Annotated in this window: 56 protein-coding genes and 2 pseudogenes (1 of these 58 only partly in view); 22 read left to right on the forward strand and 36 right to left on the reverse strand. The window is 64.6% G+C overall.

What is annotated here, in order from left to right; translation table 11 throughout:
* The 16 genes and pseudogenes from VL15_RS42085 to VL15_RS42780 all read right to left on the reverse strand — a co-directional run.
* Positions 1 to 521 (reverse strand): annotated as a pseudogene (locus VL15_RS42085) (tail fiber protein); the annotation flags it as partial.
* Complete coding sequence (locus tag VL15_RS21740; protein ID WP_048248404.1) at positions 509 to 1,087, reverse strand: phage tail protein I; 579 nt, start codon at positions 1,085 to 1,087, stop codon at positions 509 to 511. The pseudogene VL15_RS42085 and the gene VL15_RS21740, both read right to left, overlap by 13 nt.
* On the reverse strand, positions 1,077 to 1,973 hold the full coding sequence (locus tag VL15_RS21745) for a baseplate assembly protein (RefSeq protein WP_048248406.1): 897 nt from the start codon (positions 1,971 to 1,973) through the stop codon (positions 1,077 to 1,079). Before VL15_RS21745 ends, VL15_RS21740 begins: the two co-directional genes overlap by 11 nt.
* A complete protein-coding gene (locus tag VL15_RS21750; protein ID WP_048248408.1) occupies positions 1,970 to 2,305 on the reverse strand; it encodes a GPW/gp25 family protein in 336 nt (111 codons plus the stop codon). Before VL15_RS21750 ends, VL15_RS21745 begins: the two co-directional genes overlap by 4 nt.
* Positions 2,305 to 2,466, reverse strand: coding sequence for a hypothetical protein (locus tag VL15_RS21755; RefSeq protein WP_230684501.1), 162 nt, complete (start codon positions 2,464 to 2,466; stop codon positions 2,305 to 2,307). Before VL15_RS21755 ends, VL15_RS21750 begins: the two co-directional genes overlap by 1 nt.
* A 99-nt stretch (positions 2,467 to 2,565) precedes the next feature.
* Positions 2,566 to 3,246 carry a phage baseplate assembly protein V gene (locus tag VL15_RS21760; protein ID WP_048248412.1) on the reverse strand — a complete coding sequence of 227 codons (681 nt, stop codon included), beginning with the start codon at positions 3,244 to 3,246 and terminating at the stop codon, positions 2,566 to 2,568.
* Positions 3,247 to 3,249: 3 nt separating this feature from the next.
* Entirely contained in the window at positions 3,250 to 3,774 is a 525-nt protein-coding gene (locus VL15_RS21765; RefSeq protein WP_048248414.1) for a hypothetical protein, read from the reverse strand.
* Positions 3,764 to 4,294, reverse strand: a complete 531-nt coding sequence (locus tag VL15_RS21770; RefSeq protein WP_048248416.1) for a phage tail protein — start codon at positions 4,292 to 4,294, stop codon at positions 3,764 to 3,766. Before VL15_RS21770 ends, VL15_RS21765 begins: the two co-directional genes overlap by 11 nt.
* 2 nt (positions 4,295 to 4,296) lie before the next feature.
* On the reverse strand, positions 4,297 to 4,587 hold the full coding sequence (locus tag VL15_RS21775) for a head-tail joining protein (RefSeq protein ID WP_048248417.1): 291 nt from the start codon (positions 4,585 to 4,587) through the stop codon (positions 4,297 to 4,299).
* Between the two features lies 1 nt (position 4,588).
* Positions 4,589 to 5,584 carry a major capsid protein gene (locus VL15_RS21780; protein ID WP_048248419.1) on the reverse strand — a complete coding sequence of 332 codons (996 nt, stop codon included), beginning with the start codon at positions 5,582 to 5,584 and terminating at the stop codon, positions 4,589 to 4,591.
* 73 nt (positions 5,585 to 5,657) lie between these two features.
* Positions 5,658 to 6,002 carry a head decoration protein gene (locus VL15_RS21785; protein WP_048248421.1) on the reverse strand — a complete coding sequence of 115 codons (345 nt, stop codon included), beginning with the start codon at positions 6,000 to 6,002 and terminating at the stop codon, positions 5,658 to 5,660.
* Between the two features lie 30 nt (positions 6,003 to 6,032).
* Positions 6,033 to 7,118: a head maturation protease, ClpP-related gene (locus VL15_RS21790; protein WP_048248423.1), complete on the reverse strand. Its 1,086-nt coding sequence runs from the start codon at positions 7,116 to 7,118 to the stop codon at positions 6,033 to 6,035.
* Complete coding sequence (locus VL15_RS21795) at positions 7,115 to 8,608, reverse strand: phage portal protein (protein WP_048248425.1); 1,494 nt, start codon at positions 8,606 to 8,608, stop codon at positions 7,115 to 7,117. The genes VL15_RS21790 and VL15_RS21795 overlap by 4 nt, the downstream gene beginning before the upstream one ends.
* The gene (locus tag VL15_RS21800; RefSeq protein WP_048248427.1) at positions 8,605 to 8,811 is read right to left on the reverse strand and encodes a phage head-tail joining protein; all 207 of its coding nucleotides are present in this window, start codon (positions 8,809 to 8,811) and stop codon (positions 8,605 to 8,607) included. Before VL15_RS21800 ends, VL15_RS21795 begins: the two co-directional genes overlap by 4 nt.
* A gap of 13 nt (positions 8,812 to 8,824) precedes the next feature.
* Positions 8,825 to 10,867, reverse strand: coding sequence for a phage terminase large subunit family protein (locus VL15_RS21805; protein WP_329955963.1), 2,043 nt, complete (start codon positions 10,865 to 10,867; stop codon positions 8,825 to 8,827).
* Positions 10,812 to 11,342, reverse strand: a complete 531-nt coding sequence (locus VL15_RS42780; protein ID WP_196319611.1) for a MarR family transcriptional regulator — start codon at positions 11,340 to 11,342, stop codon at positions 10,812 to 10,814. The genes VL15_RS21805 and VL15_RS42780 overlap by 56 nt, the downstream gene beginning before the upstream one ends.
* 216 nt (positions 11,343 to 11,558) lie before the next feature.
* On the opposite strand from VL15_RS42780, the gene VL15_RS21810 reads away from it, so the two are divergent.
* Entirely contained in the window at positions 11,559 to 11,828 is a 270-nt protein-coding gene (locus tag VL15_RS21810) for a hypothetical protein (protein ID WP_048248431.1), read from the forward strand.
* Between the two features lie 469 nt (positions 11,829 to 12,297).
* Here the strand turns inward: VL15_RS21810 and VL15_RS21815 are convergent, their stop codons facing one another.
* From VL15_RS21815 to VL15_RS21835, 5 genes are all read right to left on the reverse strand, one after another.
* Positions 12,298 to 13,071 (reverse strand): zinc finger-like domain-containing protein, encoded by a 774-nt coding sequence (locus tag VL15_RS21815; protein ID WP_048248433.1) that lies wholly within the window; start codon positions 13,069 to 13,071, stop codon positions 12,298 to 12,300.
* A gap of 214 nt (positions 13,072 to 13,285) precedes the next feature.
* Complete coding sequence (locus tag VL15_RS21820; protein ID WP_048248435.1) at positions 13,286 to 15,793, reverse strand: VapE domain-containing protein; 2,508 nt, start codon at positions 15,791 to 15,793, stop codon at positions 13,286 to 13,288.
* 260 nt (positions 15,794 to 16,053) lie between these two features.
* Positions 16,054 to 16,437 carry a hypothetical protein gene (locus VL15_RS21825; RefSeq protein ID WP_048248437.1) on the reverse strand — a complete coding sequence of 128 codons (384 nt, stop codon included), beginning with the start codon at positions 16,435 to 16,437 and terminating at the stop codon, positions 16,054 to 16,056.
* Positions 16,424 to 16,966 carry a hypothetical protein gene (locus VL15_RS21830; RefSeq protein ID WP_196319616.1) on the reverse strand — a complete coding sequence of 181 codons (543 nt, stop codon included), beginning with the start codon at positions 16,964 to 16,966 and terminating at the stop codon, positions 16,424 to 16,426. Before VL15_RS21830 ends, VL15_RS21825 begins: the two co-directional genes overlap by 14 nt.
* Before the next feature lie 64 nt (positions 16,967 to 17,030).
* Positions 17,031 to 17,279, reverse strand: coding sequence for a hypothetical protein (locus tag VL15_RS21835; RefSeq protein WP_048248439.1), 249 nt, complete (start codon positions 17,277 to 17,279; stop codon positions 17,031 to 17,033).
* 84 nt (positions 17,280 to 17,363) lie between these two features.
* On the opposite strand from VL15_RS21835, the gene VL15_RS21840 reads away from it, so the two are divergent.
* From VL15_RS21840 to VL15_RS21870, 7 genes are all read left to right on the forward strand, one after another.
* Positions 17,364 to 17,897 carry a helix-turn-helix domain-containing protein gene (locus tag VL15_RS21840; RefSeq protein ID WP_230684502.1) on the forward strand — a complete coding sequence of 178 codons (534 nt, stop codon included), beginning with the start codon at positions 17,364 to 17,366 and terminating at the stop codon, positions 17,895 to 17,897.
* The gene (locus VL15_RS21845; RefSeq protein ID WP_048248443.1) at positions 17,851 to 18,348 is read left to right on the forward strand and encodes a hypothetical protein; all 498 of its coding nucleotides are present in this window, start codon (positions 17,851 to 17,853) and stop codon (positions 18,346 to 18,348) included. Before VL15_RS21840 ends, VL15_RS21845 begins: the two co-directional genes overlap by 47 nt.
* 124 nt (positions 18,349 to 18,472) lie before the next feature.
* Positions 18,473 to 18,691 (forward strand): hypothetical protein, encoded by a 219-nt coding sequence (locus VL15_RS21850; protein WP_048248445.1) that lies wholly within the window; start codon positions 18,473 to 18,475, stop codon positions 18,689 to 18,691.
* 50 nt (positions 18,692 to 18,741) lie between these two features.
* Positions 18,742 to 19,104, forward strand: coding sequence for a hypothetical protein (locus VL15_RS21855; RefSeq protein ID WP_048248447.1), 363 nt, complete (start codon positions 18,742 to 18,744; stop codon positions 19,102 to 19,104).
* On the forward strand, positions 19,104 to 20,552 hold the full coding sequence (locus VL15_RS21860; RefSeq protein ID WP_048248449.1) for a ParB/RepB/Spo0J family partition protein: 1,449 nt from the start codon (positions 19,104 to 19,106) through the stop codon (positions 20,550 to 20,552). Before VL15_RS21855 ends, VL15_RS21860 begins: the two co-directional genes overlap by 1 nt.
* Positions 20,549 to 20,974: a hypothetical protein gene (locus tag VL15_RS21865; RefSeq protein ID WP_230684503.1), complete on the forward strand. Its 426-nt coding sequence runs from the start codon at positions 20,549 to 20,551 to the stop codon at positions 20,972 to 20,974. Before VL15_RS21860 ends, VL15_RS21865 begins: the two co-directional genes overlap by 4 nt.
* Positions 20,971 to 21,174 carry a helix-turn-helix transcriptional regulator gene (locus VL15_RS21870; RefSeq protein ID WP_048248451.1) on the forward strand — a complete coding sequence of 68 codons (204 nt, stop codon included), beginning with the start codon at positions 20,971 to 20,973 and terminating at the stop codon, positions 21,172 to 21,174. The genes VL15_RS21865 and VL15_RS21870 overlap by 4 nt, the downstream gene beginning before the upstream one ends.
* Before the next feature lie 529 nt (positions 21,175 to 21,703).
* On the opposite strand, the gene VL15_RS21875 is transcribed toward VL15_RS21870, so the two are convergent.
* From VL15_RS21875 to VL15_RS21890, 4 genes are all read right to left on the reverse strand, one after another.
* On the reverse strand, positions 21,704 to 22,345 hold the full coding sequence (locus tag VL15_RS21875; RefSeq protein ID WP_155420272.1) for a hypothetical protein: 642 nt from the start codon (positions 22,343 to 22,345) through the stop codon (positions 21,704 to 21,706).
* A 13-nt stretch (positions 22,346 to 22,358) separates the two neighbouring features.
* Complete coding sequence (locus tag VL15_RS21880) at positions 22,359 to 23,582, reverse strand: DUF262 domain-containing protein (RefSeq protein ID WP_053077691.1); 1,224 nt, start codon at positions 23,580 to 23,582, stop codon at positions 22,359 to 22,361.
* 446 nt (positions 23,583 to 24,028) lie between these two features.
* Positions 24,029 to 24,292 (reverse strand): hypothetical protein, encoded by a 264-nt coding sequence (locus VL15_RS42090; protein WP_155420273.1) that lies wholly within the window; start codon positions 24,290 to 24,292, stop codon positions 24,029 to 24,031.
* Positions 24,293 to 24,660: 368 nt separating this feature from the next.
* Positions 24,661 to 25,110, reverse strand: a complete 450-nt coding sequence (locus tag VL15_RS21890) for a hypothetical protein (protein WP_048248456.1) — start codon at positions 25,108 to 25,110, stop codon at positions 24,661 to 24,663.
* Positions 25,111 to 25,822: 712 nt separating this feature from the next.
* Between VL15_RS21890 and VL15_RS21895 the strand changes: the two are divergent.
* The 3 genes and pseudogenes from VL15_RS21895 to VL15_RS21900 all read left to right on the forward strand — a co-directional run.
* Positions 25,823 to 26,104, forward strand: a pseudogene (locus VL15_RS21895) (Arm DNA-binding domain-containing protein); the annotation flags it as partial.
* 449 nt (positions 26,105 to 26,553) lie between these two features.
* On the forward strand, positions 26,554 to 27,009 hold the full coding sequence (locus VL15_RS40405; RefSeq protein WP_080970909.1) for an avidin/streptavidin family protein: 456 nt from the start codon (positions 26,554 to 26,556) through the stop codon (positions 27,007 to 27,009).
* A gap of 789 nt (positions 27,010 to 27,798) precedes the next feature.
* The gene (locus VL15_RS21900; protein WP_048248460.1) at positions 27,799 to 28,092 is read left to right on the forward strand and encodes a hypothetical protein; all 294 of its coding nucleotides are present in this window, start codon (positions 27,799 to 27,801) and stop codon (positions 28,090 to 28,092) included.
* Positions 28,093 to 28,290: 198 nt separating this feature from the next.
* On the opposite strand, the gene VL15_RS21905 is transcribed toward VL15_RS21900, so the two are convergent.
* Complete coding sequence (locus tag VL15_RS21905; RefSeq protein WP_048248462.1) at positions 28,291 to 28,506, reverse strand: hypothetical protein; 216 nt, start codon at positions 28,504 to 28,506, stop codon at positions 28,291 to 28,293.
* A gap of 645 nt (positions 28,507 to 29,151) precedes the next feature.
* Between VL15_RS21905 and VL15_RS21910 the strand changes: the two genes are divergently transcribed.
* Complete coding sequence (locus VL15_RS21910) at positions 29,152 to 31,296, forward strand: hypothetical protein (RefSeq protein WP_048248464.1); 2,145 nt, start codon at positions 29,152 to 29,154, stop codon at positions 31,294 to 31,296.
* Positions 31,297 to 31,366: 70 nt separating this feature from the next.
* Here the strand turns inward: VL15_RS21910 and VL15_RS21915 are convergent, their stop codons facing one another.
* The gene (locus VL15_RS21915) at positions 31,367 to 32,380 is read right to left on the reverse strand and encodes a zinc-dependent alcohol dehydrogenase family protein (RefSeq protein WP_196319612.1); all 1,014 of its coding nucleotides are present in this window, start codon (positions 32,378 to 32,380) and stop codon (positions 31,367 to 31,369) included.
* A 92-nt stretch (positions 32,381 to 32,472) separates the two neighbouring features.
* Here VL15_RS21915 and VL15_RS21920 point away from each other — a divergent pair, with 92 nt between their 5' ends.
* Positions 32,473 to 33,390 carry a LysR family transcriptional regulator gene (locus tag VL15_RS21920; protein WP_048248466.1) on the forward strand — a complete coding sequence of 306 codons (918 nt, stop codon included), beginning with the start codon at positions 32,473 to 32,475 and terminating at the stop codon, positions 33,388 to 33,390.
* A gap of 57 nt (positions 33,391 to 33,447) precedes the next feature.
* Here the strand turns inward: VL15_RS21920 and VL15_RS21925 are convergent, their stop codons facing one another.
* From VL15_RS21925 to VL15_RS21945, 5 genes are all read right to left on the reverse strand, one after another.
* Positions 33,448 to 34,848 (reverse strand): GGDEF domain-containing protein, encoded by a 1,401-nt coding sequence (locus VL15_RS21925; protein ID WP_048248467.1) that lies wholly within the window; start codon positions 34,846 to 34,848, stop codon positions 33,448 to 33,450.
* Positions 34,849 to 35,109: 261 nt separating this feature from the next.
* The gene (locus VL15_RS21930; RefSeq protein WP_048248469.1) at positions 35,110 to 36,288 is read right to left on the reverse strand and encodes an acetyl-CoA C-acyltransferase; all 1,179 of its coding nucleotides are present in this window, start codon (positions 36,286 to 36,288) and stop codon (positions 35,110 to 35,112) included.
* Positions 36,289 to 36,338: 50 nt separating this feature from the next.
* The gene (gene pncA / locus VL15_RS21935; protein WP_048248471.1) at positions 36,339 to 36,971 is read right to left on the reverse strand and encodes a bifunctional nicotinamidase/pyrazinamidase; all 633 of its coding nucleotides are present in this window, start codon (positions 36,969 to 36,971) and stop codon (positions 36,339 to 36,341) included.
* 35 nt (positions 36,972 to 37,006) lie between these two features.
* A complete protein-coding gene (locus VL15_RS21940) occupies positions 37,007 to 39,091 on the reverse strand; it encodes a 3-hydroxyacyl-CoA dehydrogenase NAD-binding domain-containing protein (RefSeq protein WP_048248472.1) in 2,085 nt (694 codons plus the stop codon).
* Between the two features lie 168 nt (positions 39,092 to 39,259).
* Positions 39,260 to 40,903, reverse strand: coding sequence for a 3-(methylthio)propionyl-CoA ligase (locus tag VL15_RS21945; RefSeq protein ID WP_048248474.1), 1,644 nt, complete (start codon positions 40,901 to 40,903; stop codon positions 39,260 to 39,262).
* Positions 40,904 to 41,058: 155 nt separating this feature from the next.
* On the opposite strand from VL15_RS21945, the gene VL15_RS21950 reads away from it, so the two are divergent.
* The 5 genes from VL15_RS21950 (at position 41,059) to VL15_RS21970 (ending at position 44,877) form a co-directional block, all read left to right on the forward strand.
* Positions 41,059 to 42,627, forward strand: coding sequence for a protein adenylyltransferase SelO (locus VL15_RS21950; protein ID WP_048248475.1), 1,569 nt, complete (start codon positions 41,059 to 41,061; stop codon positions 42,625 to 42,627).
* Positions 42,628 to 42,671: 44 nt separating this feature from the next.
* A complete protein-coding gene (msrB, locus tag VL15_RS21955) occupies positions 42,672 to 43,103 on the forward strand; it encodes a peptide-methionine (R)-S-oxide reductase MsrB (protein WP_048248477.1) in 432 nt (143 codons plus the stop codon).
* Between the two features lie 132 nt (positions 43,104 to 43,235).
* Positions 43,236 to 43,766 carry a septation protein A gene (locus VL15_RS21960; protein ID WP_011352350.1) on the forward strand — a complete coding sequence of 177 codons (531 nt, stop codon included), beginning with the start codon at positions 43,236 to 43,238 and terminating at the stop codon, positions 43,764 to 43,766.
* A gap of 1 nt (position 43,767) precedes the next feature.
* A complete protein-coding gene (locus tag VL15_RS21965; protein ID WP_048248478.1) occupies positions 43,768 to 44,076 on the forward strand; it encodes a BolA family protein in 309 nt (102 codons plus the stop codon).
* An 18-nt stretch (positions 44,077 to 44,094) separates the two neighbouring features.
* Entirely contained in the window at positions 44,095 to 44,877 is a 783-nt protein-coding gene (locus tag VL15_RS21970; protein WP_048248479.1) for a peptidylprolyl isomerase, read from the forward strand.
* A 148-nt stretch (positions 44,878 to 45,025) separates the two neighbouring features.
* Here VL15_RS21970 and VL15_RS21975 read toward each other — a convergent pair whose 3' ends face one another.
* Both VL15_RS21975 and purL read right to left on the reverse strand, forming a co-directional pair.
* A complete protein-coding gene (locus VL15_RS21975) occupies positions 45,026 to 45,571 on the reverse strand; it encodes a GNAT family N-acetyltransferase (protein WP_048248481.1) in 546 nt (181 codons plus the stop codon).
* Positions 45,572 to 45,576: 5 nt separating this feature from the next.
* A complete protein-coding gene (gene purL, locus VL15_RS21980; protein ID WP_048248482.1) occupies positions 45,577 to 49,641 on the reverse strand; it encodes a phosphoribosylformylglycinamidine synthase in 4,065 nt (1,354 codons plus the stop codon).
* A 328-nt stretch (positions 49,642 to 49,969) separates the two neighbouring features.
* Between purL and VL15_RS21985 the strand changes: the two genes are divergently transcribed.
* The 3 genes from VL15_RS21985 (at position 49,970) to pgi (ending at position 54,602) form a co-directional block, all read left to right on the forward strand.
* Positions 49,970 to 51,271 (forward strand): FAD-dependent oxidoreductase, encoded by a 1,302-nt coding sequence (locus VL15_RS21985; protein WP_048248483.1) that lies wholly within the window; start codon positions 49,970 to 49,972, stop codon positions 51,269 to 51,271.
* A gap of 52 nt (positions 51,272 to 51,323) precedes the next feature.
* On the forward strand, positions 51,324 to 52,868 hold the full coding sequence (locus tag VL15_RS21990) for an NAD(P)H-hydrate dehydratase (RefSeq protein ID WP_048248484.1): 1,545 nt from the start codon (positions 51,324 to 51,326) through the stop codon (positions 52,866 to 52,868).
* 111 nt (positions 52,869 to 52,979) lie between these two features.
* Complete coding sequence (gene pgi / locus VL15_RS21995) at positions 52,980 to 54,602, forward strand: glucose-6-phosphate isomerase (RefSeq protein ID WP_048248486.1); 1,623 nt, start codon at positions 52,980 to 52,982, stop codon at positions 54,600 to 54,602.
* A gap of 60 nt (positions 54,603 to 54,662) precedes the next feature.
* On the opposite strand, the gene VL15_RS22000 is transcribed toward pgi, so the two are convergent.
* Positions 54,663 to 55,376 carry an ABC transporter ATP-binding protein gene (locus VL15_RS22000; RefSeq protein WP_048248487.1) on the reverse strand — a complete coding sequence of 238 codons (714 nt, stop codon included), beginning with the start codon at positions 55,374 to 55,376 and terminating at the stop codon, positions 54,663 to 54,665.
* Here VL15_RS22000 and VL15_RS22005 point away from each other — a divergent pair.
* On the forward strand, positions 55,375 to 56,049 hold the full coding sequence (locus VL15_RS22005; RefSeq protein WP_048248489.1) for an arylesterase: 675 nt from the start codon (positions 55,375 to 55,377) through the stop codon (positions 56,047 to 56,049). The two genes, VL15_RS22000 and VL15_RS22005, sit on opposite strands and share 2 nt — an antisense overlap.
* Positions 56,050 to 56,122: 73 nt before the next feature.
* Here the strand turns inward: VL15_RS22005 and VL15_RS22010 are convergent, their stop codons facing one another.
* Positions 56,123 to 56,514, reverse strand: the 3' end of a protein-coding gene (locus VL15_RS22010) for a SurA N-terminal domain-containing protein (protein WP_048248490.1). It continues 1,543 nt past the right edge of the window; the window shows 392 of its 1,935 coding nt (coding positions 1,544–1,935); the start codon falls outside the window, past its right edge; its stop codon occupies positions 56,123 to 56,125.

Below are 56,514 nucleotides of genomic sequence, written 5' to 3' on the forward strand. Positions count from 1 at the left end.
CCCGAGTCGGGCGAATAGAAGCCCCACGCCTTTGCATTCGCGTAGAAGTATCCGTTGTTTCTCCCGAGACCCACCCGCCCCTCATCGCCACCGCGATTAACCAATACCATACCGGTCACATCAAGATCGCCAGCGATGGTCGTCGACCGTTTGACGGCAACCGCGCTGCCGGCTTTAACCTCGATCGCCGTAACACCGTTCGCACCGATCTGAACGATGCCGTCAGCCGGCGAGAATATGCCAGTGTCCGGATCGCCATCAAACGCGAAACCCGCATTGTTCGCATTATTCGGCGTGATTTCGCCCTGCTTGCCGAGCAGCTTGCCCTTCATCGCATCGCCGGTCTTCGCCACCTTATCGTTCCCGAGGCCGTCGACGCGCTCCTTCAGATAGCGGGTGCGATTGGCAAGTTGCTTTGCCGGCAAGTTGTCGACACCATCAGGACCGCCCTGAACTGGGTCCGACTCCTCAAACTGATAGACCCCGTCTTCCCACTTACTTTCTTCTTTCAGATTGGCCATGTACCGATCACCCCTCGCGTAAATTGACCATTGCGCGTCGCGACACCGTTGTGTCGGATCGCAACCTCAGAAAAGTCGAGCCATGCGAGCCGGCTGCGAGCCGGCGCGTAACGCTCGATTGCCCGCTTCAGGCTCTCGCCCTGATCCCGCGTCACCGGTCGCCGCAGCTTCACGATGTACTCGGCCCATGCCGTCGTACCACCGTGCAGATATCGACCGTCGCGCTTCGCCGAGCCGTCGCGCCGCTTGATCTGCCGCCCCTCCTGAATATCGACCTCGCCAAACCCGAGACGGCGAACGATCTCGCGGATCGCCCACGGCGTTCCCTTCTTTTGGTAGATCGCCAGAGACGACTTGATCAGCTCGCGTCGCGCCTCTTCAGACTCCGCAAGCTCCCATCCGTCAACCGCAAGCGACCAAGCGAGCCACGGCAGGAAAGCGGCCGGACAGCGATCCGCATCCCACAGCGTGCGAATCACATCCGGGTCAACGGTCGGCCGCATCACCTGCGCGAGCGCCGCCTCTAGACTGGTCTGGTTCGTCGGCAGTAATGCTTCAGTCGTCATCGTTCACCTTCGGATTGAGCACTATCGACGTACACCGGGCGAACTGGTCGATCGCACACACGACATCAACCGCCGGGATCTTCAGATCGACCCGCACGACACCCGACGCTTTGGGATGCAGCGCCCCGGTTACGGCCGAGCGAGGCATACCAACCCGCAGCGCCTCCCCTGCCGCGACCGCGATATCGAGATCCTTCCGTCGCGCAGCAAGCACGACGCCCGGATCTGGCCCGCGCCCGATATACACGTCAGCGACGATCGCGTATTCGACCGGCCGGGCCGGTACAACGAGCAGAATGTCGTTGAGCGGTCGACGATCTTCCGGGGAAAGCGCTCGGCGGACCGTGGCGAGCAACGCAGGACTTGCAACGCCGCCATTCGAGTACGACTTAACCACGACGCGCACGACACCGCCCTCCGGCCGGTCGATACGCACGTCCGCGACATCCGCCGACGCATCCATTGCGAGTGACCGATACGCACCGAACGGACCCGCCGTCGATGCGCGCTCGATGCCCATCTGTGTACGCAATCTCAAGCGGTCGTCGCGCTCGACCGTCGCAGGCACCGGCGGATGCGCCTCTGGATCACCCGGATCGACTGTCTCTCGCCGCAAATTCCAGAGCACCGCGAGATGCTCAAGATCCGCACCCGTCGAGTACGCAAGCAACACGGCACGAGCCGCATCATTGACACGCGCCCGATAGCGGACTTCGTCATATGCCGCCAGTTCCAGCACCTTGACGACCGGATCGGATTCGAGCGCAGCCGTCCAATCCGGATAGATGCTCTTGAAGTGCTCCCGCTTGCGTTGGTACAGCTCCTCGAAGTCGAGCGTTTCGACGAGATCAGGCGGATCAAGCGCCGACAGATCGATCACTGTCATATCGTCACCTCGAACACAACATCGTCGCCGTTGTAATGGCCGGCGATCCGAAAAGTTACTTTGCCGTCCACGACAGACAGCGCGTTCACGCGCTCAAGCGCGATGCGCGGCTCCCACCGTCCGATTGCGCGTGCGGCTTCCGCCTGCGCGGCCGATATCCACCCGCGCGTGACGGGCAGGTCAACCATCGCAGGCAGATCCGAGCCGTAATCGGGGCGTTCGCGGCGGGTTCCCTTGCGCGTGCTCAGAATGTCCCCGATGCTCTGCACGAGATGATCGAGCCCGCCAATCAGTCGGCCCGTACGGCGACACATACCGACCAGCACGACCATCACTGCGCCTTCGTCGGAATACGCTTGAAGCACACGCACGATTCGAGATACGCGATGTGCGCAGGCTCGGTCACCTCCGTTTTGCCGGCCAGCACGGCAACGTGCGAGCCGTCCGGGAACACGATCACGCGACTCCGGAACTCGGTGTCGATGAATGTCACGGGTGCCGCCGCCCCGCCTTGCTGCGTGTCTTTCGCCATAACCACCCCCACAAACGAAAAACCCCGCACGGGGCGGGGTCCAAAGTCACTTTGATCTGTTCAGACTGGCGGGCTGACCAGCTCGCCGTCCCCTTGCTCACGGTGTCGGTGCTTGGTGAGCGACTTGCCGCCTGCAACGACGTCCTCGGTGTATTCCGCACCGCCCGCGATCTTCATCGCGACACCGCCACCCTCGCCCGGCTTACCCTGCATACCACCGTTGAACGTGAGCAGTTGTTCGGTCGTCGTGTTGCCCGTGAACGTCGAGTCGGGCACATCCGCGAGCAGCTTCTCGCTGCGCAGCATCGCGCCGTCCGCCTTCAGCTCGAACTCCGTCCCGCCGATGCGAAACACGATCCGACCGCCCGCCGGCACTGACAGCACGTATTCATGGCTCGCATGGTTGTACTGCTCGAACGCACCGTCCGGGTAATCGGTCGCCGTCTCGTCGGGACTCGACCGGCCGGACCCGCCGTGCTGCTCTGTGTAGTAGCCGGGCGCGACGAACGCGCCCGCAAGATCACCGGACGGTGCCCACAGCGCGACCTCTTCGTCGACGGACGGCGGACGCCACTGCCGCACCTTGCCGGCCGCACCAGCCTGCCATTTGAGCCAGTCGCTCACCCAATCGCCCACCCGCACCTTCACGCGCGGCGGGTCGTACGTGATCGCCTCGACGACTGCCGACTGCGTCAGGCACGCCATGCGGCGATCCATCTCGCCAAGCTCGAAGTCGCTCACACGTCACCCCGCTCCCTGAACCGCCGGATTCCAGTAATGGCTTTCATGGTCCGGCCCGGTCTCCGGATCGACGCCCCACAGCACCGCACGGCCCTTCGTCGGCGGTTCATACGCGTCGCCCAGGTCGAATTCGTGCACCCATTCGATCAGCCAGACGAGATACGTATCCAGCTCCGGGCGAAACGGATCTTCACCAGCCGACCCGACCTGTTTGCCCGGCGTCACGGGCAGCCCCCATGTCGTCCCGTGCACCGTTTGCAGCACGCGAGCGGACAGCTCGCGCACCTGCAGCTCGGCATCGGGTACCAGCGGGTCCACGATCACGCGGGCCTGCATACGCGCGACCAGTGGCACGCGGCCCGTGCCGTCATCGTGTCCCGGCTCCAGCTCCGCCAGCTCGATCGCGACGAACGGCGTTTCGATCGACTTGCCGATCTTCGGATACGCATGGATACGTTCGAGGTCCGGCAGACGCGCGCGCAGGCCGGCCTCGATGCCGTCATGTAGTTGCTTCAGGTTATCGAGCACGACTCGCCGCCTTCTGGATTTCGTAGTTGACCTCTTGCCGCAGCACCGTCATCAGCCGCGCCTCGCACGCACGTGCGGCCCGTCGAAATGCCGGATCGCCGGTCTGCGACCATTCGACCGTCACGACCTCGAACGGCGTGCGTTCCTTGCCCGTGCGCCGGTAGATCGGCCCATCCGGCTGCGCCTTGGTCTTGCGCCACGCCCCCTCGAACAACGATTTGCCGGCCCGCATGCCCTTCTTCGTGCGACGTGCTGCGCCGAGACGATGCGCCTCGATCGGGTTCAGCCCGAGCCATACCTTGCCGGTATCGAGCGACCGCATGAAGAAGTACATCCGCTGCCGCAGCAGCTTCTGCTGGATGCCCGTCGCACCGCTGACCTCCTTCGCTGTCTGGCTCCTGATCCATGCGCCCGTCTTGCGCAACGTCCGACGCCATGCCGCCTGCATTGCTGCAGGCGGCAAGCCCGCGAGCGCTTCGAGCGCCCCCCTTACGTCGATCTCGACCTTCAGCAGATCCATCGTCACCTCAGAATCAAGATCGTCCAGCCCGTGCCATCGGGATGCAGTTCGACCACGCGGTAACGCTCGCCCGCCGCGACGACGATGCTGCCCTCCCGGACGCTCGCAGCATCGTTGTCGGTAATGTGCAGAACGGGCGCAACGAGGTTCGTGCGCTGCGTTCCGAGATCCGGACCGAGCCACGGTGCAGCGAACATGCCCAGCACGGGCCTGCCGTCGATCGAGACGTCGTCGTCGGCGAGATCGCGCTTCACGGCCGTGTCGACGTCGGTCATCAGATCCCGGAACGCCATGTCACGCCTTCAGCTTGATCAGCGCCTTCGGGCGCGTGCACATGTGGACCGGGTTCGACTGCGCCTCGATCTCGATACCCTTGCCGAACTGCATCAGCTCCTGCTTCGCGTAGTACGGAATGCCCGTCGTGTTGACCGACTCGACGTAGTCGGCCGGCGCGAAGCGCGAAATGAAGAGATCCGGAACACCTTCCGGAATCGCGTGCGCCTCGTCGTCAGCCACATAACCGATGTCACCGACGCGGCCGCGATAGCGCTCGAACGTGATCCCGCCGAAGTCGAACGCGTCGCGCGCGTCGCCCCGCAGTTGCGCCGCCATCACGGACGCCAGGTACGTCTCCTTGACCGACTTCGCACTGATCAGCTTGTTCCAGAACGCGCGACCACAGAGCGCGCGCACGCCCGTGTACGTCGTTGCGCCGAGCGCATCTTCGATCGCATCCTGCACGTCGATACACTTCGTGCGCAGTTCCGTATCTGCCTTGCCCAGCTCGAACGAAACAACCGTCTGGTCGATGTCGAAGTACTTCCACAGGTCGATCAGCACGCGCTTGCCGTCCGCGTCCAGCACCATGCCCTTGATCGCGCCGATGCGATGGAACTCGTGCGTCGCGTCGAGCTGGCGGCGCATCTTCGCGAGCCGGCGATTCACGACGGTTTGCAGCGCTTCCAACTCGGTCTCGGAACCGAACGCGCGCAGATTCTGGATCTCGTCCGCCTTGATCACCGCACGCTGCGGCAAGTGCACGGCGTTGATCGGAATCATGCCGCGATTGCTGCCGACCACAACTGCAGCCGGCGAACCGCGCTCGCCGGCCGCAACGAGCGCGAGCGTGTCGCCGTCGCGCTCGATCTGGATCGTCGTCGTCGTGATGCCGTCCTCTTCGAACAGCCCGAGCGTGCCGATACGGCCGGGAACATACGGCTGCTCGTTGATCGCAGCACTCAGGGACGACAGCGAGAACGCATCGTCTTGAAACAGGGCGATATCCGCCATACAACCTCCGACATGAAAATGGATACAAAAAAGGCCACGCGGTCGGCGTAGCCTTGAATGGGGTGAGTTGTGATCAGCGGACGATCACGTGTCGCTCGGCGAGATCGCCACGACCGGCCGCATCGAGGCCCGTCAGAAGCCTGCCAACGACTTCGGCAAGCCGGACGACTCCCGTCGCCGGTCGCGGCGCTTCGGACGCCGCCAGCGGCGCGTAGAGGATCGCAGCAGCGACTTCCGAACCGTCGTTTGCTGCGTTGTCGTACGGCGCGTATTCGCCGGTACTCGTCACACCGAGCAGTTGCCCAGCCGGCAGCGCCGGGCCGGCCTTGACGATGATGGGCTCGCGCGAGATCTGCCCGTTGCCCTCCGACACGAGAAATTCGGCCGTCAGAATGGCCTGTACCTTCCAGTTCGACATGAGTTTTCCCCTCCTCGGGTTACGTCAAAGTTACTTGCTGCTCTTGCGAGCCGCGTAGATGGACGCCGCACGCGGCGCTTTCGCGACCACGGGCGCGTCTTGCGACGCAACCGGAGCAGCACGATGATTGATCGGCTTCTGCGAGGCCGTCACACGCTCGAACAACCGCGCGCGCACCTGATCCGCCGTCAGCCCGTCTGCAACGAAGCCGGCCGTCAGCTCGGTCAGGCTCGCGGCCAGACAGATACCGGCAATGTCCTGTGCGCTGCGGATCGCAGCGTCGACGGTCGAGCGATCGCGCAGACCGGTCGCCAGCACGATGCCTTCGGCGCAGTGCTCGATCCGCGCGTCACGACATGCCGCGTACACATGCGACGCCAGCGCCGTGACGTCCGGCGTTGCCGGCGGCTGCGGCTGCGGCTGCGGCTGCGGCTGCGGGGCAGGGTCGGCCGGTGGATTGACGGGCGGCACCTCGTCGTCCTCCAGCAGCGCCCGGATCTGTTCCGGCACTGCGGAATAGCGTGCGACGAGGCGCGCGGCTCCGGCGTGCGCAGAAATTCGGATGGACTCCTCGATCGTGTCGCAGAATCCCTTTTCCTTCGCCTGCGACGCCGTCAGCCACGTTTCGGCAGCCATCATCGCGCGCACCTCGTCTTCCGGCAGGCCGCTACGCTCGACATAGGCCGCGACGATGTTCGTGCCCGTGCTGCCGAGCAGGTCGGCGATCCGGCGGAAGTCGTCCTCCTCGCCCTCCAACAGCGTATGCGGCTTGTGAATCATCAGCATTGCATTCGACGGCATCACAATCGTGTCGCAAGCCATCAGGATCAGCGACGCGGCCGACGCGGCAACACCATCGACACGCCCCGTCACCTTGCCTGCGTGCCGGCGCAGCATGTTGTAGATCGCGACCGCATCGAACACGTCCCCGCCCATCGAGTTAATCGCGACAACGATCGATGTTGCTGTCGACGCCACCTCGTTGAGTTTCGCGGCGAACACATCCGCATCGGTGCCCCAGAATCCGATGTCGCCATAGATTTGGATCTCGACCTCGCTCCCGCCCGCTGTATTCGCTTGCGCGCGGATGTCCCACCACCGCCTCTTCCCTTTCATTCGCCATCCCCATTAGAAAGATCGCCCGCCCCGTCGACCGGGTCGAGCGTGTCATATCGAATCCCGAGCCGCCGCTCACGCGCGAGATCGTCCGCGTTCTCCGTGTCGACCTGCTCAGGATCATCGCCACGCGACAACACCGCACCCGTCCGACTCGCCAGCCCGGAGCGGATCTCCATCCGCTTCGCCGTGACGTCCTGCACCGGGTGGATATACGGCCAGCCCTGAGGCACCCACCGCACCCGTAGATAGTCGCGACGGCGTCGGTAGTAGTCCGGCATTGGTATCGCGCCCGACAGCGCACAAGCGTCGACCCACCAGCGCCAGACCTTCCGGCAAAACTGGTGAATGAACACGTTCCACTGGATCTGCTCGATCGAACGGCGGAACTCGTTCAAGATCACCCGCAGCACACGATCGCTCACGTCGCGCAGATCGCCCGTCATGACTTCGTACGGCATGCCAACCGATGCCGCAGCCGCCATCAACTGCTGACGCATGAATGGGCCATAGTCGGCCCCCGCACCCGGCGGCTCCGCAAACGTGACGCTTTCACCCGGAGCCAGCTCCTGCATGCTCCCCGGTTCGAGCGACACGACCGGCGAGAAGCCGTCGACGTCGTATTGCATTTCGCCACCCGTCACCGGATCTCCCGGAAAACCCGGCTCGGCCGGCGGCTTCGTGATGAACCCGGCGAAGAGGTTGCTGACCTCCTGCCGGAACAGCACCGCATCGTCGAAGTTGTCCAGCGACTTGAGCCGCAGCAGCACCGTCGACAGTTCCGGGACACCGCGCACCTGGCCGGGCCGCAACGCGAGGAAAACGTGCGCGATCTCGTCGGCCGGCACGCGTACGGTCTGCATGTTGGTCGTCGACGCACGCCCGTACTCGCCGGGATGACGCTTTAACAGGTGATATGCAACACGTCGACCATCCGCATCGAACTCAACGCCGTTGACGATCTCGCCCCCGCCCGGCGCGATCTCGTTCTTCTCCATCGGCAGCAGATCGCCTTCGAGAAGCTGAATCTGCATCGGGACCGCCAAGCCGTCGCTCGGACTGCGCAGTCGGCGACGCACCAGCACCTCGCCGTCACTGAAGAACGCACGTGCGGCGAGTGTCTGCACGCCCGCCAAATCAAACAGGTCGTCCGCGTCGATCTCCTCGCAGCTATCCTCCCAAAGTTGCTTTTGCATCTTGCGCACCGCATCGTTTGGATGCTTCGGGTGCGCTTGGATACCGTTCCCGATCGTGTTCGATACGAGTCGTGCGATCGCCGTTTTCGCCCACGGATCGTTGCGAATCGCGTCGCGAGCACGCGACCGCAACAGCGGCAGGTTTTGCGCCGCCGCCGCATTCGGTCCCGCGCCCGACGCCCGCCACGACTTCGCCCGCGCGCCCGTCGTGCTCGCCGACTCGTAGGCCGCCGCCTTCAGCCGCGTCGGCACCACGAATCCGCGCCGCGCGAGTGACGGATAAGCCGGCTTCATCGCACCCCCTTGCCGGCGTGACGAATCCGGACGATCGACGAGCGTCCGGCCGCGCCGTTCAGAGCGCGAATGATCTCGGTCCGTGCTTCGCGCAGCTCGCCAATCGAGCGATATTTAACTCGCCGGTCGGCATACTGGACTTCCAGCTCACCCTTCGCGATTGCCGACTGGATGCGCTCCAGATCCTGCTTTGTGTATGCCATGCGATTCCCTCGTTTAGCGGCGCTTCAGGTACGTCGACCGACCAACACGACGGCCCTGAATGCGCGAAACCCCGCTCGGGGGCGGGGTTTCGGCGGGTTTTACTACAGGCGGCGACGGCCGCGGCGTCTCGATAATCTCGGGCACGGCTGGCGGATCGGGCGGCACCTCGGCAGGCAGCGCCGAAGGCAACACCTCCAGCACCGGAACCGCATCGAACAGCGAGACCTGCGACGCGCGATGCTGCTCGACCTGCCAGTGCGCCTCGGTCATCAGGTGCACCTTCATGCTGCGGGCCGCGTGCAAGGCGTACCCTTCGCAGTCCAGCGCCTCGTTCCTCTGGCTGATCTTCTTCCACACGCGCTTACCGCCACGTGGCCCCGGCACCTTTACCTCGGCCGTGAGCTGCGACAGGTAATCACTGCGCACACCGCTGTACCAGTGCATGCGGCCCGGCCCGTTGCCTTCGAGCTTGAGCCGGTTTTCGAGGATCAGATCCTTCGCTCGGCTCACGCCGACCATATACGGCCGCAGCCCGTACTTCGCTGCCTTGCTGTTGTTGCGCGTCGAATCGATCGACGCCTTCGGGACGCTGAAAATCTCGGCATCGGCTTCGCTGCTGCCCTTGGCGGCCATGACGTTATGACCGGCCTTCTGCGCAGCACGTACATACTTGTATACCGCGTCCGACGTAGCGCCGTCCGAAGAATCGATCGACGTTGCGCGTACGCGGAGCTGCCACCCATTTTCGTGCCGGTACGAGTGCGTAAGCATCGTCGTCAACGCGCCCCATACCCCGCCCGTCATCGGATCTTGCTGCTGGTCCGTCACATTGCCGTAAATCTCGCCCCATACGACGAGCCAGCTTTCCTCGCCGCGCCCCCATGCGCGCACGATGACCGCAAGGCGGTCGTGCTGCACGTCGACGCCCAGCGTCAACAGCAGCCCGCCGGCCGGCACAGTCAGCTCCGTGTACGGCAGCGCTCGTTCCGCGAGAACGTCCAGCTCGGGCAGGTCGGTCTTGTATTTGTACGGCCGCCCCTGCGAGTTGTTCACAAATGAACGCATCTTCGTATCGTCGCCCTCGCGCAGCGCCTTGTCGGCCGTCAGCCATTTCTTCACCAGCTCCGCCATGTTCGAGCCGGGGAACGGCGATACCAGCTCGTTGATGCGGAAGCCGGCAACGCCGTGAAACGGTGCCGTCGCAACCCATCGCCCACGACGGACAGCGCGGATGCGCGTCGCATCGTCCCACAGCGAGCCGCAATGCGGACAGGTGTAACGGGCCGTCTCCGGTTGTGCGCGGCCGTAGACCTCATGCTCGACTTCAGCGCCTTCGCTCCAGGTGACGTTTTCCCACGCCAGCTCATGCTCTTCATCGCAATCGGGGCACGGCACCAGATACACGCGCTGATCCGATGCCGCATAGCCCTGCTGGATGCGCGACAAGCCGTCGACGGTCGGCGTGCCGCCCAAGATCATCTTGCGTCGCCGGTCCGAATAGCTCTTGTTGCGCTCCTCCAGCAGCGTGATCGAGTCGCCCTGCTCGCGCACGTTCGTGTTCGCGTCGTCCGGCTCCTCGACCGCGACGACCGGGGCCGGCGTCGACTTCACGTCGTCCGGTGCGTTCGAGGTGATGAACTTCAGAAACCCGCGCGCGAACGTCTTGTGATCCCACAAGTTGTTTTTGTCGCGGGCCGCGTGCACCGGTAGCTTTGCCGACAGGCGAGGCGTCACCTCGACCATCGGCTCGAACTTCTCCAGGTTGAACTTCTTCGCCGTCTTCTCTTTTGGGAACATGACGATCATCGGGCACGGGTCAACGTCGATCCGCTTGCCGATGTAGTTCAGCAGCACGCCATCCGTCCACGCGACCTGCGCCGATTTCATGCACACGACCTTCTGCACGGTCGGATCGTCCAGCGCTTCGTGCATGCCGAACACCCACGGCGTGATGTTCGGGTTGTACCGGCCGGGGCTGGCCGATCCCTTCGCGCTCAACCTACGATGTTTGCGCGCCCATTCCGTCGTCCCAATCCGCTCCGGCGGACGCAGCATCTTCGCGATCCGGCGAATCACTGCGTTGACCGTCTGGGTCGTATTCAGAAAGCTGCTCAAGGCATCCATATATGTGCTCATTCAACCATTCGACGTCTACCCCGACGCCGTATAGCGTGTGCAGTTCCTGCACCAGCTTGTCGGACAGCGACAGCAGCTCCGTTTGAAATGCGCCGACCATCAGGCCATACGCCTGTTCGAGCTGCGCCGCGTTGACGAGCTGCCCCTTCTTCTCGGCCAGCGTCAGCAGCTTGATCTCGCGATCGACGATCTCGGTCTTCGCACGCTCGGCAACAAGATCGATGCCGGTTCCGCTCGCGCGGCCCGCAGCGATCTCGCGCAGGTGCCTGATATATGCGACACGGATCTCATCGATCGACGTCTCGCGGTAATCGAGCCGAACCTTGTCGACGAACCGCGAAACGGCCGACTGGTCTAGGTCGAGATGGTCGGCGATCTGCTGCTGAGTCGGCATGAATATGACCCCCTATGGAAACTCGCCAGTAGAGAAAAAACGCGGGTGCGAGCCCCCGCGGGTGCGCGCCCCCAGAGGGTCCCCGCCACGGTCAACGTCTAGACGGAACCACGGCACGTGCCGGATAGGTTTCATCGACACACGGTCGGTGCGTGAGTCAGCTCGATCCGATGGCACTGTAGAATCGCGCGTCCAAAACCACCACCGGAGATCCACATGAGCGACTCGCTCAAAAAAATCGCAGAAGCAATGGACGCTGAGGCTCAGATCAAGCAACAACTTGTCGCTGACAACATGGCGCTTTACACCGTTGTGCGCGCACTCGCCGAAGCCAACGCAAACAATCCGGCATTTGTCGCCTCTGTCGATACGCTGACAGAGCTGCGCGTATCGAAGCTCATCGCGTCGCATGCGTCCGATGAGATCATCGAGACGTTCAAGCAGTCGGTACGCGACCTGCTGCCGGAAGCACTGCGGAAGATCTAAGCGTTTCACGGACGCTGCGTTCGGCACGCATCAAGACGGCGATCTCATTACCAGAATCGTCAACCGTGCTCAGGGCTGTCGACAAAGCCCTGAGCGCTTCCACTCCTTCCTCATCCGCAAACCCATACGACTTCGGATCGTTCTGCGCGGCCTCTTCGACGGCAGCAGCCACCCGCTCGCCAAGAATCAGGTCCGCCGGGGCAGTTACAGAGTTTGTACGCATCACGCGCTCCAATGCAAAAAGCCCTGAGAGCTTTCGCACTCAGGGCTTCGATATTCATTTCGTAAGGGCGAACGCCCTCCCAACAGATCCCGACAGACAATTATCGTTGTTGGTCGCGGCGCTCCCGCGATTCAGGACGCCTGTCGGGCGATTGTTGCGACACGAGTGTGCGGTCGCTCACGTATCCAGTGACGCGGTAAAGGATGTGCAGAGTGTAAGCGATCCGCTCTTGAAATGGAATACGTTTCATCCTCGCAATTGCCGACGCAATGTGTCGTACACCGATCCATCTACTGTATCCAACAGCGCGAGCATATCGTGAAAGCGCCACGACCAGTTTCGCCGATACTCATCGAGCGATACGCCAAGCGCGTGCGCCCGGCCCGCGTCGTCGACCTGCCGCTTGCCGGAACCGGAACAGTCGGGGCAAATGTGCCGCCCCTTCGCATCCGAAACCGGCGACGCGGCGATCCGCCCCATCCCGCCGCAGTCGTCGCATGGTTCGTATTCCCGAAAGACAAGCGGCCCGTTACGCCCTTCGAAGAACGGGATACGCTCCTCCGATACACACACCTTGCCGCTGCCTCCACATACATCACACGCGTGCGTTGACGTCGTGACGGGACGTGCTCGACGCACGACACCGCGCCCCTCGCACTCGACGCACTGATCGTTCACCCACTCGTCGAGCAACCGCAGCGCGAACCTCTCGACTATGTCGACCTTCGATCGCTCGACCGCATGCCCCGCACGTTGATCGCGACGCTCGTCGCGCGAAAGGCCCGTGAATCGCGCACGTTTAAATCGGCCCGACGTCCGGATCATCTGCGCCAATAGCAACGTTGCACGTCGAACCATCGCAGGCGTCGGCAGCGGCCCAGCCTTGATGCGGGCCAGCGAGCTACCGAGATCGTTCGCAAAGGCGAGCGCGCCCAAAGTAACTTTAGGATCGGCAATCGGGTCGGTGAACTGACCACGAACGCTCACAGCAACGCCCACCCGCTCCTTCAAATCAATCACGACTCTCTCCTATTCGTCCTAATGTCCCAAGGGATAAAGCTTGCAGGGGTGCGCGCCTGCGACATGCGCAACATGCGCCGCTCACGTCGCGCATGTCACGCCCCTGCACCCGCGCCCGAGACCACGCCTTGGGACATTGGGACATGGGACGTCCGCAGCGCGCCAAGACGGGGCAAGTGGCGCGCTTACCGTGCAGGCACAGCGCGCCACGCGATCACAGCGGACTGTCGTCATCACCCGCTGCGACCAACTCACGTTCGACTTGCGGCTCTTGCTCTTCGCACACGTAGTACCAACCGCGCGACCCGGTCGACTCGCGCTTGCGCACCCACCCGAGCGACTTCAGCGCCTTGCCGATGCGGCGCTGCTCCGCGAGCGTCCACTTCGACGTGTCGAGCTTCAGAATGTCCGCGAGGATTTCCTCCATCGTCGTGCGCGACACGAATTCCAGGGCCTTGGCGATCTTGTCCTCGTACACGTCACCTTCGTAGCGCTCCGCCTGCTCGATCTCAAACAGCGGGCGCTCATGCTCTTCTACGTGCCACACGACGCCCGAGCGATACAGGTGCACGGCTTCCGCCCAGAGCTGATCGCGAACGGCCACAATGCCGTCGATGTCGACCAGCCCGCCCACACGCAGCGGCCAGTAACGCCGGTTGCCCGACTCGTCTTTCAGGTACGTGTCGAAGTTGACCGAGCCAGCGAACACGCACTGACGCGGGACGTCGGTCGCACGCTTGCCGTAGAAGTTGCGGAACCGGTCGACGGCCGTCGCGAAGAAGCTCTTCACCGCCGAAGAGTCGGCCTTGTTCAACGAGTCCAGTTCAGCCAGCTCGATCACCCATTTGCCGGCAAGCACCGCGTACGTGTCTTTGTTGCCGATTTGGATCGGCGTATCGGTGAACCACGGAGCGCCAGCCAGTACCTTCAGCGCCGTCGACTTTCGATGCCCCTGCTTGCCTTCGAGGATCAGGACGTTGTCGACCTTGCAGCCCGGCTCCATCACGCGCGCAACGGCCGCGATCATCCACTTCATGAACGCGAGCCGCACATACTCGCTGTCGGCCACACGCAGGTACGTCGACGGCATGGATCGCACGCGCGACACGCCGTCCCATTTCAGCCCTTCAAGGTATTCGCGCACGTCATGGAAGTGGGTCGCATCCGCCACCAACAGGACCGCGTTCATCACGACATCAGTGCGTGTATCAAGGCCATACCGTTGGGACAACCAGAGAACGGTCCGCTGGTCGTCCATGTCGGTCCATTCGCCCGTCACACCCTGCGGGAACGGCGGCGCTTTGCGCTTCATCACGCGACCACCGAAGTCATCCTGTTCGATCACGCCCTGCCACGCCTTGTGGTTCGACAGGATCAGGTGCACGTTCCCCAGTGTCGGCAGCAGCCGGCCCTTGTCCGACCGCGCGAGATCCTGCTCCCACGTGTGCGCACCGTTCTCTGCCTCGTAGCCGTCCCATTCCGGCTGTTTCGCGGCAGCGGCCGTCGCGGTAGGTTTCGTCGGCGTGACGTCCGCGGTCGACACGTTGACCGTCGCAGGCCGAATCTCTTCGTTGGCTGGCGCGATGACGCGCAAGATTGCGGCTTGCACCTGCGCCTCGACAGCCTCGAAGCCCTCTTCGACGTGCAGGTCATTGAAATCGGTCAGCTTGCGTTCGCCACGATTGGCGAAGATCGGAAAGACGACGCTGACGTCGTCGACCGTCGCTGCCGCCTCGTACGCACGCTTCAGGCCCGTGTTCTCGAAGCGCTTGCGGCGCTGCGGCATCACATCGTTACCGTAGCTCACCTCCACGTACGGCACGCCGTTGTCGTCACGTCGACGTGACACCGCGACCATGTACCACGTATTCTTCGCCTCGATCCGCACCGGGTCTGCACCAAACACCAGCTCACCACAGAAAGCGAACTCGTCGGCGAGCCAGTCGCGCACGCGCTGCTCGATCTTCCAGTCGTCGTCGGCGCAGATCAGCACGTGCGCATCCGGATACGTCGCACGCAGGTAGCGCACGGCCGGGAGGATGCCGCCCGCGTCAAAGCAGATATCGACAGCGAACGCGTCATCGATCGCCATACGGATCGCCCGCGCGGTTGCATAGCCTTCGGCCACCAGCACGATCTGGTCGTCTGCACCAACCTCGCCAAGCAGATACGACGCGCCCTTCTTTTCCATGCCCTTGTTGAAGCGCTTCGCGCCGTCCGGCGTGATCTTCTGCAGGCCGACGAGACGAGCGTCGTCGCCGTACTGATACATCGGCACGAAGATCGTGCCGTCCACGTCGAAACGCACGCCTTCGGCCGTGATGTGTTTGCGGTCCAGGTACGCGGACTCGCCATGCTCTGCCGCACGACCCCACTGGTCGCGTGCACGGTTCGCGGCGAGCTTCGCCTGCCGCGCGTCACGCTCTGCCTGTTCACGTTCGGCCGCTTCCTGTCGGCGACGCGTCTCGGCGAGCACCTCCTCGCTCAACGGTGCGCCGCTCCACTCAAATCGCTCCGTGCCCGGATCGTCCCCGGAGAAATGGCCAAACGTACCGCCATAGCCGATTGTCGCGCCCTTGCTGACGACCTCGCGTAGCTGATACCAATACTTCTTGCGCGGCCCGTACCGATGATGTTTGCCGTCCGCGACGGGATGGCCGGCGGGCAGGTCGGGATGACCCGCCGCACGCAATTGTTGAACGATCTGGTCCAGTGTCGCCATACGATAATTCCCTCTATCAAAGTCACTTTGGCCGCATGTCGCGGCCAGATCACAATTCGTTGAACAGTGCCCTGTTAGCTCGCACGCCGAGCTGCATCCAGCTCGGCAAGACGGCGGTCGCGTGCGACCTTGTGAGAGAAGCTGCGCCACGCTCCACGCCCAGCCGCATAGGACTGCCTCCCACTTGGCGAGCGGCTGTACTGCGATGTTCCGCGTCGCAACGCGCTGCTGATTCCGTTCACGTTCACAGGGGTCTCCGGTTATTTGCCGCGCAGTCGACGCCATTCCGCCGACATGGAATCGTCGAACGCGGCAAGGTCCAGCACGCAGAGACGATCGGTAAGCTGGTCGCGGAACGCGTGACGTTCCGCCTTGGTTGCGAGCGCGGCGCATGCGCGCGCAGCACGCTCGACAAACAAACGCATGCGCCCCGCTGCGCTCGCTTCCGCAAGAATCGGAGCGAGGTGATCGGGGAACGTGGCGATCAGTTCGGACAGCAAGCGCCCCGCTTCGGCGTGGGCACACTCGAATCGGGATGCAAGTGTCGTTACAGCGCACGCCAATTGCTGCTCAGGCGAGCAACAGAGGCCGATCTGTTCACGCTCGGGCCGGCAGCAGCCCATGCCGGGCTTAAACCGTTCCATGACGACGACGGCGACGTGCGGCGAGGTTGCGGGCGACATTCATCAAGCGCTGGAACAGGCGCTGGCCCTTGCGGCCGGTCGCGATGATCTTCTCGGCGTCTTGATCGTCGATGCGCTGATCCGCCAGCGCGCGTGTCACGTCGTCAGCAACGAGACCCACATGCGCCTGCAGGTGCAGCGCCGTCGAAACGAGACGCAGCGTGCCGGGTTCGCCGACATCGTCAGCGGCGTGGTCGTCGACGTGTTCGGCCACCAGACCGAATCGCGAGTTCAGTGCGTGCAGCGCGTCGAGTGCATACACCTCGCCCTCTGCCTTTTCCTGCATCCACTCGATCAGCAGCTCGAACATCTCCATCGACAAGCGACTGTCGCCGACACCACGCAGGCGCAGACGAAGCGATTCCGGCGTGATGTTCTTCCCACGCCGGATCGTGAGGTGATTCGCCGCATCGGCGACACCGCCGGGCGTGTTGCGAACGGACGTATAGAGCACGTCCAGCCATTCGGTACTGTCGTATCGGCAGGTCATATCGGAGCTTTGGGAATGTGCCGCTTTCATGCTGTCGCGGCGGAGGCGCATTGACTAAGATTCATCAAGCGGCTGTTGTGACGGAGATCGGCTCCTCGCGCGGGACGCTCTGGAGAGATGCTTCGGCCCTGACGAAGTAGTCGTGAAGTGCCTGCACGTTCGATACGCGCGGGTCGGTAACCCTGGAAAGAGCGATCTTGGTCAGCGTGTCGTACGGCACACCCGCGTCATGCGCGATGCGCCGCCATTTGCCCTTGTTCTTATGCAGTTGCTCGATGACGAACTCCAACCAAGAACTAACACGCTGACTCATATCATTCCCCAAATAGGTGCGGGATCGATTCTAAGTCTTATTTGGCTATTTTTCAATCCGCCAACAGCCGGCCGAAAGTAACGAATGTCTAGCCATATTTGGCAACATCAGGGGATGAACAAGACACCCGCCCGCGAAATCCTCGCGCTCAAGCTGAAGCAACTGATGGACGCTCACCCAACGCTCAACACGCAGGGGAGACTCGCTGCGCGCGCAGGACTGGCGCAGCGAACAGTCGGTCGCATGCGGAACAATGAAGCCGATCCGCAGCTCGGCCACGTAGAGGCCGTCGCTGACGCACTCGGCGTGTCTCTCGTCAGCTTGATTTCCGATGAACCAGCAAGTGGGAATGGACTTCAGTACGACACGACAGCCGTCGCGCAACTGTCCGGCGAGGACCGGAAAAAGATCGAGTCGTACATTGAATTCGTCTTGAGCGCGAGCGGCGCGGCCCGCACGGCGGGCCAGGAGACGGTGAATATTTCTGAAACAATGCCGGCGTCGAAGGCACAATCCGTATCGGTTCGACGGGCAGCTCAACGACCATTATCAGACAAAACGTTGAGCATCAATGAAGACCAAAGTCACGCCACCGAGGGAAAGCGCGGGCATCGCTAACCTGTCCGCCTTTCGTGCACGCAAGTTCCAGTCGACATCCAGCACGCCTCCAGAACCCCGCCGTGATCGGGAGGCCGTCACGCGCAACGCCCTACTGGGCGAACTCAATTCGCGCAACTCCCCCGTCATCGCATACGCCGCCGTGCTCATGTTGGAGAACGGCGACATCACCTTGTCAGCCGCAGGCATTGAACCGGAGTTCGCCCCGGCGATCCAGTCCGGCCTGACTCGAATCCATGACCGAATCGACGAGCACACCAGCCGTCGTCGCCGACGCAATCAGGCCGGGTTCGTACAAATTATCCCGCTCGTCTCGGCCGCGATTCTTGCGGCAACGTATATCAACGTCGTGCCGTGGATGGACGTTGCGCTTTCCGTTGCCGGCCAACTGTTGGCCGGCGTCGCCGTCATGCGACGCGATCGGACGCACGCACCGACCCGAGACAAATAAGACGAACGAGAGGCATCACCCGGGCGAACAATTCACCATGACAAGTCATATTAGGCTTGACCATATAAGCCATTAAAGACTAATCTCCGGGTTGCGCAATGTCGCGCAGACCCGGAGATCCACCATGCAAACAACCGATCAGCATGCGGAAGCCCGCCACGACTGGCTCCGCGACGAACAAACGCCCCGCATCACGCCGTCCGAACCTGCCCGCCAAAGCAACTTTGAAAAGTCGCCGATCTTCCGCTGGACAGTCGTCGCCGCCCTCCTGTTCGTCGCCGTGAACGTGTTCCAAGACGATCCGGTCGTCGTGCCTCCGACCGCGTACCACGTCACCGTCTAATCCGCCCCGACCTTGCCGGGGCGAGCGGCCCCGGCGTCATGGAGACCACCATGTCGCGAACCAAAGCCCGCACACTTCCCGTCGTCGACATCGAGCGTCGCGACACCCTGTCACTGCGCACCATCACGCGATACGACCGGAACGCGCGCCGTCCGTCGACCCCGATTCTGATCGGCAAATACGTTGTCGGTCGTCGCCCCTTGGCTGATTGCGTCCATACGCTGTATCTGATCCTCGACGGCGCAGAGATCGCCGGCACCCAGATCTCGATCCCGAGCGAAAGCGACTGCGTCAGCGCGGTCAAGCGCCTGCGAGAAGCAAGGCGCGCGGCGGGCATGGCAGCAACGAACGCGATCAACAAAGCGAAGAAGCCGGGCAAGACGCGCACGGCAGCACTGCAGGAGGCCGCGTAATGGACGACCGCACGCAACAGCTCGACCTGACCGCGCCGATCCCGACCGGGAACACGAAGGCTGCTGCTGCCGCTGCGGGCGCAACGTCGGCGGACCTGTGGATGGTCCCCTATGGTCAACTTCACTACGACCCGTCCGACAACATCCGACCAGTTGATCCCGAATGGGTGACGCACCTCACTGCCCTCATCATCGAAAACGGGTATGACAAGGGGTCGCCACTCCATTGCTACGCGCGCAAGGTCGATGGAAAAGATCTGCTTTACGTGTACAAGGGGCAACACCGCTACCTCGCGGCCGGCAACGCAATCGAAGCTGGTAAGGATATTGGCAAGATCCCCGTCGTCGTCCGCGATGCCAAGATGGTCAACCGCGCCGAAATGGTGATCGACGGCTATCTCAGCAACGATAGCAAGCGGTCGTCACCTCTTGATCTTGCGGCGGCCGTAGCAGAGCTACGCGACATCCACGGCATGACCCTCGCAGCCATCTGCAAGCGCTTGCATGTCACTGATCAAACCGTGCGTGACGTCGGCCTGCTTGAGCGCGCCCCGGTTGAACTGCACCAGCTCGTACGCGCAGGCCAATGCACCGGCACGCTTGCGATCGAACAGATCCGGCTCCACGGCGACAACAAGGCACTCGAACGCATCGTCGTCGGGATATCCAAAGCAGCGGAAGCCGGCAAATCGAAGGTGACGAAGAAGTATCTCGAAGCAGCGCCCCTGCTCAATGCGCTCCCGGACCAAGCATCTTCGGTCGAGCAGAAAACATCTGCAGCCGCCCCCACCGACGCCGAACCTCTCGCCACGTCGACGGCCGCGGAAGTCACGGTCGAGACGCAGACGCCGGCACAGCCAGCCACGCGCCAAAGCGCCCCCGCCAAGATCAACGACGCGCGCGCAAAGCAACTTTTTCAGGCACTGCAATCGGTCCTGCATGACCCCGCCTTCGACCAACTCTCGCCGGGCACGATCCATGCCGTACACGCGGGTTTGAACGGCATAGCCCACCTGTTCCTCGGCGGGGTTGGGCCGACACCGACTGATCATCCGATCCACACACCGAACAAGCACGGCGTTTTCGACGCCTGCGAGACGATCAAGTCCCCTGCCAGCAAGCGCACCCGCAAAAGCCCTGCTGCGATCCACCTCGCTCACGTTGAACATGGGGTGTGGATTCATTCGTTCACGCTGGCGGTCGGTTCCAGCGGTATGACCGGCCTGCCGTCACTGCTCAGCTTCACGGAGACGTACCCGACACGCGGGCAAGCAATCCGGGGCGCGGTGTCAGACATGACACGCGTCATGCAGTCGCCAAGCTACGCGAAAGCAAAGGAAGCACCGATCGTCAATGCGTGGCTCGACAAGTTGTATGCGATGCCTGATCCCGAATGGACGCCGGAGCTGGCAGCCAAGCTTGCGGCCGCGCAGGAGGCAGCCAAATGACCCCGCGCCCGGCCCTTTCTACCCCACGTCCGCTGCCGCGAAAGCGGGAAAGCGCGAAGAGCTGCACGGCTATCAAACTGGCGAGCGTCAACGGCACTTCGATGCAGTCGGACTGCGACGGGCTGACGCCCGCAAAAGCGTTCCAGAAGAACGAAGCCTTGGCGGATGCCCGCCAAGGCAGGCTCGCGCGACTCGACGTCCTTCGCGTTCAGATCCACGCGCTGATAGCCGAGATCTCGCACGCGGCCGACGTCGCGCTGCTGGACCTGATGGCCGATGAGATTGGTTCATTCTCTCGCCACAAGGCCGCGCAGGAAGTCCGCACCTGGGCCGCAACAGCCACGATCACATTGGAGACAGGTTTCATGCAGCTCGCCCGTGCAGCGCAACCTGTCGTCGAAGAACAAGGAGGTTTGAATTGAGCACTACGACTGAACGCCTGCTGCGGCTGCCGACCGTCCTCGGCATGGTCGGCCTCGGCAAGACCACGATTTACGACATGATGAAAGAAGGTAGCTTCCCGAAACCGCGACGCGTACGAAACCTGTCGCTCTGGGCTGAGACGGAAGTACAAGCATGGATTCGTTCCATCACATTGCGCGAAACGTCCACCGCCCAATAACATGTCTAAGTCTAGACCTGATCCCTCAGTCAGCATCTGATCAGGTCTGAAATGACTTGGATGTGACCTCATCAACGGCCGTGATCGACCCACAAGGGACGGTCTCTCTTCTACGAAGCAGACGTTCAAAAACCGAACATGGACCGCATCATCCGCACAATTGATGCGCGAGAAGGGGTTACTTCAATCCTCATGCGACGTAGGACGAATTTCTCCGAAATCGTATCGATGAACCTGTCCGAATAGCTCGACTTCGTTGCCGTCGATGACAATCCCTGCACCGTCGGGACATGCATAGAGGTCCGGAATTATAGAAGACAATCTCAACTGATCTCGGGTAACACTGTCAGAATTGAAGTGCGGCCAAAAGTGGAAATCGACAAGGCCAAGTCCTGCATTGTCGATTACCGAAAGACCTTCTAGACTCGTTGTTCCTTGCGGTGCATTGCCATGACCGACTCGCCCGTCCGCAGACTGAATCCATCCTTCCCAACGGGGGTGGGGCGTCCATCCCGTTGCTTACCCCTCTTCACACAGGCGCCGCTCCAGCGATAAGGTCATCCAGCAGACTGTCTATTGCCTCAATCCCAGGCATTAAGCCCTCAACCCGCCGATACTCTTCGGCAGGATTTATAGCCTGCCTCACCGCCCTTCTACTGGACGTGTGCGCCGCCTGTCCGCGCAATGACCCGAACGAATCAATCGCCGCGAGAAACGTCGGGTCCAACTGCGCTGGCCCAATTCCGAGTGGAAGCAACAGGGATAAGAGGTTCTTCTCCCGTACGCCATGGTTCTCAGTCCGGACGTAGTGGTGGAAGGAGGTGACCACCGGCGCAAAACGCTCGGAAACATCTATCAACATGGGCCATGCCTTTCTCTTGTTCTCCGAAGGAGCTTCCAGTGTGTCCGGCGGCGACGGCATTTCCTTTCCCGAGAACGCAAGGAGACAAAGCGCGATGCGAGATACGTGCGACCTTTCGTCCCAGGCTGCTCGAGCGCTGTTGGCTGCCTCCAGTGCACGATCCTCAAAGTAGGCCTCAATTTCAGCATGCGCTAGCACACGGTACGCGAGCGCGGTCATCGCGACCTTGTCTTCGTCCTCATAAACGCCAGTCTCGTCAAAAGGGTCCGGAAGGAGATGCCTCCGTAGCTCCGCGAGCTGCGCAACCAAGTGAGTCAGTCGCTCAGACGCCATCTCTGCCCCAAAGACCGTTAAACGTGATCCTTGGGCCACCGTGTGGCGCATCCGCATTAGCTTCTTGAGGAGCTTCGGGAAGCATGAATTCAAGCTCCAACAAGCGGCGCAGACTTTCTCCCCAAATACGCAGACGCGCTAAGGTATTTGGAACACCAGCGGTGTCACTTTCTGCTGCCTCCAAGAAATCAGGCCGCTCAATTACTTGGTTATAAGCAGCTATCACCTCGGCTGGGCTTTGCAGCATCGCATTGCGAATCCGTTCGTCCGCAGCATAAAAAACGAGGGCGTCAAATACAGCCCGGTTAAACGACTTGGAGCCCGTCTTACGAGCAACGTTTTCGGGCCCGAATAATCTCATCAGTGAGCGTGTTGCAGCTTCAAACTGATTGACAGCCTGCTGGATTAGCGGTTGCTCGGCCTCCCATCGATCATTCAGTTTTGCACAAGTTTGATCGAGAAAATCCTTCATACGTCCTCCGTAGGCGGGGAGGTAATAGTGGAAGGCCAAGAATCGAACCAAGAGCTCTACGTCCCGCATACGAGGATCGGGCGCCTCTTTGCCGAGGAGTTCCCGGAGAGCCTCGGAGTCGCCCGCGGCATCGTCCACGTAATCCGAAAACTCACCTGGGAACATCGCTTGACGCAACTCTTGCGGGGACAGCTTCACGCTACCCGTATTCAACCGCAAGAACACGAGGTGCAAAAAATCGTAGCTCGGCCAGTTCCTGATTACAACAGTGCGAATGGTGTAGTTAAGCAAGGCGTTCAAATCATCTTCGAACGCAGGGTCCGTGCTTAAAGTCTGATACGACTTGCGAGCCAAATCCCCCCTCGCCTCCAGACCCGACAAGCGAAACGCATTGTTCTGCCCATTCGCATTCCCAGTAAACTGCAGTAGCGTCAGGAGTCGCTGCTTACCATCTAGAACAATGTAGCGACCGCGCTGTCCCCGCTTCTCAGCCAGAACAATTTGTGGGACAGGCAGGCCGAGAATAAGGGACTCGACGAACAGACTCTTTCGCCGCGTCGTCCATGCATCCCGACGCTGGAAGCGGGGATTCATCTCAATGTTGCCTCGCGTGAGTTGCGAAACAATGGTCTCTACTGTCCAGTCCGCCGAATGCAGAACGGCCTGGGAGAACTCACTCGCCTGCTCGGCGTCAAGTTCCGTATCCGGTTCATCAATAAATTCGAGTCCGTTCTCTGCCATGATAGGGTCCAGTAATAGCCACAACAGTCAGGACCCCAATACTGCCAGATTCGAGCGACTTCTTGCATGGGCATCATGCGGTATCAAAGTTCCAAGCGGTCGATCTTCATGATGGCAATCGCCAATGCATACGGAGGCAGGTTCCCGCAGCACCAGTCCCGTGCTCCGCGTGGCCAAGGATGGAATGCCGCGCCGCGTCAGCTACGCCAGAAGCGCGTAGCATGTCGGCCATACGGTGCCACAACGAGGGAAAGGTCAGCCGTGAGTCCGATTTGTGCAGGCGCCTATTTTGCATTCGAAGCCCAGCGCACAACGCAAGGCCGGGGCTCGTCGATTGTTGACGATTCAGATGCTCGCGTCGAGTGACTGTTTGTGGCCGAACGCGGCCGGCCGCCGCCCCGTGACGCGCGACCGGCGCAGATCGACCCATCGGAGTCGTACGGTCGCTAATATTCACCGCCGCAAAGCGGACATTGGGGCGGTACGCCGGAACCCCCTTCTCGCTCGCGCTGGCGCGCGGCGTCGAGGATCGGCTGCTGGATCACGCTTTCCTGCGAAGCACGAAGCAGCCCGAGGTCCTCTGCGTCCTTCTTCTCGATCGCCGCGAGCAACTGGGCACCAAGTGCCTGCACATCCGCGCAGGCTTCTTGCGCGTCGCGCAGTGCCTGCGGGAAGCGATAGAACGGTCGCGGTACGTCGATGTCCCTCATCAGGCTGCCGACATCGAGGCCCGCAGCCGCGGCGACCGAGCACCGGTGCGACTTGCCCGCAGTTCTTTGCTGCAGGGTCTGGCAGAACTGGGCTTCGACTCCGACGAACCCATCAATGGAGGTGACGCGGTTGACGGGGTTGCGGCGCTGTCCACGGACGTGAACGAGCGAATCCTCGTCGCCCCGGCAGCGGAAGCGCGAGCCTGCCGCCCCTGATCGTCGTAGCGGCAGTCTTCCAATTCTCAAATGAACCAGCCCGCGTGCATGACTCTGTCGAGCCGCGGGCTTTTCTTCTGGCGCGCGATGGCACGTGGGGCGGCGAGCAATTGGGCGCGCCTGAAGTGCCTCGAGTCCAGGCTGATTTGAGCCTAGGGGTGTTTGACCGGCGGCCACTTGCCACCGTTGCAGGTAGCGCAGCCAGCAGCGAATATGGCAATGAGGACGATAAACAGAAAGCCCCCGCCTTTGGCCGCGAAGCTCTTCTCTGTCAGGCCGATCTCCTCGCAAACACGATAGGCCTCGAGCGCGAATTCTTCTTTCGACGATGCCGACTGCTTGAAAAGATTCAGAGCGTGCTGAATCTGAGGCCCCGATTGTCCAACAATGTCCTTGAGGATCTCGCAGTCGGCGATCAACTTCGAGAAATCTAACTCCTGAGGCGCATGGGCGATGTCAACGAAGACCCCACGAGGCGAAAACCTGAGGTTGGGAGTTTGATGCCCTGCCGGCAAGAACTTCAAAAAATGCTGAAAGCTGCGATCAGCGCCCTCAAGCAGAGGGGCGGAGTGCAACATTTCGATCAGTTCTTCAGCGTCCATGGCTCGACTCCTTTTGGTACCTGCCCTGACTAGAGCAGGAGACCTCTAGTCTCCGCCTCTACCTCAACGCTTGGCATGAGTCACCACCCTACTTTGGCGAGGGTACACATCCTACTGATGCGGTAGGTCAAATCATCAGATATGGCTTAACCCGGATTACCGTTCCACTCCACCTCGAGCCAGGCCCATACAGCCCTTAAATGGGGCACCCGAAACCGGACCTTCGTAAGGGTCCGATTTTGGCCGGTAGCTGTCGCCCGCCATCAGCAACAACCGGCCGGATGGCGACGAATCCAGTCGAACGGCTCAACGTCCATGGTCGCGCTCTGGCCAGTCGTTCCAGCACATGAAAAAGGGGGTATTAGAGGGGGTATCAAACGCCAAAATAGAGAATCAATTCTTTATTAATCAGAATCTTATGGTCATAAATGTTAATGCAACTTCCACATCACAATATGTCTGATCACTTCGTTCGCTCCAGTTCGTCTTGGTGCCGCGATTTTCCTAGAATTCTTGCCGGTCGGGCGTCCTGATGCCCTTCCACCGTTCGCTTGCGTTCACCGGGAATCATGTCCCGCCGGGGAAAAAGCGGGTATCGGAGCGGGCATCGTTTCAAGCCGCCGAAGACGATACCCGCCTTTTCACCGTGCCGCTCACCGACGTCAAGATCCAGCAAGCGAAGGCAGGCGACTAGCCTACCAAACTTACCGATGCCAATGGGCTGTATCTGTTGGTGAATCCGTCCGGCTCCAAGCTCTGGCGATACAAGTACAGCATTGCCGGGAAGGAGAACCGCTTCGCGATCGGTGGATATCCCACCATCAGCCTTCAAGACGCACGCGCGGAACGCGACGATGCCCGTGAACTCGTCAAGAAGGGGCTGCACCCGTCTCACGCGCGGCAGGACGTGCTGTCCGCGCACATCAACGAAGGCAAAGCAACTTTCCGCGCCGTCAGCGACGAGTGGCTGCGAAGAAGCGGAAGACGTGATTAGTCATCACGCACGATCATTGGGAATTGGGAGCATCTTCACCGAATTCACCTTTACGTCTCTGATGCCCCTCAAAACCCGGATTCCTATCGACACAAAGTCAATATTTCACGATCCAGCAATTCCGCTCAAAACAAGCTTTCACTCTTGCCACCCCCTTTCTTCCAACCTATGCTGAATAGCAGATCAGCATTTCATTGGAATAAAAATATCAATCAAATCATTAACAAAAAAATAATTATTCCAAGTTTTTTAAATTTTCTCACCATCACTAATGGGAATGATCCAAAAACCTATCGCCCACTCGACGAAGCCTGACGAGAGGATGATTGCTATCGTCAGACATCGTTAGTCGAGCTCGCACAAAATACATGTCGGATTGGGGTCAGGCTCGCCAGGTCGTGATTGAGCCAATACGCGGGATCCGCGAAATCACACGAAAGGAATCGAAAATGAAGAAGACCTTCGCATCACTCGCTATTTTGGGGACTCTCGCATTGCCCTCTCTGGCCGACGCGGCAACTTGCCAAAACCCAACCGGCTCGTGGCGCAATGAGTTGAACTCAACGATGAATATCACGTCCGTCGCGCCAACTGGCGCCATTACTGGAACATATATCTCACCGTCGGGAACGACCGGGCAGACCTTTCCACTTTCCGGCTGGTTTTATGCAGCGCCGCCTGCAAACAACGGGCTTGATCAAGTCACGCTGGTTACATTTTCCGTGAATTGGAACAATGGTTCTGCCAACTACAACAGCATTACGACGTGGTCAGGACTTTGCCAGGTGACGAACGGCACACCGACGATCACGGCGCTTTACTACTACTCAAACGCCTTCGCCCAGTATTCGTGGAAGCATGTCAATACGGGGCAAAACGTCTTCACCCCACTTGTCTCGCAGTAGTGGGGCTGCACCCCACACTCCCACGTCGGACTCACGTATCAACATCACGAGTCGAAACGACTGGGCCCCACCGCCGAAGGATCGGCGTGGGGCGCAGATTGTGTCGCACAAGCAAAAAGCCCCGGGGGCTTTCGTACTCAGGGCTTCGATATTCATTTCGTTAGGGCGAACGCTCTCCCAACAGATCCCGACTGACAGTTATCGTTGTTGGTCGCGGCGCCCCCGCGATTCAGTACACCTGTCGGGCGAAGGTTGCGACACGAGTACCCGCCCTTTCATCGTGCCGCCTATCGACGTCCGGATCCGGCAAGCGAAGGCAGGCGACAAGCCTGCCAAGCTTTCCGATGCCAATGCGCTGTATCTCGACGTCCAGTCGGCGACGAGCCGAAACGTCAGTCGTGCCTTGCCGACCAGTACCTTCGCGATACCAATCAGTCCACCCGTGACGATCCGCTCCGGAATTGTCTTTTCGTGGCCTTGCATCCGCCCCATAAAAAAGCCGCCCGAGCCAGTTCGGACTGGCATCCAGAATACTCAACAGAAGTCACATTCCGTTCAATTTATTGATCAATCAAAATCCAAAACAATCCCTCTCAAAGAAAACGAAATCACGATATTCAAGAGACAAAACCCACCTTAACCAGCGGTTTACTTTCATACAATCAAGACCTACCATCGAAACTCCAATGCGATCCATATAGGGTTTTTCACAATCCGAATTTATCGATCACCTTGGTTCTAGCTATCCAATATGGCACATTATTTACATTGACCACACCGGAGGAAATAATGGCTCGTATCGTTTGGGGCACCATCGACAAAAACGGAAACATTCTCAACGGCAGCGGGGACTTCACCGTCGAGAACATCAGCTCCGGCAGATATTCGATCTCCTTCAGCCCCGGATTCTCGGCACTCCCCGGACTTGTCGGATCTCAAAACAACTACAACGACTCATCACAGGCCAGTTCTGACGCCGTAGCCTTCCCGTTCGTCAACAAGAATTCCTGCCAGGCCAATACCGGCAATAACTCAGGCAGCCTTCAAAACAGAAGCTTCGCATTCATCGCGATTGGCAACTAGCAATTCATCAATCATGCCGCACCGGCCCTTGCCGAGGATCCGCTTCGAACCGGCTGGCGAATCCGTCGTAAAGATCGAGCAAGGGCCGGAGCACACGGGCGAAAACATTGAACGCGTTATCGATGATGCTCGGAACGGCTTCTTGAGAAATTGCTAGCGGAAAGGCGGGCGAATCGTCTGCCCGGTACTACTCCGACGTCAGACCAACAAGTTGGTCTTCTTGCCCGGCTTCTTCCCGCGTCCGATCTTCACCTTCCTGTTGCTCCCTCTGTTCAACGTAACGACCGTGAGCCACCCTCGCGACGCGAACGTGTGTTCGACCGACTCGATCGGACACTCATCATCTAGCCCCGTCTTGAACACCTTCAGCGCGGTCGTCTTTTCGGCCGACATATCGGCTCGGCGGCGCATCATGAGGCGGCTCGACGACTCAGGCGGCCGTCGACCCTGGGTTCGGTTATCGGAATCACACTTCGAAACCGGCACGGCGCTCGTCTTGGGTTGAATCGCAGGAACACGGCTTGCACGACAACCTCCTACACAATCGCGACGATTCGTTTCCTGTCCGGCATCAATTGCCCGAATGAAACGTCCTTGCCAATCATTTCATCGCTTGATAAGCGAATTTCATTATCCGCCCTCATTAAATCGCACATTTTACCGACTCGACGAGTAATAATTGCGCGACGATATCAATCGAATATCATAAAATCTCGAAAACGTTATTGACTTCGACTTTCCCGTAAATTTAGAATCCCCTACGACGGCTTACGTTTCGTTTTCTCCCGCCGCACACGAGTCGCCGTTCGTCCACGCGAAGGCCATCCGCATTGGCTTTCCCCGTGCCGCGCCGCAGGGCGACGTCCTCTGTTATTTCAGTTTTCGGCATTTATCGGTCATTCGTTTATTTGCCGCTCAATTCGCTTGCCGCAGAAGCATCAATACCTGATTAACGCCCGGCATTCACCCGCATGCCCGCGACAAAAGACGAAACGGACAGAAGATCCGTTCACTCGACCATTCCGATAAAAATCGCCAGTCATCAGGAGGGACATCAACATGCATCGCCTTGCGAAGTCGCTGTGTCTCGGGTTCGTCTGTGCCGCCCTGCTCGCGGCCTGCAACGACGACGACGTCCAATCGAGCGGCACGCCGTCGAACAACGCAGCGCTGTCGTTCCGCATGGACACCGGAGGCCAGATCAACGCGTTCTACCGGCAGGACAAGGTGGCCGCGCATCTGCTGGCGCGCTCGTCGACGAAACCGCGCCTGCTCGTGGTCTTCCCCGCCGGCAACAGCGGCACGGGGCTGTGGTTCGACGACACCGTGCAGCCGGTGAACTGGAGCCTCGACACGCCGCCGTCCGCGCTGTCGGCGCCCGACACGCACGGCCGCCCGCTGTACGGCATCGGCGCCGACGTGTCGGTGGACACCAGCACGCTGACGGTCCGCCAGGGCGTGCTCAGCAACGTGCGCTTCCTGCGCGACTTCAACGGCGGCGCAACGATTCCGCAGCAGATCGTCACGGCGCCGACGATCCAGGGCAACGCCGCGCAATGGCAACGCGACCGGATCGACGGCGCGCCCGGTTATGCGCTGCGCATCACGCTGCGCGACGGCGGCAGCATCGCGCCGGCAGCGGGCGGCAAGCTCGTGCTGAGCGCACCGACGGGCTCGCGCACGCTGCGGCTGCATGTCGATGCGCTGTCGGGCGAGACGCCGTTGTCGCCGATCACGCGCGCCGACCTGCTCGCACCGTCCGTGAACCCCGATCCGGTGAGCCAGAACGTGCTCGAATTCCTGAGCTTCAACGACAAGCTGCTGGCCGGCTCGTGGCAATACGACACGTACTTCGGCCGCGACACGCTGATCTCGGTCCGCATGCTGATGCCCGTGCTCGCACCCGCGGCGATCGAGGCCGGCTTGTCGTCGGTGCTGAGCCGCCTGTCGGTCGACGGCAAGGTCGCGCACGAGGAAGGCATCGGCGAATTCGCGCTGGTCGACAACCAGAAGAACGGGCGGCCGAACGATCCGACGCCGACCTACGACTACAAGATGATCGACAGCGACTACCTGCTCGCGCCGATCGCGGCCGCGTGGCTGATCGACGATACGCGCGGCCAGGCGCGCGCGGCCGCTTATCTGGCGCAGCGCGGCAGCGACGGCCAGACCAACGGCGCCCGCCTGGTCGTCAACCTGCTGCACGTCGCGACGACCGCGCAGCCGTTCGCGCAGCAACCGTCGGTCGCGAACCTGATCCACCTGCGGCCCGGCGAGATCGTCGGCAACTGGCGCGACAGCACCGACGGGCTCGGCGGCGGCGTGTACCCGTACGACGTAAACGCGGTGCTCGTGCCGGCCGCGCTGCGCGCGGCAAGCGCGTTCCTCACGCGCGGCCTGCTCGATCCCTACCTCGATGCCGGGCAGCGTGCGACGCTCGCCAACACGGCGAACCAGGCCGCCACGTGGGAAACGCAGGCGCCGCCGCTGTTCCAGGTCAGCGTGCCGGCCGCGCAGGCGGCCACCGACGTGTCGGCCTATGCGCCGTCCGCCGGCGTGCCGGCCGGCACCGCACCCGGGGCACCGCTGTCGTTCTACGCGCTGTCGCTCGATCAGCAGGGCAATCCGGTTCCGGTGATGAATTCCGACGGCGGCTTCGCGCTGCTGTTCGGCACGCCGCCGGACGACCAGCTCCAGCGGATCGTCACCGACGTCACGCGACCGTTCCCGGCCGGGCTCGTGACCGACGCGGGGATGCTGATCGCGAACCCGGCGTATGCGAACCCGTCGCTGTGGGCGAAGTTCACGAGCTCCGCGTATCACGGCACGGTGATTTGGTCGTGGCAGCAGGCGATGTGGGTGGCCGGGCTCGATCGCCAGCTCGCGCGCCAGGACCTGTCGGCCACGACCCGCGCGTTGCTCGCGCAGGCACGGCAAACGATCTGGCAGGTGATCTCGAACGGACGCGACATGCGCACGTCGGAGATGTGGACGTGGTCCTATGTGAACGGGCAGTACCAGACCGATGCGTTCGGCACGCGCAGCGCGGACGCCACCGAAGCCAACGCGGCGCAGCTCTGGAGTACGACGTATCTCGCGATCCGCGATCCGCAGCAGCGCGCGGGCAAGTACTGGTGGCAGGCGTCGCAGCGCATGCAGGATGTGCGGCCGAAAAACGCGGCGGCGGCCGTCGCGTCGCGATAGCGCATCGCGCGCGGAAAACGCAAAAGCCCCGGGCCGCCTCGGCCCTGGGCTTGGGTGCGTACGACACCGCTCAACGCATCCGCACGACCACCTTGCCGAACGCGCCGCGTTCGAGATGGTCGAGCGCGGCCGGTAGCGCGTCGAACCCATACTCGCGCTCGACCACCGGCTTCAGCTTCAGCCAGTCCACCGCGCGCACGAGATCCTCGAGCGCGCGCCGGTGTGCGACGCCGATCCCCTGCACGGTCGCACGCCCCGTCAGCAACGGATACACGGACGTCGTCAGCGCGTCGCCGCCCAGATTGCCGATCACCGACACGCGGCCGCCCTGCACGAGCGACGACAGCGAACGCCCGAAATTGTCCGCGCCCGCGAGTTCCAGCACGTGATCGGCGCCACGCCCGCCGGTCAGCGCGCGCACTTCGGCGGCCCAGTCCGGCGTGCGCGTGCGGTTGATCCCGTCGTGCGCGCCGAGCCGCTTCGCGCGTTCGAGCTTCTCGTCGCTGCCCGACACGACGATCACGCGCGCACCCTGCGCATGGGCGATCTGCACGGCGAACAATGCCACGCCGCCCGTACCGATCACGACCACCGTATCGCCCGGCCGTGTCGTCGATGCGTCGGCCAATGCATACCACGCGGTCAACCCTGCGCAGGTGAGCGTGCTGGCCTGCGCGGCGTCGAGCGTGCGCGGCGCGGCCACCAGCGAATCGGCGCCGAGCACCACGTACTCGGACAGCATCCCCGGCCCCGGCACGCCGAGCGGCACGCTGCCGCGCGGCTGGAGGCCGTCCTGCCAGCCGGTGAAGAACGTGCTGATCACCGCGTCGCCCGGCGCGAAGTCCGTCACGTCGGCCCCCGTCGCGACAACCTCGCCGCGCATGTCCGAACCGGGCACCAGCGGGAACGGCACGGCCATCCCCATCCCGTCGCGCAACACCAGCAGGTCGCGATAGTTCAGCGCGACGGCCTCCACGCGCACCAGCACGTCGCGCGGGCCCGGCGTCGGAACCGGTACGGCCGCGAGTTGCAGGTGTTGACGGCCAAAAGCCGGCGATTGCCAGCGATGCATGAGTGACGACATGGCGACTCCGATAACGAAAACAGAGGAGTTGGCAGGATAATGATTCCCACAACCGCCATGTGGCGCTAATTTATCGACCTATAGTAGACAGGATGGAACCAATCTCGCACGACAGGCTGGCCGGTATCAGCGCGTTCGTCGCGGCCGTCGACGCCGGCAGCTTCGCGCAGGCGGCCGCCCGGCTCGGACAGACACGCTCGGCGGTCGGCAAGGCGATCGGCCGGCTCGAAGCGCGGCTCGGGACGCGGCTGTTCGTGCGAACCACCCGCAGTCTCGCGCTGACCGACGACGGCCACGCGTTCTACGAGCAATGCGCGCGGGCGCTGGAGGCGCTCGATGCCGCGCAGCACATGCTCGAAGCCGGCCGCGGCGAGGCAACCGGGCGGATTCGCGTGAGCGCGCCCGTCGTGTTCGGCCGCCACCACGTGACGCCGCTGCTGTTCGATCTGGCGGAGCAGCATCCGCAACTGCAGGTCGAAGGGCATTTCACCGATCGCGTGGTCGATTTTGCGGATGAAGGCGTCGATCTCGCCATTCGCAGCGGCGCGCTGCCCGACAGCGATACGCTGATCGCCCGCCCGCTCGGCGTGCAATCGATGGCGGTCTGTGCGTCGCCCGCGTACCTGAGCACGCGGGGCACGCCGCGCGATACGGACGAACTCGCCGCTCATCGCTGCATCGTCTACCTGCGCGGCGGCCGCGCGAATCCGTGGACGCTGGTAGGGCCGGACGGCCGCATCGTGCAGCCCGCGCTGCACTACCGGCTCGGCTTCGACGATATCGACAGCCTGATCGCGGCCGCCATGCGCGGCGCGGGGCTCGTTCACCTGCCCGAATGGCTCGTGCGCGATGCGTTGCGCACGGGGGCGCTGGTGCGCGTGCTGGAACACGTGTCGTCGGCCGGCACGCCGATGCATGTGGTGTGGCCCGCGACGCGGTTCCTGCCGCACAAGCTGAGAGTGGCGATCGATGCGGTGCTTGCGGCGATTCCGCCGCTGCTCGCCTCGTAGGCAGCCGATTTCGACGGGCCGTGCACGGCCCGTCCCGACCGCTCATGCGTCACCGCGTTACCGCGACACGACCCGGTTCCGCCCTTCCCGCTTCGCCTGGTACAGCCGTTCGTCGACCACGCGCAGCAACGAGTCGACCGTGCTGCCGTCGACCCCGTATTGCGCGACGCCGACGCTGACCGTCACCTGCACGCGTTTGAAATCGAGCCCGAACGGCGAACTCGCGATCGACGAGCGCACGCGCTCGGCCGTCATGCGCGCACCTTCGAGCGGCATCTCCGGCAGCAGCGCCATGAACTCCTCGCCACCGACCCGCGCGAGCCCGCCCGCCGGCCGGATCGCCTCGAGGCACTGGCGTACGACGCCGCGCAGCACCTCGTCGCCGATCTGGTGCCCGTACGCATCGTTGATGTTCTTGAAATTGTCGAGATCGAGCGCGAGCAGGCAAAACGGCGTGCCGTCGCGCTCGGCGCGCACCATCTCGCGTTCGACCTGCGCGATGAACTGCCGGCGGTTCGATGCGCCCGTCATCGGATCGGTCGCGGCCATGTACTCGAGCTTCTGGTTCGTGCGCCGCAGTTCCTGCAGCGCGCTCTCGGTACGCGCCATCGATTCCGACAGCCGGCTCATCAGGTCTTCCTGGCTGTAGATCGCCGAGAACGAGCGGGTCGTCTGCAACGCCTGCACGACGCCGTAGCTGAGCAGGAAGAACCCGCCCGCGAAAATCGCATGCGCGAGCCACCACATGTGATTCCACGGTTTGCCGAGAATGAACGCGAGCGACGACAGCGCGAACGCCATGATCGACACGCCGTAGATCACCATCAGCGGCGAGCGGATCCGCCGCGCGAGCAGCACACCGACGTTCAGCAGCGAGAACACGAGCGCGCCCCCTTCCATCGACAGGCGCGTGCCCAGCGCGCCCGCGACCGGCGAATACGCGATGTACGCGACGGCCACGTTGACGATCACGAAGAACACGATCCACGGCAGCCACGTCCGCGCGCTGGTGCGCTTGTCGAAGCGATCGGGCGGACGCGAATACGACATCAGGCCCGTGAGCAGCAGGATCGACATCACGAGCCGCGACGCGGGCCCGTACAGCAGGAACAGCCAGATATTGTGATGCGCCATCCCGGTGAAGGCACCGTGCAGCGCATAGATCATCGCGAAGCCGAGAAAGCCGAGCGTAAGCCAGCGCAGCAGCGGCTCGCCGGACGACCGGTAGCACACCCACGTCACGTAGGTGACGAAACCGCCCTCGAGGGTCGCGGCCGCAATCGCGATTTCATGGAAAATGTGGCTCTCGAACACGACGTGCGGGTCGCTGAAGAACCACAGATAGGCGATCAGATACGCAGGCAGCAACGCGAATCCGACCAGCAGGCATTTCGCGTAGAGCCTCGCGGCCGCGCTGACGACGCGCGGCGGTTCCCCGGCTGCATAGGTCGTACTCATTCGGTCCCCGGTCGGTCTGCTGCGTTGGTTCGAACCTTCGCGGCACGGATCGCGCAATGCACGATCCGGCCCATCGTGCCGAAAGGCAAATGTCAGAGCAAGTATAGGTGGGGCAATTTGTTTGACAAGTAAGGGGAAACGGCATTGCCGGGCGCATGCCTTTTGCTTCCCGGTCGTTCCGAATGGCAGCCTTGCCGCGCCGATTCGCGTCGCGGCCGCCTGCTTCGCCGAAACGAAGCCGCGGCCGCCACCGGTCAAAAATCAGAGGATTTCGAACAGGCCGGCCGCACCCTGCCCGCCGCCGATGCACATCGTGACGACCACGTACTTCACGCCGCGCCGCTTGCCTTCGATCAGCGCATGGCCCGTCAGGCGCGCGCCCGACACGCCGTACGGATGGCCGACCGCGATCGCGCCGCCGTTCACGTTCAGGCGATCCTCAGGAATCCCGAGCGTATCGCGGCAGTACAGCACCTGCACCGCAAACGCCTCGTTCAGTTCCCACAAGCCGATGTCGTCGACCTTCAGCCCCGCCTGCTTCAGCAGCTTGGGCACCGCGAACACGGGGCCAATGCCCATCTCGTCCGGCTCGCAGCCGGCCACCGCGAAGCCGCGGAACACGCCCAGCGGCTGCAGCCCTTCGCGCTGCGCGACCTCGGCGTTCATCACGACGCAGGCCGACGCGCCGTCCGAGAACTGGCTCGCATTGCCGGCGGTGATCACGCCGCCCGGCACGGCCGAACGGATCTTCGACACGCCTTCGAGCGTCGTGTCCGGGCGGATGCCTTCGTCGGCCGAGACCGTCACTTCCTTCGTGAACAGGCGGCCCGTCGCCTTGTCGGCGATACCCGCGAGCACGGTGATCGGCACGATCTCGTCGCGAAAGAGACCGGCTTCCTGGGCGGCCGCGGCCCGCAACTGCGACTGCACGCCGTACTCGTCCTGCCGTTCCTTCGCGATCCCGTAGCGCTTCGCGACGTTCTCGGCCGTCTGCAGCATGTTCCAGTAGATCTCGGGCTTGTGCTCGACGAGCCAGCCTTCCTGGATCATGTGCCGGTTCATCTCGTTCTGCACGCACGAGATCGATTCGACGCCGCCCGCGACATACACGTCGCCTTCGCCCGCGATGATCCGCTGCGCGGCGAGCGCGATGGTCTGCAGCCCCGACGAGCAGAAACGGTTCACCGTCATCCCCGGCACGGTGACGGGCAGCCCCGCGCGCAGCGCGATCTGCCGCGCGATGTTGGCGCCGGTCGCGCCTTCGGGGTTCGCGCAGCCCATGATCACGTCCTCGACGCGCGCGGGATCGAGCTTCGCGCGTTCGAGCGCGGCCGCGACCACGTGGCCGCCGAGCGTCGCGCCGTGCGTCATGTTGAATGCGCCGCGCCAGGATTTCGCCAGCGGCGTGCGTGCGGTCGATACGATTACGGCTTCGGTCATGCGAGTCTCCTTCGGTCCTGCTTCATGTCCTGAATCGGATGGGGAATGCGCTACGCCGCCGGGCGCGCGCCCGCGGACGTCGCATGCGCGACGCCCGCTGCCTGCATCTGCTGCCATGCGTGCGCGAGCGACCCGTTCAGGTCGATGGCGCGGCACGCATCGTTGATCACCGCGGCTTCGAAACCGGCCGCGCGCGCATCGAGCGCCGACCACGCGACGCAATAGTCGGTCGCGAGCCCGCAGCACCACACGCGCTTCGCACCGAGTTCGCGCAGATAGCCCGCGAGCCCCGTGCGTGTCGTGCGGTCGGCCTCGACGAATGCGGAATAACTGTCGACCTGCGCGTCGCCGCCCTTGCGGATCACGAGCCGCGCCTGCGGGATGTCGAGGTCACGATGCAGCGCCGCGCCGTCGGTGTCCCGCACGCAGTGCACGGGCCACAGCACCTGCTCGCCGTACGGCAGCGCGAGCGTGGAGAACGGTTCGCGGCCCGGATGGTTCGCCGCGAACGACACGTGGTCGCGCGGGTGCCAGTCCTGCGTCAGCACGACCTGGTCGAAGCGTCGCGCGAGCGCGTTGATCACCGGCACGACCGCGTCGCCGTCCGGCACCGCGAGCGCGCCGCCCGGCATGAAGTCGTATTGCACGTCGATCACGAGCAACACGTCGTCGGTGCGTTTCATTGCGTTTCTCCTTGCAGCGCCGCCATGCGGCGTCGTCAGCCGTTGAACCCGCGGCCGGCCTTCGCAAGCTCGGCGATCGACGGCGCGAGCTGCCACGCGTCGCCGTTCGGCGCGGCCGCGTAGCGGCGAATCGCGCGCTCGACGTTGTACAGGCCGACCACGTCCGCGTACAGCATCGGGCCGCCGCGCCACAACGGGAAGCCGTAGCCGGTCAGATAGACCATGTCGATGTCGGACGCCTTCGATGCGATCTTCTCTTCGAGGATCTTCGCGCCTTCGTTGACGAGCGCGAACACCAGCCGCTCGACGATCTCGTCGTCGCCGATCTTGCGCCGCTCGACGCCGCGCTCCTTCGAATACGCGACGACCATCTCGTCGACGAGCGACGACGGCTTCGCCTTGCGCTCGCCCGGCACGTAGTCGTACCAGCCGGCGCCCGTCTTCTGGCCGAAGCGGCCCTGCTCGCACAGGCGGTCGGCGATCTTCGAATACTGCAGATCGGGCTTCTCGACGTAGCGGCGCTTGCGGATCGCCCAGCCGATATCGTTGCCGGCGAGGTCGCTCATCCGGAACGGCCCCATCGCGAAACCGAACTTCTCGATCGCGCGATCGACCTGCGCGGGCAGCGCGCCTTCCTCGAGCATGAACAGCGCCTGGCGGATGTACTGCTCGATCATCCGGTTGCCGATGAAGCCGTCGCACACGCCCGACACGACCGCCGTCTTGCGGATCTTCTTCGCCACCGCCATCACGGTCGCGAGCACGTCCTTCGCGGTCTGCGCGCCGCGTACGACCTCGAGCAGCTTCATCACGTTCGCCGGGCTGAAGAAGTGCATGCCGACAACGTCCTGCGGACGCTTCGTGAACGCCGCGATCTTGTCGACGTCGAGCGTCGACGTGTTGGACGCGAGGATCGCGCCTGGCTTCGCGACTTCGTCGAGTTTGCGGAACACCTGTTCCTTCACGCCGAGTTCCTCGAACACGGCCTCGACGATCAGGTCCGCCTCCTTCAGGTCGTCGTAGGACAGCGTCGGCGTGATCAGCGCCATGCGCGCGTCGAGCTTCTCCTGCGTGAGCTTGCCCTTCTTCACCTGCGCGTCGTAGTTCTTGCGGATCGTCGCGACGCCGCGCTCGAGCGCTTCCTGTTTCGTCTCGAGCAGCGTGACGGGCAGGCCCGCGTTGACGAAGTTCATCGCGATCCCGCCGCCCATCGTGCCCGCCCCGATCACGCCGACACGGCGGATCTCGCGCAGCGGCGTATCGGCCGGCACGTCGGGAATCTTGCTCGCCGCGCGCTCGCCGAAGAACGCATGGCGCAGCGCGCGGCTTTCCGGCGTCATCATCAGCGCGACAAAACCCTCGCGCTCGGCGATGCTGCCCATGTCGAAGCCATTCAGCACGCCGGCCTCGATCGCATCGATGCACTTGTGCGGCGCGGGGAAATTCGGCGCGGCGGCCTGCGCGGAATTGCGCGCGAACTGGATGAAGCCCGCGGCGTTCGCGTGGACGATCTTGCGATCGCGCACGCGCGGATGCGGCCCCTTCTGCGCGCCGACCTTGCGCGCGAACGCGACGGCCGCGTCGAGCAGGTCGCCGTCGGCCATGTCGTCGAACAGCCCGCTCTTCGCCAGCTGTTCCGACGGTACGGGCGCGCCCGACACGATCATGTTCAGCGCGGTTTCGAGCCCCACCGCGCGCGGCAGGCGCTGCGTGCCGCCCGCGCCCGGCAGCAGGCCGAGCTTCACTTCGGGCAGCGCGACCTGCGCGCCGGGCGCCGCAACGCGATAGTGCGCACCGAGCGCGAGCTCGAGGCCGCCGCCCATCACGACGCTGTGCAGCGCCGCGACAACGGGCTTCGCGCTCGCCTCCACCGCGCGGATCACGGTGTGCAGCGTCGGCTCCTGCAGCGCCTTCGGCGTGCTGAATTCGGTGATGTCGGCACCGCCCGAGAACGCGCGGCCCGCGCCCGTCAGCACGATCGCCGTGACCGACGGATCCTGCGCGGCGCGCTCGAGCGCGTCCATGATGCCGAGCCGGGTCGACAGGCCGAGCCCGTTGACGGGCGGATTGTTGAGCGTAAGGACGGCCACGCCGTCGCGAGTCGAGTAATCCACTGCCATCTGCCTGCCTCCATGCATCGCGCGCCGGGGTGGCTGCGCTTCATTGTGCGCGGTCGAACGGCCGCATGTCCGGATCGAACGCAGGCAGCATACAACGAAAAAGCACGGTCGTTCAATTTGAATTTTTATCCCGATCCGGGGACGGATCGGGCGACCGGATCGCGGGCGTTACGGCTCGCCCACCGCCGTCGGCAACACGTAATCGCGGAACGTCTCGCGCAGCTTCAGCTTCTGCAGCTTGCCGGTCGCGGTGTGCGGCAGCGATTCGACGAACACGACGTCGTCGGGAATCCACCATTTCGCGACCTTGCCTTCGTAGAACGCCAGCAGCGCATCGCGGCTCAGGTTCGCGCCTTCGCGCGGCACCACGACGAGCAGCGGACGCTCGGTCCATTTCGGGTGCGCGCACGCGATGCAGGCAGCTTCGGCCACACCCGGGTGCGCGATCGCGACGTTTTCGATATCGATCGAGCTGATCCACTCGCCGCCCGACTTGATCACGTCCTTGCTGCGGTCGGTGATCTGCAGGAAGCCGTCGGGGTCGATCGTCGCGACGTCGCCGGTCGGGAACCAGCCGTCCGACAGCGGCGACGCATCGCCGCGGAAGTAGTGGTCGATCACCCACGGCCCGCGCACCTGCAATTCGCCGAACGCGACGCCGTCCCACGGCAGTTCATGGCCGTCCTCGCCGACGATCCGCATGTCGACGCCGCAGATCACGCGCCCCTGCTTCTCGAGCAGCCGGCGCTGCGCGTCGAGCGGCCGCTGCGACTGCGCCCAGTTGAGCTTCGCGAGCGTGCCGAGCGGCGACAGCTCGGTCATGCCCCACGCATGGATCACGCGCACGCCGTATTCGTCCTCGAACGTGCGCAGCATCGCGGGCGGGCACGCGGAACCGCCGATCACCGTGCGGTTCAGCGTTGAGAAACGCACGCCGGCTTCGCGCATGTAGTTCAGCAGGCCGAGCCACACGGTCGGCACGCCCGCCGAGAACGTCACGCGCTCGGCCTCCATCAGCTCGTACAGCGATTTCCCGTCGAGATCCTTGCCGGGCAGCACGAGCTTGCCGCCCGTGAGCGGGACCGCGTACGGCAGCCCCCACGCGTTGACGTGGAACATCGGCACGACGGGCAGCACGGCGTCCATCGCGGACAGGTTCATCGCGTCGGGCAGCGCGGCGCCGTACGCGTGCAGCACGGTCGAGCGATTCGAATACAGCACGCCTTTCGGATTGCCGGTCGTGCCCGACGTGTAGCAAAGCCCCGACGCCTGCCGTTCGTCGAGGCGCGGCCAGTCGTAACGGCCGTCCTCGGCTTCGACAAGCGTTTCGTAGCAGAGGAACGGCGTCGCGCCGGACGGCAGGTGCGCGGCATCGGTCATCGCGATCCAGCCTTTCACGTGAGGGCACTGCGGCGCGATCGCGTCGACGAGCGGCGCGAAATTGATGTCGAAGAGGACGTAGCGGTCTTCCGCGTGATTGACGATGTACGCGATCTGCTCGGGAAAGAGGCGCGGGTTGATCATGTGGCACACCGCGCCCATTCCACCGATCCCGTAATACGCTTCCAGATGCCGGTAGCCGTTCCATGCGAGCGTGCCGACGCGCTCGCCGGTCTCGATGCCGAGTCGCGCAAGCGCCTGCGCAAGCTGCTTCGCGCGGCGTTCGCAATCGCGATACGTGTAGCGATGCAGGTCGCCTTCCACGCGCTTCGACACAATCTCCGTATCGCCGGCGTGCCGCGCGGCATGCGTAATCAGCGAGGACACCAGCAACGGCACGTCCATCATCTGGCCCAGCAACGGCTTACCCATCGTCTTGTTCTCCCTGAAGGACGCGAATCGGTGAAGCACCTCGAACCGGCATGCGCCCGTCAGCGGCCCGGACAGGCGTGGCGCACGGTGCGCGGGCCGCCATGCGGGCGGCGCGGCGCCGCCTTACAATATCGGCTTACCCAGAGGCGCTCAACATGTCGTTTTCCCGAAGCGCAGCCGATACGGCTGACACCCTCCCCGACCTCGCCGCCACGCTCGGCGCGCCCGCCGACGGCGCGTTCGTGCAGCTCGGCGACGCGTTTCATACGCGGCTGCCGGCCGCGCCGCTTGCCGCGCCGTACGTTGTCGGCTTTTCCGGCGAAGTCGCGCAACTGCTTGACCTGCCGCCATCGATTGCCTCGCAGCCCGCGTTCGCCGAGCTGTTCGCCGGCAACCCGACGCGCGACTGGCCCGCGGGCGCGATGCCGTACGCATCGGTGTATTCCGGCCACCAGTTCGGCGTGTGGGCCGGCCAGCTCGGCGACGGCCGTGCGCTGACGATCGGCGAGCGCGCCGGCACCGACGGCCGCCGCTACGAGCTGCAACTGAAAGGCAGCGGCCGCACGCCGTATTCGCGGATGGGTGACGGCCGCGCGGTGCTGCGCTCGTCGATCCGCGAGTTCCTGTGCTCGGAGGCGATGCATCACCTCGGCATCCCGACCACGCGCGCGCTGACGGTGATCGGCTCCGACCAGCCGGTGGTCCGCGAGGAGATCGAGACGTCGGCCGTCGTCACGCGCGTGTCGGAGAGCTTCGTGCGCTTCGGCCACTTCGAGCATTTCTTCTCGAACGATCGCCCCGACCTGTTGCGCCAGCTCGCCGATCACGTGATCGACCGCTTCTATCCGGCATGCCGCGACGCGGACGATCCGTACCTCGCGCTGCTCGAAGCCGCGACGCTGCGCACGGCCGATCTCGTCGCGCAATGGCAGGCCGTCGGCTTCTGCCACGGCGTGATGAATACCGACAACATGTCGATCCTCGGCGTGACGATCGACTACGGCCCGTTCGGCTTCGTCGATGCGTTCGACGCGAACCACATCTGCAACCACTCGGACACGAGCGGCCGTTACGCATACCGGATGCAGCCGCGCATCGCGCACTGGAACTGCTACTGCCTCGCGCAGGCGCTGCTGCCGCTGATCGGGCTGCAGCACGGCATCGCGGACGACGACGCGCGCGCCGAGCGCGCGGTGGACGACGCGCAGGCCGTGCTCGCGAAGTTTCCGGAACGGTTCGGCCCCGCGCTCGAACGCGCGATGCGCGCGAAGCTCGGCCTCGAGCTCGAACGCGAGAACGATGCCGAACTCGCCAACAAGCTGCTCGAGACGATGCATGCGAGCCACGCGGATTTCACGCTGACGTTCCGCCGGCTCGCGCATCTGTCGAAGCACGACGCGAGCCGCGACGCACCCGTGCGCGACCTGTTCATCGACCGCGACGCGTTCGATGCGTGGGCGAACCTCTACCGCGCGCGGCTGTCCGAGGAAACGCGCGACGACGCGGCACGTGCGGCCGCGATGAACCGCGCAAACCCGAAATACGTGCTGCGCAACCATCTGGCCGAAGTCGCGATCCGACGCGCGAAGGAAAAGGATTTTTCCGAAGTCGAGCGGCTCGCCCAGGTGCTGCGCCGGCCGTTCGACGAACAACCGGAACACGAAGCCTACGCGGCGTTGCCACCCGACTGGGCTGGGTCGCTCGAAGTGAGCTGCTCGTCCTGAAGCCCCAACCCGCGCGTATCGACCGACCGATCAGGAGAACCCCCATGTCCCACGATTCCGACGACAAGACCTTCCCGTACAAGAAGGACGACACCGAGTTGCGCCGCCGGCTCACGCCGATGCAGTACGAGGTCACGCAGCATGCGGCGACCGAGCGCGCATTCACCGGCGAATACACCGACACCGAGGACGCCGGCATCTACAAATGCGTCGTCTGCAGCACGCCGCTGTTCGAATCCGGTTCCAAATTCCACTCGGGCTGCGGCTGGCCCAGCTACTTCAAGCCGCTCGAAGGCGAGGTGATCGACGAGAAGGTCGACTACTCGCACGGGATGGTCCGCGTCGAGGTCCGCTGCAACCATTGCGGCGCGCATCTCGGCCACGTCTTCGAGGACGGCCCGCGCGACCAGACCGGTTTGCGGTACTGCATCAATTCGGCTGCGTTAAACTTCGAGTCCCGACCCGAAAACGAATGAGCGGCACGCCGGGCGGATCAACAGGGCGGCCTGCTCTCGGGCTGGCCGCCCCGATCCGCGACGGCGGTGCCTGGCGGGTCCCTACAACGGTGAAAGGCCGCGCAAGCGGCCTTTCACGCAGCTGCGAGCGCCATGAAATTTCTGTTCGATCTGTTTCCGATCATCCTGTTTTTTGCCGCCTTCAAGGTCTGGGGCATCTTCACCGCCACCGCCGTCGCGATCGTCGCGACGCTGGCCCAGGTCGCGTGGGTCGCCTTCCGGCACCGGAAGGTCGACACGATGCTGTGGGTCAGCCTCGGCGTGATCGTCGTCTTCGGCGGCGCCACCCTCGTCCTGCATGACGAGAAATTCATTCAATGGAAACCGACTGTGCTGTACTGGCTGTTTGCGATCGGGCTGCTCGCCGCGCGTTATGCGTTCGGCAACAACCTGATCGAGAAGATGATGGGCAAGCAGCTCACGCTGCCGCACCCCGTGTGGGACAAGCTGAACGTCGCCTGGGCGCTGTTCTTCGCGGTGCTCGGCGTCGCGAACCTGTACGTGGTGCACAACTTCACCGAATCGCAATGGGTGAACTTCAAGCTGTTCGGTACGACGGGCGCGATGGTCGTGTTCATCATCCTGCAGAGCTTGTGGCTCACGAAGTACCTGAAGGACGAATGACATGACGGACGCCTTTCTCCACGCGTCGCCCGACGAACGCATCGCGCTGATCGAAGCGCGCCTCACCGCGTCGCTCGCCCCCGTGTCGCTCACCGTGCGCGACGACAGCGCGCAGCACGCGGGCCACGCCGGCGCGGCCTCCGGCGGCCACTTCACGGTCACGATCGTGTCGGCCGCCTTCGCGGGCAAGCCGCGCGTCGCGCGGCACCGGCTGGTGTATGATGCGCTCGCTGATGCGATGCAGCGCGGCATTCACGCGCTCGCGATCGTGGCTTACACGCCCGAAGAATTCAACGAATCTTCTATCTAGTCTCATTAGGAATTCCCGATGATCCTGAAATCCCCCCGCCTATGGGTCGCGGCGGCTGCATTCGCAGCGGCACCGGCATTCGCCCAGAACATCGCCGTCGTCAACGGCACGCCGATTCCGAAGTCGCGCGCCGACGCGATGGTCGCGCAGCTCGTCCAGCAAGGACAGACCGACGGCCCGCAACTGCAGCAGGCCGTGCGCCAGGAACTCGTGAACCGCGAAATCCTGATGCAGGAAGCGATCCGCGAAGGCATCCCGAATCGTCCGGACGTGAAGGCGCAGGTCGCCGTCGCACAACAGACCGTCGTGCTGCGTTCGATGATCGAGAGCTTCCTGAAGAAGAACCAGCCGACCGACGCCGAAGTGAAGGCGCGCTACGACGACCTCGTCAAGGGCGCCGGCGGCAACCGCGAATACCACCTGCACCACATCCTCGTCGACAACGAGCAGCAGGCGAAGGACCTGATCGCGAAGATCAAGGCCGGCGCGAAGTTCGAGGATCTCGCGAAGCAATACTCGAAGGATCCGGGTTCGGGCAAGAACGGCGGCGATCTCGACTGGTCGGACCCGAAGGCATACGTGCCGGAATTCGCGGCGGCCGCGCAGAAGCTGCAGAAAGGCCAGATGACCGATGCGCCGGTGAAGACGCAGTTCGGCTGGCACATCATCCGCGTCGACGACATCCGCGACATCGCACCGCCGCCGTTCGATCAGGTGAAGGCGCAGATCGCGCAGCAGCTCGTGCAGCAGAAGCTGCAGGCGTTCGAGGAAGGCCTGCGCCAGCAGGCAAAGATTCAGTAACGCCGGCGCCAGTCGCCCGCGCATCGAAAGGCCGCTCTTCGGAGCGGCCTTTTTTCATGGTCGTTCGGGAAAAACACAAGAAAAAGCCGCTCCGAAGAGCGGCCTTGGCGGGATCCGGCGCAAGCTGCGCGGCCGTGACCGCTACGCGTTACGCGGGATAAAACACGTCGTGGTAACGAACGTCGCCCGCAGGCCTCGGCACCGATTCGTCGAACGACAGTGCGAGGAAATACTCGGGCGGCACGTCGGGAAACACGATGTCGCCGGACGGCGCGAACCCGAAGCGCGTGTAGTACGCGGGATCGCCGAGCACGACGCAGCCGCGCGCGCCGAGCCGGCGCAACACGTCGAGCCCCGTGCGCACGAGCCCCGCGCCGATACTCTGCCGCTGGCAGTCGGGCCGCACCGCGAGCGGCGCCAGCCCGTACCACTGCTGCGTGCCGGCCGGCTCGCCACCGATCGCGACCGGCGAGAACGCGACGTGCCCGATGATGCGGCCATCGCGCTCCGCGACGAGCGACACGCTCAGCGCGCCATCCGCGCGCAGCGCGTCGACGATCCGCCGTTCGAACTGGCCGCCCTGCGGCTCGCCCGCGAACGCCGCGACGATCACGCGGCCGATCGCGTCGACATCACTCGTGCGCTCGTCGCGCAGCGTGACGACCTCGACCGGCGCGTTCGGATCGAACATCATCCGGATCAGCCGATCCAGCGGCGCGCGTTACGGAACACGCGCAGCCACGGGCTCGCTTCACCCCAGCTTTCCGGATGCCAGCTCATCGCGACCGTGCGGTGCACGCGCTCCATGTGCGGCATCAGCACCGAGAAGCGCCCGTCGGCCGTCGTGACCGACGTGATGCCGGCCGGCGAGCCGTTCGGGTTGAACGGATAACGCTCGGTCGCTTCGCCACGGTGGTCGACGAACCGCATCGAAATCGCGACGCGATCGATGTCGCCCTGCTGCGAGAAGTCCGCATAACCTTCGCCGTGCGCGACCGCGACCGGAATCCGCGAGCCTTCCATCCCCGCGAAGAAGATCGACGGCGACTTCTCCACTTCGACGAACGAGAAGCGCGCCTCGAACTGCTCGGACTTGTTGCGCGTGAACTTCGGCCACGCTTCCGCGCCCGGGATCATCGACGCGAGGCTCGACATCATCTGGCAGCCGTTGCAGATACCGAGCGCGAACGTGTCGGGACGCGCGAAGAACGCCGAGAACATGTCGGCGAGGTTCGCGTTGAAGCGAACCGTCTTCGCCCAGCCTTCGCCCGCGCCCAGCACGTCGCCGTACGAGAACCCGCCGCACGCGACCGCGCCCGCGAAATCGGCGAGCGTTGCACGGCCCGCGAGCAGATCGCTCATGTGCACGTCGTGCGCATCGAAGCCCGCGCGGTCGAACGCGTAGGCCGTTTCCAGATGCGAGTTCACGCCCTGCTCGCGCAGGATCGCGACGCGCGGGCGGGCACCCGTTGCGATGAACGGCGCGGCGATGTCGTCGGCCGGATCGAAGCTCAGCACCGGCGAGATGCCCGGATCGGCCGCGTCGAGCAGCGCGTCGTATTCGGCGTCCGCGCAGGCGGGGTTGTCGCGCAGGCGCGCGATGCGCCAGCTCACTTCACCCCACGCGCGATGGAGTTCGGTACGCGGCGCATCGAAGATCTTCTTCGCGTCGCGGTACACCTCGATCGCGTCGCGATCGTTGACCGCGCCGATCACGTGCGAGCACGTCGACAGGCCGAATTCGCGCAGTGCGCCGAGCACCGCGTCGCGGTCGGCCGTGCGCACCTGCACGACCGCGCCGAGTTCCTCGGAGAACAGCGCGCGCAGCGTGCGATCGTCGCGACGGCCGCTCGTCTGCTTCGCCCAGTCTTTCGCGTCGCCGTAGTCGGATTCGTGATTCGGGTCGAGCGTCAGCATGTCGACGTTCAGCGACACGCCCGCGTGGCCCGCGAACGCCATTTCGCACACCGTCGCCCACAGGCCGCCGTCCGAGCGGTCGTGGTACGCGAGCAGCTTGTCCTGCGCATTGAGCGACTGGATCGCGTTGAAGAAGCGCTTCAGGTCTTCCGCGTCGTCGACGTCCGGCGTCGTGTCGCCGACCTGCTGCGTGACCTGCGCGAAGATGCTGCCGCCCATCCGGTTCTTGCCGCGGCCGAGATCGATCGCGATCAGCACGCTGTCGCCCGCGTCGGCGACGCGGCGCAGTTGCGGCGTCAGGTGCCGGCGCACGTCCTCGACCGGCGCGAACGCGGAGATGATCAGCGACACCGGCGAGACCACTTCCTTCGCGACGCCCTGCTCATCCCACTTCGTCTTCATCGACAGCGAGTCCTTGCCGACCGGGATGCCGATCCCGAGCGCCGGGCACAGCTCCATGCCGATCGCCTTGACCGTGTCGAACAGCGCGGCGTCTTCGCCGGCCGTGCCGCATGCGGCCATCCAGTTCGCCGACAGCTTCAGCTTGTCGAGCGACGCGATCGGCGCGCTCGCGATGTTCGTGATCGCCTCGCCGACCGCCATGCGGCCCGATGCCGGCGCGTCGATCACCGCGAGCGGCGTGCGCTCGGCCATCGTCATCGCCTCGCCCTTGAAGCCCGCGTAGTCGAGCGCGGTAATCGCGCAGTCGGCCACCGGCACCTGCCACGGGCCGACCATCTGGTCACGTACCGACGTGCCGCCGACCGAACGGTCGCCGATCGTGATCAGGAACGACTTGCTGCCGACCGTCGGGTGCTTCAGCACATCGACCGCGACTTCCGACAGCGCGATGCCCGTCACGTCGACCGGCGCGCGCTCGGTCGCGACGCGCGCGACGTCGCGGTGCATGCGCGGCGGCTTGCCGAGCAGCACTTCCATCGGCATGTCGACCGGGTATTCGTCGGTGCCCGTCGCTTCGTCATCGACGAGCTGCAACTGGCGCTCGTCGGTCGCGACACCGACCACCGCGAACGGGCAGCGCTCGCGCGCGCAGATCGCTTCGAAACGCGGCAGGTCGGCCGGCGCGATCGCGAGCACGTAGCGCTCCTGCGCCTCGTTCGACCAGATTTCGCGCGGCGACAGGCCCGATTCCTCGAGCGCGACCTTGCGCAGTTCGAAGCGGGCGCCCTTGCCCGCGCCGTCGACGATCTCGGGGAACGCGTTCGACAGGCCGCCCGCGCCGACGTCGTGGATGCTCAGGATCGGGTTTTCCGCGCCGAGCTGCCAGCAGCCGTTGATCACTTCCTGCGCGCGACGCTCGATTTCGGGGTTGCCGCGCTGCACCGAGTCGAAGTCGAGTTCGGCCGTATTCGCGCCGGTCGCCATCGAGCTCGCCGCGCCGCCGCCCATCCCGATCCGCATGCCGGGGCCGCCGATCTGGATCAGCAGCGAGCCGGCCGGCACGTCGTGCTTGTGCGTGTGCTGGTCGGCGATGTTGCCGAGGCCGCCCGCGATCATGATCGGCTTGTGATAACCGCGCACCTGGCCGTCGACGTTCTGCTCGTACACGCGGAAGTAGCCGCCGAGGTTCGGGCGGCCGAATTCGTTGTTGAACGCGGCGCCGCCGAGCGGGCCGTCGATCATGATCTGCAGCGGCGACGCGATGCGATCCGGACGACCGTACGGGCCGTGTGCGTCATTCGGGTTGCGCTCGCCGACCGGCTGTGCCGCGTCGCGCGAGTTTTCCCACGACTGGCGTGCGTCGGGCAGGTCGAGGTTCGACACGGTGAAGCCCGTGAGGCCGGCCTTCGGACGCGCGCCGCGGCCCGTCGCGCCTTCGTCGCGGATCTCGCCGCCCGCGCCGGTCGCCGCGCCCGGGAACGGCGAGATCGCCGTCGGGTGGTTGTGCGTCTCGACCTTCATCAGCGTGTGCGTGAGCTCGGTGTGGCGGCCATAACGCTCGCCCGGCTCATCGGCCGCGCCCGCGTTGCGCGGGAACCAGCGTTCGGCCTCGGCGCCGACCATGATCGACGAGTTGTCCGAATACGCGACGATCGTGCCTTGCGGGTTCAGCTTCTCGGTGTTGCGGATCATCGCGAACAGCGACATGTCCTGCGCTTCGCCGTCGATCGTCCACTGCGCGTTGAAGATCTTGTGGCGGCAGTGCTCGCTGTTCGCCTGCGCGAACATCATCAATTCCACGTCGGTCGGGTTGCGTTCGAGCTTGCGGAACGCGTCGACCAGGTAGTCGATCTCGTCGTCGGCGAGCGCGAGGCCCAGCTCGACGTTCGCGCGCTCCAACGCGCTGCGGCCGACGCCCAGCACGTCGACGCTCGCGAGCGGCTTGGCCGGCAGTTCGTCGAACAGGTGCTTCGCATCGTCGCGCGCCGCGACCACGCTTTCGGTCATCCGGTCATGCAGCGCGGCCACGACGGCCGTACGCGCGTCGTCGGACAGCGCCTTCTTGCCGCCGAGCAGGCCCGACTTCAGCGTGACCGTGAATTCGACGCCGCGCTCGATGCGGCGCACGTGCGTGAGGCCGCAGTGCTGCGCGATGTCGGTCGCCTTGCTCGCCCACGGCGAGACCGTGCCGAAGCGCGGCAGCACGACGAAGGTCTCGGCCGTCCCCTTCTCGGCCGCCGGCTCGAACGGCGCGCCGTAGTGCATCAGCGCGTCGATGCGCGCGCTGTCGTCGGCCGACAGCGGCTCGGCCGCATTGACGAAGTGCAGGAACTGCCCGCGCACCGCGACGATGTTGGCGTCGATTTGCCTGAGCGTGTCGAGCAGACGGGTTTGACGGAAATCGGAGAGGGCCGAAGCGCCGGGAAAACACGAGAAGTGAGCCATGGGCTGGACTGACGTCGATGAGTCGCGCGAGGTGGCGACGTGGGGCGAAAGAAGGCCGTAATTATACCCGGAAGTCGGTCGCCCAAGACCGGCCGATCGGTAGCCCGCATGCACCGCAACGGTGCCACGGTGTGCGCCGCGCACGGCCCGCCCGCCGGGCCGGCCCGCGCGGGCGCGACAGCCGGCGGCCACGGCGAGGCTGCACGGAACGCGCTCGCCCGACGCCGGCTCCCGCGATTTTGGCGCTATCATTCCGGGTTCACCGGGCCGGAGCCCTCAGCGAATTCTCACCGGGCGGCGTGCGCGCCGCCCGTCATCGAAGCAATCCATGGATGTCATCGTCATCGGCGGCGGAATCAGCGGCGTCGCCACCGCCTACCAGTTGCGCGCGGCCGGCCACCGCGTGTGCGTGATCGAACGCCACGCGACCGTCGCGCAGGGCGCGACCTATGGCGACGGCGGCGCCCTGCTGCCGAGCCCGCTCGACGTCTGGTTCGGCCCGACCTTCATGCGCCAGCGCCAGCCGCGCGACAGCGGCATCGTCTACAAGCCGGGCTTCAACGGCGGCGTGCGCCGCTTCGTCAAGCAACTCGGCACGCTGCGCGAGCCTGACGCGTTCGCCGCGCAGTACGCGCGGCTGCGCCCGCTGATCGACGCTTCGCGCGACATGCTCGCCGACATCGAGGCGCGCCTCGAGCTCGAATTCGAGCAGAAGCCCGGCATCCTGCACGTCGTGCGCGATCCGCGCGACTGGGACGCGATGCAGCCCGCGCTCGACCTGCTGCGCACGCTCGACCAGCCGTACCGCATGCTGAGCGCCGACGAATGCGCGGCACTCGAGCCGTCGGTGCCGGCCGAGCCCGGTTTCGCCGGCGGCGTGCTGCTCGAGACCGAGCGCACCGGGAACTGCCCGCTGTTCGCGAAACTGGTCAAGCAGACGCTCGACGAGCACGGCGTGCAGTTTCGCTTCGGCGCTGACGTCGCCGCGATCCGTGTCGACACCGGCCGCGCCGCGGTCGAGCTCGTACCGACCGGCGACCGGCACGCGTCGAACGCGCGCGAGGTCGACGTGATTTCCGCCGATGCGATCGTGGTCGCCGCCGGCGCCGGCAGCCTGCCGCTGCTCGACCGCCTCGGCTGGCGCCTGCCGCTGCACCCGGTGCGCGTCCACACGCTCACCGCGCCGGTCGCGTACGAAGAACACGCGCCGCACCTGAGCGTCGTCGACTCGATCAAGCGGATCTCGATCACGCGCACCCACCAGCGGCTGCGCGTCGGCGGCGCCGGCGTGCTGCAGAGCCTGCCCGACACCGCGAAGCCGCTCGCCGAGCCGCTGTCCGAGGCAGCGCTCGCGCTGCTCGGCCAGGCCGTCCACGACTGGGTGCCCGGTGCCGCCAGGATCTCGGCCGCGCTGTCGTGGCAAGGCACGCAACTGCTGTCGCCGGACGGCCTGCCGGTCGTCGGTCCGACCCCGCATCCGCGCGTGTTCGTCAATTTTGGGCACGGCCCGGCCGGCTGGGGGCTCGCGTGCGGGTCTGCTAAAGTGGTGACCGACTATCTGGGCGGCGACGTGCAGCACTGGCCCGCCGACACGCTCGCCGCGCTGCGCGCCGGGCGCTTCACGACCTGACCGCCGCGGGCCCGTCCCGGGCGGCCTCCTTGCCAGCCGCCACGACCCCGCGATGACCGTTACCCGCCCGTTTCCCGATTCCGATCCGATCGCGCTGCTGCGCGTCGCCGACCTGCGCGCGGCCGAAGCCGACGCGAGCGGGGCACTGCCGCCGCACACGCTGATGGGCCGCGCGGGCGCCGCCGCCGCGCGCTGGCTGTCCGAGCGCGTCGCCGGCGACGACCGCCCCGTGTGGTTCGCGGTCGGCCCCGGCAACAACGGCGGCGACGCGCTGGTGGCCGCCGCGCACCTCCAGCAGCTCGGCGTCGCGACGCAGGCATGGATGCCGGTGCCGGTCAGGCCGGACGACGCGCAATGGGCGCTCGGCCTCGCGCGCACGTCCGGCGTGCCGCTGTCGGCCACGCCACCCGCATCGCTGGACGGTTATGCGTGGGTCGTCGACGGGTTGTTCGGCATCGGTCTCGGCCGCGCGCTCGACGGTGCGTTCGCCGAGCAGGCCGCGCGCATCGCCGCGCATGCGCGCAGCGGCGGCCGCGTGCTCGCGCTCGACGTGCCGAGCGGGCTCGACAGCGATACGGGCCGGATCGTCGGCGCGGGCGCAGCCGTCGCGGCCACCCACACGCTCACCTTCATCGGCGCGAAACCGGGCCTCTATACGGGCGACGGCCGCGACCTCGCCGGCGAGATCGAGGTCGCGTCGCTCGACGTCGCACCGCCCGCTGCGCCGGCCATCGTGTTGAATGCACCCGCGCGGTTCGCCGCGGCCCTGCCCGCGCGCGCGTTCGCGTCCCACAAGGGCACGTTCGGCAGCCTCGCGGTGCTCGGCGGCGACACGGGCATGTGCGGCGCACCGATCCTGGCCGCACGCGCCGCGCTGTTCGCGGGCGCCGGCAAGGTGCACGTCGGTTTCCTCGGCACCGGCGCGCCGCCGTACGATCCGCCGTTCCCCGAACTGATGCTGCATCCGGCCGACGGCCTCGATCTCGACGCGATGACCGCGATCGCGGCCGGCTGCGGCCTCGGCACGCGCGAGGCCGCGGCGACGCTCGTGCGCGACGCGCTCGCGCACGACGCCGCGACGCTGCTCGATGCCGACGCGCTGAACCTCGTCGCGACGCACGCGGACCTCGCGGCCGCCGTCGCCACGCGCGGCGCGCGCGGCAATGCGTGTGTGCTGACGCCGCATCCGCTCGAGGCCGCGCGGCTGCTCGGCAGCGACACGGCGACCGTGCAGCACGACCGCGTCGCGGCCGCGCAGGCGCTCGCCGCGCGCTATGCGGCGATCGTCGTGCTGAAAGGCTCGGGCACGGTGATTGCGGCGCCCGACGGCCGCGTGACGATCAATCCGACCGGCAACGCGGCGCTCGCCACGGGCGGCACCGGCGACGTGCTCGGCGGCCTGATCGGCGCATGGCTCGCGCAGCGCGTCGCGCCGTACGAAGCGGCGCTCGCGGGCGTCTACTTGCATGGTCTCGCGGCCGACACGCTGACCGCGCACGGCACGGGCCCGGCCGGGCTCACCGCGGGCGAGCTCGCGCCGATGGTGCGCACGCTGGTCAATCGCCTTTTTTATGCGTCGCCGCGCGCCGACACGTAACGCCGCTATACTGACTGCCCCGCCGCACGGCGGGCCTTCTCGTCCGCCGGCTTTCCGATCCCGATGAGCCGGCGCGGCATTCCTCCCGATTCACGCTTCACTCGAACCGCCATGACGCTGAATTCGCTCCCCGCCTGGACTGCCCTTCAATCCCACTTCGAACAGATCCGCCACGCCCGGCTGCGCGACTGGTTCACGCCCGAAAACGATCGCGCGCCGACCCGCGCCGAACGCTTCACGATTCCGGGCGGCGGTCTCGCGGCCGATCTCTCGAAGAACCGCATCACTGACGAAACGCTGCGCCTGCTGGTGCAGCTCGCGCGCGACGCCGGCGTCGAAGCGCGCCGCGACGCGATGTTCACGGGCGAGATCGTCAACCCGACCGAAGGCCGTGCCGCGTTGCATACCGCGCTGCGCGCGACCGATCCGCAAGCGCCGTTCCACGCGCAGGTGAGCGCCGAGCGCGCGAAGATGGCGACCTTCGCACGCGCCGTGCGCAGCGGCGCCTGGACGGGCTACACGGGCAAGCGCATCCGCCACGTGATCAACATCGGCATCGGCGGTTCCGATCTCGGGCCGAAGATGGTCGTGCATGCGCTGCACCACGTCGCGACGCCCGACATCTCGACCCACTTCGTGTCGAACGTCGACGGCGCCGATCTCGCGCGCGTGCTCGAACAGGTCGATCCGGAGGAAACGCTCGCGATCATCGTGTCGAAGACCTTCACGACGCTCGAGACGATGACGAACGCACGCTCGCTGCGCGACTGGTTCGTCGCGCGCGGCTGCCCCGAGGACGCGCTCGCGAAGCACTTCGTCGGCGTGTCGGCGAACCCGGCCGAAGTCGTGAAATTCGGCATCGCCGCGGAAAACGTGTTCGAAATGTGGGATTGGGTCGGCGGCCGCTACTCGCTGTGGTCGGCGGTCGGGCTGTCGATCATGATCGCGATCGGCCCGGAACAGTTCGACGAGCTGCTGGCCGGCGCGAACGACATGGATCGCCATTTCCGCGAAGCGCCGCTCGAGCGCAACCTGCCGGTGTTGCTCGGCCTGATCGGCATCTGGTACCGGAATTTCTTCGGCTCACAGAGCTATCTCGTCGCGCCGTATTCGGAAGCGCTGCACTACCTGCCGTCGTACCTGCAGCAGCTCGAAATGGAGAGCAACGGCAAATCCGCGCGCCTGGACGGCACCTTCGTCGATTACCCGACCTCGGCCGTCACGTGGGGCGAACCGGGCACCAACGGCCAGCATGCGTTCTTCCAGATGCTGCACCAGGGGCCGACGATCGTGCCGATCGACTTCATCGCGGTGCTGACGCCCGAGCACGCGCTCGCGAGCCATCATCCGAAGCTGCTCGCGAACTGCTTCGCGCAGAGCGAGGCGCTGATGCTCGGCCGCACGCTCGAAGAAGCACGCAAGGTCGCCGGGCCCGGCAAGGAGGCGCTCGCGCCGCACCTGACGTTCCCGGGCAACCGCCCGACCACGACGCTGCTCGTCGATGCGCTGACGCCGCGCACGCTCGGCGCGCTGATCGCGCTTTACGAGCACAAGGTGCTCGTGCAGGCGACGGTGTGGGACATCAACCCGTTCGATCAGTGGGGCGTCGAGCTCGGCAAGATTCTCGGCAAGGTCGTCGAAGCCGACCTGTCGACCGAGTCGCTCGATCCCGCGAAGCACGACTCGTCGACCACCGCGCTGATCGCGCGCGCCCGCGCGGCGCTCAAGCGCTGACGCAACCGCGTCATGCCTATGCCGGCCGCGCAGTCCGACTTGCGCGGCCGGCAGGAAAATTCAGGCGCCGCGCTGCGCTGCGTGCGGTGCGACGATGTGCCCGGCGTCGAGCGTCACGGTCGTCGCGCAGCGGCGCGCGAGTTCGGCATCGTGCGTGACGAGCACGAGCGTCGCGCCGTGCGTGCGGTTCAGTTCGAACATCAGGTCGATGACCGCGTGCCCCGTCGCCGCGTCGAGGCTGCCGGTCGGCTCGTCGGCAAACAGGATCGCGGGGCGCGTGACGAAGGCACGCGCGAGCGCGACGCGCTGCTGCTCGCCGCCCGACAGCAGCTTCGGATAATGCGCGATGCGTTCGCCGAGACCAACCTGCACGAGCAGCGCCCGTGCGCGGTCGGCCGCATCGCGCGCGCTGATGCCGCCCTGCAGTTCGAGCGGCAGCATCACGTTCTCGAGCGCCGTCAGGTGCGGCATCAGCTGGAACGACTGGAACACGAACCCGACTGCGCCGTTGCGCAGCGCGGCGCGCTCGTCCTCGTCGAGCTGGTCGAGCGCGCGGCCGAGCAGGCGAACCGTGCCGCTCGTCGCGCTGTCCAACCCCGCAAGCAGGCCGAGCAGCGTCGATTTGCCCGACCCCGACGCGCCAACGATCGCGAGGCTGCTGCCCGGCCGCACGGCGAGCGTGATGCCGTCGAGAATCGTCAGCTCGCCCGTTGCGTCGGCGACCCGTTTGCACACGTCATGGACTTCGATGATCGGATCGGTAATCTTGAACATGGACACGACATTTCGCTGGAAAAGGCGCGCGGCGGTCGCCGCGCTGCTGGGTACCCTGCTGGCCGTCACCGCGCCTGCACGCGCGGTGACGGCGCCGGCGCCGACATCGGGCCAGCCTGTGATCGTCGTGCTCGGCGACAGCCTGTCGGCCGAATACGGGCTGCCGCGCGACACGGGCTGGGTTGCATTGCTTCGGCAACGGCTCACGACCGAGCGAATCGATTATAGCGTCGCGAACGCCAGCGTCAGCGGCGACACCACGAGCGGCGGCCGTGCGCGGCTGCCCGCAGTGCTGCAGCGGCTCAAGCCGTCGATCGTCGTCGTCGAGCTCGGTTCGAACGACGCGCTGCGCGGCGTGCCGCTCGCGACGACCGAGCAGAACCTGCGCGACATCATCGCGGGTGCCCGGCATGCGCAGGCGAAGGTCGTGCTGGTCGGCATGTACGTGCCGCCCAACTACGGGCCCGACTACACGCAGAAATTCCATGCCGTCTATACGCGGCTGTCGAAGGATCTCGGTGTGCCGCTCGTGCCGTTCCTGCTGGCCGGCATCGAGAACAAGCCCGAGATGTTCCAGTCCGACCAGATGCATCCCGCGCAGCAGGCGCAGGGCATCCTGCTCGACAACGTATGGCCGGCGCTGAAGCCGCTGCTCGGCAAGCCGCGCGGTTGACCACTCAGCCTTTCCGGATAATAAAAAGCCCCGCTCGAAGCGGGGCTTTTTATTGTTGCGTGCGAAACGATGCTCAGTTGTCGCCGTCCTGCGACTGGCTGGTCGTCGTACCGTACAGCTTCACCTTCGAGCGATCGCGCAGCGCGGTGAGATACGCCTCGCCTTCGCTCTGCGCGTCGACCTGCGCCATCTGCTGCTGTGCGGCCGCCAGTTGCTGCGGATCGACCGCCGAACCCGGGATCACCGCGTTCACGCGGTAGATCGCGTAGCCGTCCGCGCCGAGATCGACACCGACGTAGGCCGGCAGCGTCTTCGCATCGACCTTGTAGACGGCGCTCAGCGCAGCCGGCGTCAGGCCCTGCGACTGCGTGCGCGACACCTTCTGCGCGGGCGCGAAGCCGTCGGCCGACTTCGACTTCTGCAGTTCGGCGAGCTTCGCCACGCCGTCCTTCTTCGCGAGTTCCG

It is taken from the genome of Burkholderia cepacia, from assembly GCF_001039005.1.
Classification (GTDB): Bacteria; Pseudomonadota; Gammaproteobacteria; order Burkholderiales; family Burkholderiaceae; genus Burkholderia; species Burkholderia theae.

Coding starts and splice junctions, on each gene's coding strand:
- pncA (WP_048248471.1), bottom strand. CDS start 36,971: ATGAAACGCACCGACGACGTGTTGCTCGTGATCGACGTGCAATACGAC.
- VL15_RS21990 (WP_048248484.1), top strand. CDS start 51,324: ATGACCGTTACCCGCCCGTTTCCCGATTCCGATCCGATCGCGCTGCTG.
- VL15_RS21940 (WP_048248472.1), bottom strand. CDS start 39,091: ATGGCAGTGGATTACTCGACTCGCGACGGCGTGGCCGTCCTTACGCTC.
- VL15_RS21975 (WP_048248481.1), bottom strand. CDS start 45,571: ATGATGTTCGATCCGAACGCGCCGGTCGAGGTCGTCACGCTGCGCGAC.
- VL15_RS21805 (WP_329955963.1), bottom strand. CDS start 10,867: ATGCTGCGTCCGCCGGAGCGGATTGGGACGACGGAATGGGCGCGCAAA.
- VL15_RS21810 (WP_048248431.1), top strand. CDS start 11,559: ATGAGCGACTCGCTCAAAAAAATCGCAGAAGCAATGGACGCTGAGGCT.
- pgi (WP_048248486.1), top strand. CDS start 52,980: ATGACGCTGAATTCGCTCCCCGCCTGGACTGCCCTTCAATCCCACTTC.
- VL15_RS21880 (WP_053077691.1), bottom strand. CDS start 23,582: ATGGCAGAGAACGGACTCGAATTTATTGATGAACCGGATACGGAACTT.
- VL15_RS21780 (WP_048248419.1), bottom strand. CDS start 5,584: ATGGCGGATATCGCCCTGTTTCAAGACGATGCGTTCTCGCTGTCGTCC.
- VL15_RS21790 (WP_048248423.1), bottom strand. CDS start 7,118: ATGAAAGGGAAGAGGCGGTGGTGGGACATCCGCGCGCAAGCGAATACA.
- VL15_RS21930 (WP_048248469.1), bottom strand. CDS start 36,288: ATGACCGAAGCCGTAATCGTATCGACCGCACGCACGCCGCTGGCGAAA.
- VL15_RS21915 (WP_196319612.1), bottom strand. CDS start 32,380: ATGTCGTCACTCATGCATCGCTGGCAATCGCCGGCTTTTGGCCGTCAA.
- purL (WP_048248482.1), bottom strand. CDS start 49,641: ATGGCTCACTTCTCGTGTTTTCCCGGCGCTTCGGCCCTCTCCGATTTC.
- VL15_RS21800 (WP_048248427.1), bottom strand. CDS start 8,811: ATGGCATACACAAAGCAGGATCTGGAGCGCATCCAGTCGGCAATCGCG.
- VL15_RS21845 (WP_048248443.1), top strand. CDS start 17,851: ATGAAGACCAAAGTCACGCCACCGAGGGAAAGCGCGGGCATCGCTAAC.
- VL15_RS21945 (WP_048248474.1), bottom strand. CDS start 40,903: ATGGGTAAGCCGTTGCTGGGCCAGATGATGGACGTGCCGTTGCTGGTG.
- VL15_RS21825 (WP_048248437.1), bottom strand. CDS start 16,437: ATGGAACGGTTTAAGCCCGGCATGGGCTGCTGCCGGCCCGAGCGTGAA.
- VL15_RS21745 (WP_048248406.1), bottom strand. CDS start 1,973: ATGACAGTGATCGATCTGTCGGCGCTTGATCCGCCTGATCTCGTCGAA.
- VL15_RS21965 (WP_048248478.1), top strand. CDS start 43,768: ATGACGGACGCCTTTCTCCACGCGTCGCCCGACGAACGCATCGCGCTG.
- VL15_RS21830 (WP_196319616.1), bottom strand. CDS start 16,966: ATGACCTGCCGATACGACAGTACCGAATGGCTGGACGTGCTCTATACG.
- VL15_RS21925 (WP_048248467.1), bottom strand. CDS start 34,848: ATGAGTACGACCTATGCAGCCGGGGAACCGCCGCGCGTCGTCAGCGCG.
- VL15_RS21960 (WP_011352350.1), top strand. CDS start 43,236: ATGAAATTTCTGTTCGATCTGTTTCCGATCATCCTGTTTTTTGCCGCC.
- VL15_RS21850 (WP_048248445.1), top strand. CDS start 18,473: ATGCAAACAACCGATCAGCATGCGGAAGCCCGCCACGACTGGCTCCGC.
- VL15_RS21910 (WP_048248464.1), top strand. CDS start 29,152: ATGCATCGCCTTGCGAAGTCGCTGTGTCTCGGGTTCGTCTGTGCCGCC.
- VL15_RS21920 (WP_048248466.1), top strand. CDS start 32,473: ATGGAACCAATCTCGCACGACAGGCTGGCCGGTATCAGCGCGTTCGTC.
- VL15_RS21865 (WP_230684503.1), top strand. CDS start 20,549: ATGACCCCGCGCCCGGCCCTTTCTACCCCACGTCCGCTGCCGCGAAAG.
- VL15_RS21855 (WP_048248447.1), top strand. CDS start 18,742: ATGTCGCGAACCAAAGCCCGCACACTTCCCGTCGTCGACATCGAGCGT.
- VL15_RS21890 (WP_048248456.1), bottom strand. CDS start 25,110: ATGGACGCTGAAGAACTGATCGAAATGTTGCACTCCGCCCCTCTGCTT.
- VL15_RS21900 (WP_048248460.1), top strand. CDS start 27,799: ATGGCTCGTATCGTTTGGGGCACCATCGACAAAAACGGAAACATTCTC.
- VL15_RS40405 (WP_080970909.1), top strand. CDS start 26,554: ATGAAGAAGACCTTCGCATCACTCGCTATTTTGGGGACTCTCGCATTG.
- VL15_RS22005 (WP_048248489.1), top strand. CDS start 55,375: ATGGACACGACATTTCGCTGGAAAAGGCGCGCGGCGGTCGCCGCGCTG.
- VL15_RS21820 (WP_048248435.1), bottom strand. CDS start 15,793: ATGGCGACACTGGACCAGATCGTTCAACAATTGCGTGCGGCGGGTCAT.
- msrB (WP_048248477.1), top strand. CDS start 42,672: ATGTCCCACGATTCCGACGACAAGACCTTCCCGTACAAGAAGGACGAC.
- VL15_RS42780 (WP_196319611.1), bottom strand. CDS start 11,342: ATGCCGACTCAGCAGCAGATCGCCGACCATCTCGACCTAGACCAGTCG.
- VL15_RS21785 (WP_048248421.1), bottom strand. CDS start 6,002: ATGTCGAACTGGAAGGTACAGGCCATTCTGACGGCCGAATTTCTCGTG.
- VL15_RS21860 (WP_048248449.1), top strand. CDS start 19,104: ATGGACGACCGCACGCAACAGCTCGACCTGACCGCGCCGATCCCGACC.
- VL15_RS21905 (WP_048248462.1), bottom strand. CDS start 28,506: ATGATGCGCCGCCGAGCCGATATGTCGGCCGAAAAGACGACCGCGCTG.
- VL15_RS21750 (WP_048248408.1), bottom strand. CDS start 2,305: ATGGTCGTGCTGGTCGGTATGTGTCGCCGTACGGGCCGACTGATTGGC.
- VL15_RS21770 (WP_048248416.1), bottom strand. CDS start 4,294: ATGGATCTGCTGAAGGTCGAGATCGACGTAAGGGGGGCGCTCGAAGCG.
- VL15_RS21835 (WP_048248439.1), bottom strand. CDS start 17,279: ATGAGTCAGCGTGTTAGTTCTTGGTTGGAGTTCGTCATCGAGCAACTG.
- VL15_RS21840 (WP_230684502.1), top strand. CDS start 17,364: ATGTCTAGCCATATTTGGCAACATCAGGGGATGAACAAGACACCCGCC.
- VL15_RS21970 (WP_048248479.1), top strand. CDS start 44,095: ATGATCCTGAAATCCCCCCGCCTATGGGTCGCGGCGGCTGCATTCGCA.
- VL15_RS42090 (WP_155420273.1), bottom strand. CDS start 24,292: ATGAGGGACATCGACGTACCGCGACCGTTCTATCGCTTCCCGCAGGCA.
- VL15_RS21985 (WP_048248483.1), top strand. CDS start 49,970: ATGGATGTCATCGTCATCGGCGGCGGAATCAGCGGCGTCGCCACCGCC.
- VL15_RS22000 (WP_048248487.1), bottom strand. CDS start 55,376: ATGTTCAAGATTACCGATCCGATCATCGAAGTCCATGACGTGTGCAAA.
- VL15_RS21950 (WP_048248475.1), top strand. CDS start 41,059: ATGTCGTTTTCCCGAAGCGCAGCCGATACGGCTGACACCCTCCCCGAC.
- VL15_RS21775 (WP_048248417.1), bottom strand. CDS start 4,587: ATGGCGTTCCGGGATCTGATGACCGACGTCGACACGGCCGTGAAGCGC.
- VL15_RS21740 (WP_048248404.1), bottom strand. CDS start 1,087: ATGACGACTGAAGCATTACTGCCGACGAACCAGACCAGTCTAGAGGCG.
- VL15_RS21795 (WP_048248425.1), bottom strand. CDS start 8,608: ATGAAGCCGGCTTATCCGTCACTCGCGCGGCGCGGATTCGTGGTGCCG.